The sequence below is a fragment of the Oleomonas cavernae genome (assembly GCF_003590945.1).
In the GTDB taxonomy this organism is placed as follows: Bacteria; Pseudomonadota; Alphaproteobacteria; order Zavarziniales; family Zavarziniaceae; genus Zavarzinia; species Zavarzinia cavernae.
In genome coordinates this window covers 55573-112847 of the sequence record NZ_QYUK01000016.1, presented here as the reverse complement: position 1 = coordinate 112847, position 57275 = coordinate 55573, and the positions used below count along the sequence as shown (strand labels likewise).

46 protein-coding genes and 3 pseudogenes (1 of these 49 running past the window's edge) are annotated in these 57275 nt (G+C 68.0%); 28 read left to right on the top strand and 21 right to left on the bottom strand.

Annotated features, from left to right (window positions below):
* Positions 1-49: 49 nt before the first annotated feature.
* Positions 50-457, bottom strand: coding sequence for a DUF779 domain-containing protein (locus D3874_RS25765; protein ID WP_119782595.1), 408 nt, complete (start codon positions 455-457; stop codon positions 50-52).
* Positions 458-557: 100 nt separating this feature from the next.
* Entirely contained in the window at positions 558-2078 is a 1521-nt protein-coding gene (adh, locus tag D3874_RS25760) for an aldehyde dehydrogenase (RefSeq protein ID WP_119782594.1), read from the bottom strand.
* A gap of 209 nt (positions 2079-2287) precedes the next feature.
* Between adh and D3874_RS25755 the strand changes: the two genes are divergently transcribed.
* Positions 2288-3778: a protein adenylyltransferase SelO gene (locus tag D3874_RS25755; RefSeq protein ID WP_119782593.1), complete on the top strand. Its 1491-nt coding sequence runs from the start codon at positions 2288-2290 to the stop codon at positions 3776-3778.
* Positions 3779-3812: 34 nt separating this feature from the next.
* On the opposite strand, the gene D3874_RS25750 is transcribed toward D3874_RS25755, so the two are convergent.
* From D3874_RS25750 to D3874_RS25740, 3 genes are all read right to left on the bottom strand, one after another.
* Positions 3813-4244, bottom strand: a complete 432-nt coding sequence (locus D3874_RS25750) for a VOC family protein (protein ID WP_119782592.1) — start codon at positions 4242-4244, stop codon at positions 3813-3815.
* Positions 4245-4318: 74 nt separating this feature from the next.
* Positions 4319-5575 (bottom strand): TetR/AcrR family transcriptional regulator, encoded by a 1257-nt coding sequence (locus D3874_RS25745; RefSeq protein ID WP_119782591.1) that lies wholly within the window; start codon positions 5573-5575, stop codon positions 4319-4321.
* Positions 5572-7278, bottom strand: coding sequence for a class I adenylate-forming enzyme family protein (locus D3874_RS25740; protein WP_199699356.1), 1707 nt, complete (start codon positions 7276-7278; stop codon positions 5572-5574). Before D3874_RS25740 ends, D3874_RS25745 begins: the two co-directional genes overlap by 4 nt.
* A gap of 169 nt (positions 7279-7447) precedes the next feature.
* Between D3874_RS25740 and D3874_RS25735 the strand changes: the two genes are divergently transcribed.
* From D3874_RS25735 to D3874_RS25720, 4 genes are all read left to right on the top strand, one after another.
* Positions 7448-9499, top strand: a complete 2052-nt coding sequence (locus D3874_RS25735; RefSeq protein WP_119782589.1) for a 3-hydroxyacyl-CoA dehydrogenase NAD-binding domain-containing protein — start codon at positions 7448-7450, stop codon at positions 9497-9499.
* 64 nt (positions 9500-9563) lie between these two features.
* The gene (locus D3874_RS25730; RefSeq protein ID WP_119782588.1) at positions 9564-10745 is read left to right on the top strand and encodes an acyl-CoA dehydrogenase family protein; all 1182 of its coding nucleotides are present in this window, start codon (positions 9564-9566) and stop codon (positions 10743-10745) included.
* 11 nt (positions 10746-10756) lie between these two features.
* Positions 10757-11893, top strand: a complete 1137-nt coding sequence (locus D3874_RS25725; RefSeq protein ID WP_119782587.1) for an acyl-CoA dehydrogenase family protein — start codon at positions 10757-10759, stop codon at positions 11891-11893.
* A gap of 1 nt (position 11894) precedes the next feature.
* Complete coding sequence (locus tag D3874_RS25720) at positions 11895-12776, top strand: acyl-CoA thioesterase (protein ID WP_119782586.1); 882 nt, start codon at positions 11895-11897, stop codon at positions 12774-12776.
* Positions 12777-12782: 6 nt separating this feature from the next.
* Here the strand turns inward: D3874_RS25720 and D3874_RS25715 are convergent.
* Both D3874_RS25715 and D3874_RS25710 read right to left on the bottom strand, forming a co-directional pair.
* Positions 12783-14068, bottom strand: a pseudogene (locus tag D3874_RS25715) (ATP-binding protein).
* A gap of 59 nt (positions 14069-14127) precedes the next feature.
* Positions 14128-14787, bottom strand: a complete 660-nt coding sequence (locus D3874_RS25710; protein ID WP_119782584.1) for a response regulator — start codon at positions 14785-14787, stop codon at positions 14128-14130.
* Between the two features lie 160 nt (positions 14788-14947).
* On the opposite strand from D3874_RS25710, the gene D3874_RS25705 reads away from it, so the two are divergent.
* The 3 genes from D3874_RS25705 (at position 14948) to D3874_RS25690 (ending at position 20894) form a co-directional block, all read left to right on the top strand.
* Positions 14948-15724 carry an integrin alpha gene (locus D3874_RS25705; protein WP_158596225.1) on the top strand — a complete coding sequence of 259 codons (777 nt, stop codon included), beginning with the start codon at positions 14948-14950 and terminating at the stop codon, positions 15722-15724.
* Positions 15712-17601 (top strand): FG-GAP repeat protein, encoded by a 1890-nt coding sequence (locus D3874_RS25700; RefSeq protein ID WP_119782582.1) that lies wholly within the window; start codon positions 15712-15714, stop codon positions 17599-17601. The genes D3874_RS25705 and D3874_RS25700 overlap by 13 nt, the downstream gene beginning before the upstream one ends.
* Before the next feature lie 86 nt (positions 17602-17687).
* Positions 17688-20894: a VCBS domain-containing protein gene (locus D3874_RS25690; protein WP_119782581.1), complete on the top strand. Its 3207-nt coding sequence runs from the start codon at positions 17688-17690 to the stop codon at positions 20892-20894.
* 34 nt (positions 20895-20928) lie between these two features.
* Here the strand turns inward: D3874_RS25690 and D3874_RS25685 are convergent, their stop codons facing one another.
* The 3 genes from D3874_RS25685 to D3874_RS25675 all read right to left on the bottom strand — a co-directional run bounded on the left by D3874_RS25685 (position 20929) and on the right by D3874_RS25675 (position 26363).
* Complete coding sequence (locus tag D3874_RS25685) at positions 20929-24111, bottom strand: efflux RND transporter permease subunit (RefSeq protein WP_119782580.1); 3183 nt, start codon at positions 24109-24111, stop codon at positions 20929-20931.
* 32 nt (positions 24112-24143) lie between these two features.
* Entirely contained in the window at positions 24144-25352 is a 1209-nt protein-coding gene (locus D3874_RS25680) for an efflux RND transporter periplasmic adaptor subunit (protein WP_119782579.1), read from the bottom strand.
* 186 nt (positions 25353-25538) lie between these two features.
* Positions 25539-26363 (bottom strand): alpha/beta hydrolase, encoded by an 825-nt coding sequence (locus tag D3874_RS25675; RefSeq protein WP_119782578.1) that lies wholly within the window; start codon positions 26361-26363, stop codon positions 25539-25541.
* Between the two features lie 151 nt (positions 26364-26514).
* Between D3874_RS25675 and D3874_RS25670 the strand changes: the two genes are divergently transcribed.
* Positions 26515-27432 carry a LysR family transcriptional regulator gene (locus D3874_RS25670; protein ID WP_119782577.1) on the top strand — a complete coding sequence of 306 codons (918 nt, stop codon included), beginning with the start codon at positions 26515-26517 and terminating at the stop codon, positions 27430-27432.
* A 135-nt stretch (positions 27433-27567) separates the two neighbouring features.
* On the opposite strand, the gene dinB is transcribed toward D3874_RS25670, so the two are convergent.
* Positions 27568-28650 carry a DNA polymerase IV gene (gene dinB / locus D3874_RS25665; RefSeq protein WP_119782576.1) on the bottom strand — a complete coding sequence of 361 codons (1083 nt, stop codon included), beginning with the start codon at positions 28648-28650 and terminating at the stop codon, positions 27568-27570.
* Positions 28651-28798: 148 nt separating this feature from the next.
* On the opposite strand from dinB, the gene D3874_RS25660 reads away from it, so the two are divergent.
* From D3874_RS25660 to D3874_RS30885, 5 genes and pseudogenes are all read left to right on the top strand, one after another.
* Positions 28799-29974, top strand: coding sequence for a CaiB/BaiF CoA transferase family protein (locus D3874_RS25660; protein WP_119782575.1), 1176 nt, complete (start codon positions 28799-28801; stop codon positions 29972-29974).
* Between the two features lie 19 nt (positions 29975-29993).
* Positions 29994-30614 (top strand): glutathione S-transferase family protein, encoded by a 621-nt coding sequence (locus tag D3874_RS25655; protein WP_119782574.1) that lies wholly within the window; start codon positions 29994-29996, stop codon positions 30612-30614.
* Between the two features lie 9 nt (positions 30615-30623).
* A complete protein-coding gene (locus tag D3874_RS25650) occupies positions 30624-32132 on the top strand; it encodes an acetyl-CoA acetyltransferase (RefSeq protein WP_119782573.1) in 1509 nt (502 codons plus the stop codon).
* Positions 32133-32319: 187 nt separating this feature from the next.
* Complete coding sequence (locus D3874_RS28220; RefSeq protein WP_158596224.1) at positions 32320-32640, top strand: helix-turn-helix domain-containing protein; 321 nt, start codon at positions 32320-32322, stop codon at positions 32638-32640.
* A 102-nt stretch (positions 32641-32742) separates the two neighbouring features.
* A pseudogene (locus D3874_RS30885) lies at positions 32743-32925 on the top strand (TetR/AcrR family transcriptional regulator); the annotation flags it as partial.
* A 500-nt stretch (positions 32926-33425) separates the two neighbouring features.
* Here the strand turns inward: D3874_RS30885 and D3874_RS25640 are convergent.
* A complete protein-coding gene (locus D3874_RS25640) occupies positions 33426-33674 on the bottom strand; it encodes a DUF1272 domain-containing protein (protein WP_119782571.1) in 249 nt (82 codons plus the stop codon).
* Between the two features lie 286 nt (positions 33675-33960).
* On the opposite strand from D3874_RS25640, the gene ssuD reads away from it, so the two are divergent.
* The 5 genes from ssuD to D3874_RS25615 all read left to right on the top strand — a co-directional run bounded on the left by ssuD (position 33961) and on the right by D3874_RS25615 (position 39320).
* Positions 33961-35169 carry an FMNH2-dependent alkanesulfonate monooxygenase gene (gene ssuD, locus D3874_RS25635; protein WP_119782570.1) on the top strand — a complete coding sequence of 403 codons (1209 nt, stop codon included), beginning with the start codon at positions 33961-33963 and terminating at the stop codon, positions 35167-35169.
* Between the two features lie 127 nt (positions 35170-35296).
* Complete coding sequence (locus D3874_RS25630; protein ID WP_119782569.1) at positions 35297-36280, top strand: aliphatic sulfonate ABC transporter substrate-binding protein; 984 nt, start codon at positions 35297-35299, stop codon at positions 36278-36280.
* A gap of 10 nt (positions 36281-36290) precedes the next feature.
* Positions 36291-37118 (top strand): ABC transporter permease, encoded by an 828-nt coding sequence (locus tag D3874_RS25625; RefSeq protein ID WP_119782568.1) that lies wholly within the window; start codon positions 36291-36293, stop codon positions 37116-37118.
* A 1-nt stretch (position 37119) separates the two neighbouring features.
* Complete coding sequence (locus D3874_RS25620) at positions 37120-37890, top strand: ABC transporter ATP-binding protein (RefSeq protein ID WP_119782567.1); 771 nt, start codon at positions 37120-37122, stop codon at positions 37888-37890.
* Positions 37887-39320 carry an FAD/NAD(P)-binding protein gene (locus D3874_RS25615; RefSeq protein ID WP_199699355.1) on the top strand — a complete coding sequence of 478 codons (1434 nt, stop codon included), beginning with the start codon at positions 37887-37889 and terminating at the stop codon, positions 39318-39320. The genes D3874_RS25620 and D3874_RS25615 overlap by 4 nt, the downstream gene beginning before the upstream one ends.
* A gap of 141 nt (positions 39321-39461) precedes the next feature.
* Here D3874_RS25615 and D3874_RS25610 read toward each other — a convergent pair whose 3' ends face one another.
* Positions 39462-40067, bottom strand: coding sequence for a TetR/AcrR family transcriptional regulator (locus D3874_RS25610; RefSeq protein ID WP_119782566.1), 606 nt, complete (start codon positions 40065-40067; stop codon positions 39462-39464).
* 324 nt (positions 40068-40391) lie between these two features.
* Between D3874_RS25610 and D3874_RS25605 the strand changes: the two genes are divergently transcribed.
* The 5 genes from D3874_RS25605 (at position 40392) to pqqB (ending at position 47169) form a co-directional block, all read left to right on the top strand.
* Complete coding sequence (locus tag D3874_RS25605; RefSeq protein ID WP_233560367.1) at positions 40392-41429, top strand: efflux RND transporter periplasmic adaptor subunit; 1038 nt, start codon at positions 40392-40394, stop codon at positions 41427-41429.
* 13 nt (positions 41430-41442) lie between these two features.
* Positions 41443-44580, top strand: coding sequence for an efflux RND transporter permease subunit (locus tag D3874_RS25600; RefSeq protein ID WP_119782565.1), 3138 nt, complete (start codon positions 41443-41445; stop codon positions 44578-44580).
* Entirely contained in the window at positions 44580-46028 is a 1449-nt protein-coding gene (gene adeC, locus D3874_RS25595) for an AdeC/AdeK/OprM family multidrug efflux complex outer membrane factor (protein WP_119782564.1), read from the top strand. The genes D3874_RS25600 and adeC overlap by 1 nt, the downstream gene beginning before the upstream one ends.
* 125 nt (positions 46029-46153) lie before the next feature.
* Positions 46154-46234, top strand: coding sequence for a pyrroloquinoline quinone precursor peptide PqqA (gene pqqA / locus D3874_RS32285; protein ID WP_119782563.1), 81 nt, complete (start codon positions 46154-46156; stop codon positions 46232-46234).
* A 41-nt stretch (positions 46235-46275) separates the two neighbouring features.
* Entirely contained in the window at positions 46276-47169 is an 894-nt protein-coding gene (gene pqqB / locus D3874_RS25585; RefSeq protein WP_119782562.1) for a pyrroloquinoline quinone biosynthesis protein PqqB, read from the top strand.
* Between the two features lie 23 nt (positions 47170-47192).
* Here the strand turns inward: pqqB and D3874_RS25580 are convergent, their stop codons facing one another.
* Positions 47193-48107, bottom strand: coding sequence for a DMT family transporter (locus D3874_RS25580; protein ID WP_158596223.1), 915 nt, complete (start codon positions 48105-48107; stop codon positions 47193-47195).
* 54 nt (positions 48108-48161) lie between these two features.
* The gene (locus D3874_RS28845; protein WP_158596222.1) at positions 48162-48329 is read right to left on the bottom strand and encodes a type 2 periplasmic-binding domain-containing protein; all 168 of its coding nucleotides are present in this window, start codon (positions 48327-48329) and stop codon (positions 48162-48164) included.
* Positions 48330-48385: 56 nt separating this feature from the next.
* On the opposite strand from D3874_RS28845, the gene D3874_RS25575 reads away from it, so the two are divergent.
* Together D3874_RS25575 and D3874_RS25570 are read left to right on the top strand one after the other, a co-directional pair.
* Positions 48386-48958, top strand: coding sequence for a chromate transporter (locus D3874_RS25575; RefSeq protein WP_119782560.1), 573 nt, complete (start codon positions 48386-48388; stop codon positions 48956-48958).
* Entirely contained in the window at positions 48955-49485 is a 531-nt protein-coding gene (locus D3874_RS25570; protein WP_119782559.1) for a chromate transporter, read from the top strand. Before D3874_RS25575 ends, D3874_RS25570 begins: the two co-directional genes overlap by 4 nt.
* A gap of 18 nt (positions 49486-49503) precedes the next feature.
* Here the strand turns inward: D3874_RS25570 and D3874_RS25565 are convergent, their stop codons facing one another.
* The 6 genes from D3874_RS25565 to D3874_RS25545 form a co-directional block, all read right to left on the bottom strand.
* Positions 49504-50886 carry a PhoX family protein gene (locus D3874_RS25565; protein ID WP_338016778.1) on the bottom strand — a complete coding sequence of 461 codons (1383 nt, stop codon included), beginning with the start codon at positions 50884-50886 and terminating at the stop codon, positions 49504-49506.
* Entirely contained in the window at positions 50838-51464 is a 627-nt protein-coding gene (locus tag D3874_RS31725) for an alkaline phosphatase PhoX (protein ID WP_338016771.1), read from the bottom strand. The genes D3874_RS25565 and D3874_RS31725 overlap by 49 nt, the downstream gene beginning before the upstream one ends.
* A gap of 84 nt (positions 51465-51548) precedes the next feature.
* Positions 51549-52640 carry a M14 family metallopeptidase gene (locus D3874_RS25560; protein WP_158596221.1) on the bottom strand — a complete coding sequence of 364 codons (1092 nt, stop codon included), beginning with the start codon at positions 52638-52640 and terminating at the stop codon, positions 51549-51551.
* Between the two features lie 11 nt (positions 52641-52651).
* Positions 52652-53629, bottom strand: a complete 978-nt coding sequence (gene dgcA, locus D3874_RS25555) for an N-acetyl-D-Glu racemase DgcA (protein WP_119782557.1) — start codon at positions 53627-53629, stop codon at positions 52652-52654.
* Positions 53629-54639, bottom strand: coding sequence for an N-acetyltransferase DgcN (gene dgcN / locus D3874_RS25550; protein WP_119782556.1), 1011 nt, complete (start codon positions 54637-54639; stop codon positions 53629-53631). The genes dgcA and dgcN overlap by 1 nt, the downstream gene beginning before the upstream one ends.
* A gap of 48 nt (positions 54640-54687) precedes the next feature.
* A complete protein-coding gene (locus D3874_RS25545; protein WP_119782555.1) occupies positions 54688-55080 on the bottom strand; it encodes a c-type cytochrome in 393 nt (130 codons plus the stop codon).
* A 38-nt stretch (positions 55081-55118) separates the two neighbouring features.
* On the opposite strand from D3874_RS25545, the pseudogene D3874_RS32280 reads away from it, so the two are divergent.
* A pseudogene (locus tag D3874_RS32280) lies at positions 55119-56308 on the top strand (DUF2336 domain-containing protein).
* Positions 56309-56330: 22 nt separating this feature from the next.
* Positions 56331-57275: the 5' portion of an MlaE family lipid ABC transporter permease subunit gene (locus D3874_RS25530; RefSeq protein ID WP_119782552.1), read on the top strand. Its footprint extends 204 nt past the window's final position; 945 of the gene's 1149 nt are visible here — the first part of the coding sequence; its start codon is at positions 56331-56333; its stop codon lies beyond the right edge, outside the window.

Genomic DNA, 57275 nt, shown 5'->3' with positions numbered 1-57275 from the left:
CTCACGACATCGAAGACTAGCCGCGAGGCGCCGCGCTTTGGATTGTTCTTTAGGACGATGCGGTGCCCGATGCCCATTGGTCGCCATGAAGGGGCGGCCCGGCGGCGTCCAGCGCCACGGCCTCGTCGTCGCTGAAGACCCGGCTGCGGGTCAGGAAACGCACGCCGTCGGGCGCCTCCAGCGAAAAGCCCGCGCCCCGCCCCGGCACCACGTCGATGATCAACTGGGTGTGGGACCAGTATTCGAATTGCGCGGCCCCGATGAAGAAGGGCGTCTCCACGATCGTGCCCAGATAGATATCCTGTGCGCCGACACGGAACTCGTTGCGCGGGTAACACATGGGTGCGCTGCCGTCGCAGCAGCCGCCCGATTGATGAAACATCAGCGGCCCGTGCAGGGCCGCCAGGCGTTCGATCACGGCCTGTGCCGCCGGGGTCACCTCGACTCTTGCCACCATCCTGTTTCTTCTCCCTGGCGATGATCGGAAACGACACGGCCGGCATGCAGGTGAACCCGCATGCCGGCCGTCCCTGGCCCAATCGATCAGGATCAATCGATCAGAAGAAGCCCATGGCCTTCGGGCTGTAGCTGACCAGCAGGTTCTTGGTCTGCTGATAGTGGTCCAGCATCATCTTGTGGGTTTCGCGGCCGATGCCCGACTGCTTGTAACCGCCGAAGGCCGCATGGGCCGGATAGAGGTGGTAGCAGTTGGTCCACACCCGGCCGGCTTGGATGGCGCGGCCGAAGCGATAGGCACGGTTGCTGTCGCGGGTCCACACGCCGGCGCCCAGGCCATAGAGCGTGTCGTTGGCCATCGCCAGGGCTTCGTCTTCGTCCTTGAAGGTGGTGACCGACACCACCGGCCCGAAGATTTCTTCCTGGAAGATGCGCATCTTGTTGTGGCCGCGGAACACGGTCGGCTGCATGTAGTAGCCGCCGGCCAGTTCGCCGCCGAAGTTGGCACGCGCGCCGCCGATCAGGACTTCGGCGCCTTCCGCCTTGCCGATGTCGATGTAGGACAGGATCTTCTCGAGCTGGTCGTTCGAGGCCTGGGCACCGATCATCGTCGAGCCGTCGAGCGGGTCGCCCTGCTTGATCGACGCGACACGGGCCAGCGCCCGCTCCATGAAGCGGTCGTAGATCGACTCGTGGATCAGGGCGCGGCTGGGGCAGGTGCAGACTTCGCCCTGGTTCAGGGCGAACATGACGAAGCCTTCGATCGCCTTGTCGAAATAGTCGTCGTCCTCGGCCGCCACGTCCTTGTGGAAGATGTTGGGCGACTTGCCGCCCAGCTCCAGGGTCACCGGGATCAGGTTCTCGGTCGCATACTGCATGATCAGGCGGCCGGTCGAGGTCTCGCCGGTGAAGGCGATCTTGGAAATGCGCTTGTTCTGCGCCAGGGGCTTGCCCGCCTCGACGCCGAAGCCGTTGACGATGTTGAGCACGCCCGGCGGCAGGATGTCGCCGATCAGCTCGACCCAGACCATGATCGAGAGCGGGGTCTGCTCGGCCGGCTTCAACACCACGCAGTTGCCGGCGGCCAGCGCCGGGGCCAGCTTCCAGCAGGCCATGAGCAGCGGGAAGTTCCACGGGATGATCTGCCCGACCACGCCCAGCGGCTCGTGGTAGTGGTAGGCGACCGTGTCATGGTCGATCTCGCCCAGCGAGCCTTCCTGGGCCCGCACGCAGGCGGCGAAGTAGCGGAAGTGGTCGATCGCCAGCGGCAGGTCGGCGGCCGTGGTCTCGCGGATCGGCTTGCCGTTGTCGATGGTCTCGACCATGGCGAGGAGGTCGAGCTTCTCTTCCATGCGGTCGGCGATCTTGTTCAGCAGGCGGGCGCGTTCCGCCGGCGAGGTGCGGCCCCAGGCATCCTTGGCCGCATGGGCGGCGTCGAGGGCGAGTTCGATATCCTCGGCGGTGGAGCGGGCGATCTGCGCGACGGGCAGGCCGGTCACCGGCGTCACATTGTCGAAATACTGGCCGCGCACCGGCGCCACCCACTTGCCACCGATAAAGTTATCGTAGCGGGTACGGAACGCGATGGATTTCGAGATCTCTTCGATTGTCTGGTGGATCATGGTTCGCTCCCTGGGCCTCGGCATCGTTGGTGGCCGCTGCCGAGAGGGTTAGCCCAAACCGGCCGGGGCCAATATTGCACTATGGTACTAGCCCGCCCGGCCTCGTCCCTTAGGCCTATGGCGGCGGGCCTGTCGGCGCACAAGTCCTTGGACAGGACGCAGGGCATCGGGCAATGCTGCGCCATTGCGCCTTGCCGGACCGAACGCCCATGACCGCGAGCCTTGCCGATTCCAGGACGCCCTTCGATTTCGACAACAGCTATGCCCGGCTGCCCGAGCGTTTCTTCGCCCGCCTGCCGCCGACGCCGGTCGCCGGTCCGGCCCTGATCAAGGTCAATACCGCCCTGGCCGCGGAACTGGGCCTGGACCTGGCGTCGCTGACCCAGAGCCAGCAGGCGGCGATCTTTGCCGGCAATGTCGTGCCGCCGGGGGCCGAGCCGATCGCCCAGGCCTATGCCGGCCACCAGTTCGCCAATTTCGTGCCGCAACTGGGCGACGGCCGGGCGATCCTGCTGGGCGAGGTCGTGGACCGCGCCGGGCAGCGGCGGGACATCCAGTTGAAGGGGGCCGGGCCGACGCCCTTCTCGCGCCGGGGCGACGGCCGGGCGGCGCTGGGGCCGGTGCTGCGCGAATATATCGTCAGCGAGGCCATGCACGCCCTGGGCATCCCCACCACCCGCGCGCTGGCCGCGGTCACCACGGGCGAGCCGGTCTATCGCGAGGGCGCCCTGCCCGGGGCCGTCTTCACCCGCGTCGCCGCCAGCCATATCAGGGTCGGCACCTTCCAGTATTTCGCGGTGAGAGACGACCTCGCGGGCGTGAAGGCCCTGGCCGACCATGTCATCGCGCGCCATTACCCGCAGCTTCAGGGCGCGGCGCAGCCCTATCTGGCGCTGCTCGACGCGGTCGTCGAGCGCCAGGCGATGCTGGTGGCAGGCTGGCTCCACGTCGGCTTCATCCACGGCGTGATGAACACCGACAACATGACCGTGTCGGGCGAGACCATCGACTTCGGCCCCTGCGCCTTCATGGATGCCTATGATCCGGCCACGGTGTTCAGCTCGATCGACCGGACCGGGCGCTATGCCTATGCCAACCAGCCCGGCATCGCCCAATGGAACCTGGCCCGGCTGGCCGAGACCTTGCTGGGTCTCATCGATGCCGATACGGACCAGGCGATCGCCCTGGCCACGGAGGTCATCCGCGCGTTCCCCGACCGCTTCCAGGCCCATTGGCTGGCCGGCATGCGCCGCAAGCTGGGCCTGTTCACCCAGGAAGCGGGGGATCTTGCCCTGGCGCAGGCCCTGCTGGCGGCGATGCACGGCAACGGCGCCGACTTCACCCTGACCTTCCGCGGCCTGTGCCGGGCGGCCCTGGGCGATGCCGCGGTGCGTGGCCGGTTTGCCGCGCCCGAAGCCTTCGACCAATGGGCGAGCATGTGGCAGGCCCGCCTGGCGCGCGAATCCCAGGCAGCGGCCGAACGGGCGGCCTGGATGCGCGGCGCCAACCCGGCGTTCATTGCCCGCAACCACCGGGTCGAGCAGGCGCTGGACGCGGCGACGACCCGCCGCGATTTCTCGCTGTTCGAGGATCTGATGCGGGTCCTCGCCCGGCCCTATGACGACCAGGACGATGCGGCGCCCTATGCCGAACCGCCCCAGCCGGACGAACGCGTGCTGGCGACCTTCTGCGGCACCTGAAGGGTTCGCCTATCCAATCAGCGTCCCCTCGGGCTCAGGCCTCGGCCATTTCGGGGCCGGCGGCCATGGCAGCCTCGACATCCATCCACATCACTTCCCAGATGTGGCCGTCGGGATCTTCGAAGCTGCGGCCGTACATGAAGCCGTAGTCCTGGCGGGGGCAGGGATCGGCGCTGCCGCCGGCGGCCCCGGCCTTGCCGACGATGCCGTCGACCTCGTCGCGGCTGTCGGCCGACAGGCAGATCAGCACCTCGCTGCTGGTCTTCGCGTCGGCGATCTTCTTAGGGCTGAACTGGCGGAATTTGTCGTGGGTCAGCAGCATGGCGTGGATGGTCTCGGAAAACACCATGCACGACGCCGTCCCGTCGCAGAATTGCTCGTTCTTCCAGGCGCCCACGGCCTCGTAGAAGGCGGTCGCGCGGGCAAGATCGCTGACGGGCAGGTTCACGAAAATCATCTTGGCCATCGGGGGCTCCTCTCGGTTGGCTCGACCAAAGGACGACTGGAAATGCCGGGTCCCGACAGGGCGCCCGAAATTTTTCAAGGAGTCGTTTCTGTCTCGTCCTGTGACGACGGCCGGTCGAACAGGCCGAAGAACAGGGTCGAGGCGTAGAGGCGGATGGCCTCCGGCGCTCCCAAGGGGGCCGCCCAGTGCCTGAGCTCGTAGGCGGCATTGAGCAGCGGCATCAGGGACTGGCTGGCGACCAGCGGGTCGATCGGGGCGATCGAGCCTTGGGTGATGCCGTCGATGATCAGGCCGGCGAAACGGGTCGCCAGCATGTTCGAGCGCTCGACCACCTGGGCGCGCAGATCCTCGGGCAGGGCTTGCAGCGCGGTGGTGCGCAGCAGGGGGGCGGCGGTCGCCGAAAATTGGATTTCGAGCAGGGTGGCGGTGGCCGAAGCGAGGCGGTCGAGATAGTTGTCGCCGGCCAGGGCGGCCTTGCGCTGGGCCAGGGCCAGGGTGTCCAGGCTGTGGCGGAAGCAGGCCAGCACCAAGTCGTCCTTGGCGTCCAGGTGGTGGTAGAAGCTGCCCTTGGTGACGTTGAGCTCGGAGGCGATGCGATCGACCGAGGCGCCGCGATAGCCGCGCTCGTTGATCAGCCGGGTCGCCGCGACCAGGAAATGCCGCCGCGCCGTGTCTTCCTCGGGCTCGTCCAGGGTTTGCAGCCGGGGCGCCCAACACGTGCCCGAAGGGGCGAGGCCAAGCGCGTAGAGTTCCAGCAGGCGCCGGCGGATCCGGTCGTAATCTTCGACCTCGTAGAGCGGCAGCCAGGCCTGGAGCCAGAACACGGTTTCCAGCAGGACATGGGCCCGCGCCGTGCGCAGGGCGCGGCGGCCCTCGCTGCCGTCGCTGTCCCAGAAGTGGCGGACCCGGCGATAGATCCGGAAATAGCGTGCCATCAACTGGCCGCGCATCGGCTCGTCCAGGGCCCGCAGGTCGGACAGGCGGGCGACCGGCTGTTCCTGGTTGTTGCGGATGCGGGTCAGCATGTCGAAATTCAGCTCGACATAGCGGGTGACCCGGGCGCGGGCGTCCCCTTCCGCCTCGGCGGTGGCGACCAGGACATCGAGCCGGTCGAGCGCGCGGTCGAAGCAGGCGCCGGCCAGCAGGTCCTTGCGCTTGAAATAATAGGTGACGCTGGTGGTGCTCAGGCCCACGCTTTCGGCCACGTCGGCCAGCGCCATGCCCTTGATGCCGCGCTGGTTGATCTGCACGGCGGCGGCGTCGACGATCAGGTCGCGCTTGCGCTGGAAGCGGCTGGTTTCGGCGGTGATGTCGCCCGTCTCGATGGTCACGCGGCGGTCTCGGTGAACAGGGCTTGCAGATCCTTTTTCATGATCTTGCCATTGGCGTTGCGCGGCAAGGTCCGGGTCTGGAAGACGATGCGCACCGGCACCTTGAACGGGGCGAGGCGGGTGCGCAGGAAGGCCAGCAATTCCTCGGGCGCGGCGCGGGCGCCGGGCGCCAGGTGGATGACGGCGGCCGGCACCTCGCCCAGCGTGCGGTGGGGCAGGCCGATCAGGGCGGCATCGGTGACACCGGGATAGTCGTAGAGGACGTTCTCGACCTCGATCGAATAGATGTTCTCGCCGCCGCGGATGATGATGTCCTTGGCGCGGTCGACGATATAGCAGAAGCCTTCCGCGTCGACCCGGGCCAGGTCGCCGGTCTTCACCCAGCCGTCGATGAAGCTGGCCGCGGTCGCTTGCGGGTTGTTCCAGTAACCTTTGACGACCTGGGGCCCCTTGGCCCACAACTCGCCGACCTCGCCTGTGGGGAGTTCGTGCGAACCGTCCAGGGACATGATCTTCAGGTCGGCGACGGCGACCGGCGGGCCGCAACTGTCGGGGCGGTTCAGGTAGTCCTCGGCGGCGTGGTGGGTGAAGGTGGCCGAGGTTTCGGTCATGCCCCAGCCATTGCCCGGGACCGCCTTCAACTCGCCTGCGATCTGGCGCACCAGTTCCGGTGCCGACGGGGCGCCGCCATAGGCGATCGATTCCAGGCTGGAGAGATCGAAGCGGTGACGTTCGGGATGTTCCAGGATCTGCCAGGCGATGGTGGGCACGCCGCCGGTGGTGGTGACCTTCTCGCGCTCGATCAGTTCCAGCGCCTTGAGGGCATCCCACTTGCGCATCATCACCAGGGTGGAGCCGCTGGCCAGCGCCGCCATCAGCCCGGCATTGCAGGCGGTGACGTGGAACAGCGGGATGACCAGCAGGTTCACCTTGGGCACCGGCGCCGGGATCGCCTCGCCCCGGCGCAAGATCGAGCGGGCGGCGGAATAGGCGCTGGACAAGGGGTTGGTCAGGGCGTTGCGGTGGGTGCCCAGGGCACCCTTGGGATTACCCGTGGTGCCTGAGGTGTAGAAGATCGACATGTCGTCGTCGGGCGACAGGTCGGCCGGCGGCAGGTCCAGGTCCGGCAGCAGGGCCCATTCGCCGCTCCGGCCGATGATGCCCTCCAGCGACTGGGGGCCCTTGGCGCCGCGGCAGACGATGACCTGTTCGAGGGCCGGGAGGGCGGGCAGGTGGGGCGCGATCCGCTCGTGGCGCTCGCCGTCGCAGACCAGCAGGCGGGCACCCGAATCGGCCAGGCCGTAGTCCAGTTCGACCCCTGTCCACCAGGCGTTCAGCGGCACGGCGATCGCGCCTACGCAGGCGGCGGCGCAATAGATCACCGCCCATTCGGGCAGGTTGCGCAGGGCAAGCGCCACCCGGTCGCCCTTTTTCACGCCCCGATCGACCAGGTAGGCGGCAAAGGCGGCGGTCGCGCGGTAGAAGGCATCGTAGGTGACGCGCTCGTCCTCGTAGACGGCGAACAGGCGCTGGCCATGGGTTCGGGCGATGGCGACAAGGTCGGGCATGGCGGGCGGGGCATTCTTCCAGACCCGGGTGACCTCGCCCCGTATGGTGCGCTCCTCCATCTCGAAGCGGGCGCCGGGCGCGGTCAGGATCGCCTGCGCCTGCCCCAGCGTCACTGCCGGCCACTGTCCCGTCATTCCACCCATTTCCTATCTTCGGTGTGCGGTTTACCCGACTTGGCCCAACTCTAGCGCCGGTCTCAAGGGCTTTGCAAAGGGGCAAAGCCGCGGCTTGCGATTTGATGGCGAAAGTGATTTAGAAGGTCGGGTATGCCGCAAAGCAAAAGCAAGGCGGGGGAGAGAAAGCATGATCACCACCGAGCGCCAGGGAAATGTCCTGGTCATCGTGTCGAACAATCCGCCGGTCAACGCGCTCGGCCAGAAGGTGCGCCAGGGCCTTCTGGCCGGGATCGAGGCCGCCGCGGCGGATGCGTCGATCGATGCGGTGGTGATCCGCTGTGACGGCACTACATTCTTTGCAGGCGCCGACATCACCGAATTCGGCAAGCCGCCGATGGGGCCGGACCTCAACAAGGTCATCAACCTGTTCGAGGACAGCCGAAAGCCGGTGATCGCCGCCATCCACGGCACCGCCCTGGGCGGCGGGTTGGAGGTGGCGCTGGCCTGCCACTACCGCGTGGCCGTGCCCTCGGCCAGGCTGGGCCTGCCGGAAGTGAAGCTGGGCCTGATCCCCGGCGCCGGCGGCACCCAGCGCCTGCCCCGCGTGGTGGGCGTCGCGGCGGCCCTGCCCATGGTGGTGGGCGGCGATCCGATCAATGCCAAAAAGGCCGCCGAGATTGGCCTGGTCGATCGCGTCGTAAGCGAGGGGAAGTTGCCCGAGGAAGCGGTGGCCTTTGCCCGCGAGGTGGTCGGCAAGCCATTGCCCGTATCGTCCAGGCGCACCGACAGGCTGGCCGATGCGGTCAAGGATCCGGCGGTGTTCGACAATTTCCGCCGCGAGCAGGGCCGCAAACTGCGCGGTTTCGAGGCGCCGGAGGCGGCGATCCAGGCGGTGAAGGCGGCGGTGGAACTGCCCTTCGACGCCGGCATGGCCAGGGAACGCGAGCTGTTCCTGAAGCTGATGGCGGGCGACCAGTCCAAAGCCCAGCGCCACCTGTTCTTTGCCGAGCGGGCGGCCAACAAGATCGAGAACCTGGGGCCAGGCACGCCGCTGATCCCCATCAACAAGGTGGGCATCCTGGGCGCCGGCACCATGGGCGGCGGCATCGCGATGAATTTCCTCTCTGCCGGGATCCCGGTGACCCTGCTGGAGCGCGAGCAGGCGCCGCTCGACCGCGGCATTGCCACCATCGCCAAGAATTATGAACGCCTGGCCCAGCGCGGCAGCCTGACACCTGAAAAGGTCGAGGCGGCCATGGCCCTGATCACCCCGACCCTGTCCTTCGAGAGCCTCGCCGACTGCGACCTGGTGATCGAGGCGGTGTTCGAGAACATGGACATCAAGAAGGAGGTGTTCACCAAGCTGGATGCAGTGGTGAAGCAGGGCGCGATCCTGGCCTCCAATACCTCCTATCTGAACGTGGACGAGATCGCAGCGATGACCAAGCGGCCCGAGTTCGTGCTGGGCCTGCATTTCTTCTCGCCCGCCAACATCATGCGCCTGCTGGAAGTCGTGCGCGGGGCCAAGACCTTGCAGTCGGTGCTGGCGACGGCCATGGCGCTGTCGCGCAAGATCAACAAGATCGCGGTGGTCTCGGGCGTCTGCTACGGCTTCATCGGCAACCGCATGCTCTCGCCGCGCCAGCGCGAGGCGCAGAAGCTGATCCTGGAAGGGGCCAAGCCCTGGGATGTCGACCGGGTGCTGACCGATTTCGGCTTCCCCATGGGGCCGTTCCAGATGGCCGACCTGGCCGGCCTCGACATCGGCTGGAGCAAGGAAGCCTCGAAGAGTTCCACCGTGCGCGAAGTGCTGTGCGAGCGTGACCGCCGCGGCCAGAAGACCGGCAAGGGTTTCTACGATTACGACGAGAACCGCCGCGGCACGCCCTCGGCCGAGGTCGAGGAGATCATCGCCGGCTTCATCGTCCAGTCGGGCAAGCCGCCGCGGGCAATCGATGACCAGGAGATCCTGGAACGCCTGCTGTATCCCATGGTGAACGAGGGCGCCAAGATCCTGGAAGAGGGCATGGCCCAGCGGGCCTCGGACATCGACGTGGTGTGGATCAACGGCTATGGCTGGCCGGTCTTCACCGGCGGGCCGATGTTCTGGGCCGACACCATCGGCTTGGCCAAGATCGTCGAGGGCCTGAAGCGGCACGCCGCCCTGCTGGGCCCCGAGTTCAGCCTGTCGAAACTGCTGGAAGACAAGGCCGCCCAGGGCGGCAGGTTCAACGGCTGAGCAATCCAATATCGTCATCCCGGCTCAAGGCCGGGATGACGCCTTAGGGGGCGGGGAGAAAACGATGAGCGACCTGGAAACTTTCCGTGTTGAGACGCGGGCTTGGCTGGAGGAAAACTGCCCGCCCGCCATGCGCCAGCCGGTGCGCAGCGAGGACGATGCCTGCTGGGGCGGGCGTAACGCCAAGTTTTCCAGCCCCGACCAGAAGCTGTGGCTGGACCGGATGGCGGCCAGGGGCTGGACCGTGCCCGACTGGCCCAAGGAATACGGCGGCGGGGGCCTGAGCCCGGCGGAGGCCAAGATCCTGCGCGGCGAGATGGCGAGGCTCGGCTGCCGCTCGCCGCTGCAGAGCTTCGGCATCTGGATGCTGGGGCCGGCCCTGCTGAAATACGGCAACGAGGCGCAGAAGCAGGAACATCTCCCGAAGATCGCGCGCGGCGAGATCCGCTGGTGTCAGGGCTATTCCGAACCCAACGCCGGTTCCGACCTCGCCAGCCTGGCGACCAGCGCCGAGGACATGGGCGACCATTTCCTGGTCAACGGCCAGAAGATCTGGACCAGCTATGCCGACAAGGCGGACTGGATCTTCTGCCTGGTGCGCACCGATAGGAGCAGCAAGCACAACGGCATCAGCTTCGTGCTGTTCGACATGGCCTCGCCCGGGGTCTCGACCAAGCCGATCCTGCTGATCTCGGGCTATTCGCCGTTCTGCGAGACCTTCTTCGACAATGTGAAGGTGTTGAAGGAGAACCTGGTCGGCGAGCTCAACAAGGGCTGGGACGTCGCCAAATACCTGCTGGGTCACGAGCGCGAGATGATCAGCGGCATGGGCCTGGGCGATACCGCCAAGTTCCTGCCCGAAACTGCGCTGAAGACCGTGGGGCGGGACGAGCAGGGCCGGCTGGACGAGCCGGTGCTGCGCGGGCGCATCGCCCTGTTCGAGGTGCGCGCGGCGGCCTTCAAGGCGATGGCCGAACGCTTCATGGACGAGCTGAAGGCCGGCAAGGCCCATCCGGCCCAGCCCTCGATGATGAAGTACTACGGGACCGAGCTGAACAAGGCGCGGCACGAGCTGATCATGGCGGCGGGCGGTTCCGACGCACTGGAATGGGAGAGCGAGGCCTCCAAGGGGGGCGCGGCCCCAAGGGCCTGGTTGCGCACCAAGGCCAATTCGATCGAGGGCGGCACCAGCGAGGTGCAGCTCAACATCGTTGCCAAGCGCATCCTCGACCTGCCCAGCGCGTAACGGAGATAGCCATGCCCCTGTTCCTGGATGACGAGCAGACCATGCTCCGCGACAGCGCCCGCGCCTTCGTGGGCGAAACCGCCCCCGTGTCCCACATGCGTTCCCTGCGGGATGCCAAGGATCCCAACGGCTATGCGCCCGCACTGTGGAAGCAGTTCGCCGAGATGGGCTTCACCGGCATCCTGATCGACGAGGCTCATGGCGGTTCGGGTCTGGGCGCGGTCGAGGCCGGCGTGGTGCTGGAGGAAATCGGCCGCAACCTCACCCCGTCGCCGTTCCTCGCCACCGCGGTGGGCGCGGTCGAGGCGTTGAACGCCGGCTCGGCCGCCCAGCGCGAGCGCTGGTTCCCGGCGATCCTGGCGGGCGACGCGGTCGCGGCCCTGGCGATCGACGAGCGGGCCAAGCACCGGCCGGCGTCGACGGCCTTGCGGGCGGAGCGTTCGGGCAACGGCTTCAAGCTGTCGGGGACCAAGCGCTTCGTCACCCACGGCCACGTCGCCGACCTGCTGGTCGTCGCGGCACGCACCGCCGGTGCCGCGGGCGAGATGGACGGCATCACCCTGTTCGCGGTCGAGAAGGGCGCTGCCGGCCTGCAGGCAAAGCCCGAGCGGCTGGCCGATGCCAGCCTGGCGGCGGCGATCGATTTCGACGGTGTCCGGGTCGAAGCGGATGCGGTGATCGGCGAGATCGATGCCGGATGGGCCCCGCTCACCCGCGTGCTGAACGGTGTGCGCGTCGGCGCCTCGGCCGAGTTGCTGGGGGTCGGCGCCGGGGCCATGGACATGACGGTGGGCTATCTCAAGGAGCGCAAGCAGTTCGGCCAGACCATCGGCGCCTTCCAGGCCTTGCAGCACCGGGCGGCCCACCTCTATTCGGAAATGGAGGTGGCGCGCGCCGCCGTGCTCAAGGCCCAGCAACTGCTGGATGCGGGCGATGCCCGGGCGGAGGAGGCGGTGATGGTGGCCAAGGCCATGGCCGGCCTTGCGACCACGCTCGCGGTGCAGGAAGGTGTGCAGATGCATGGCGGCATCGGCATGACCGACGAATACAGCATCGGCTTCTACATGAAGCGCGGCCGGGTGCTGGCGGAAATGTTCGGCGACGCCGATTATCACGCCGATCAACTGGCAAGGCGCGCAGGGTACTGAGATGGATGGCGAGTTCGGGCTGACAGCGGCGGAACTGGTCGAGCGGATGGTGCGTCTGCTCGATGTCGAGGAAATCGATACCGATCTCTATCGCGGCCCCCGCTCCATCCGCCCCAATATGCAAGGGCGGGTGTTCGGCGGCCAGGTCATCGCCCAGGCCCTGGTCTCGGCCAGCCGGTCGGTCGAGGAGGGGCGGGTCGCCCATTCCCTGCACGCCTATTTCATGCGCGCCGGCGATCCCGCGCACCCCATCATCTATCAGGTCATGCGCGATTACGACGGGCGCAGCTTTGCCACCCGCCGGGTGGTGGCGCTTCAGCACGGCAAGCCGATCCTGAACCTCGCGGCCTCGTTCCAGGTGCCGGAGGGCGGCATGGCGCACCAGGCGGCGATGCCCGAGGTGCCGTTGCCCGAAGCGCTGATGTCGGAAGCGGACTATTGGGCGCAGCACGGCGACAGCCTGCGCCCGGGTGTGAAGGACAACCTGATCCAGCCCCGCCCGGTCGAATTCCGCATCGTGCATCCCCCGGTGCGGGGCCCAAGGCCGGCGCAGCAACGCGGCTGGTTCCGCGCGGCGGCGCCGCTGGGCGACGATCCGGCCCTGCACCGGGCGGTGCTGGCCTTCGCCTCCGACATGATGCTGCTGCACACCTCGACCCTGCCGCACGGGGTGAGCTGGATGACGCACAGCGTGCAGACGGCGAGCCTGGATCACGCCCTGTGGCTGCACGAGGATTTCCGTGCGGACGACTGGCTGCTCTATGCGACGGAAAGTCCCTGGGCCGGCCATGCCCGCGGCTTCAACCGCGGCCAGATCTTCGCCCGCGACGGCCGCCTGGTGGCCAGCGTCACCCAGGAAGGCCTGATCAGGATGCGCGGGTAGCCGGCGCTAAGGCAGAAGGCTCGAAAGGCGGACTTCGCAGCGCAGGCCGTGCGGCGCTACCTCGTGCAGCACGATGCTGCCGCGGTGCAGGCGAACCACCTGCTCGACGATCGAGAGCCCCAGGCCGCTCCCGCTCTCTTCATGGGCGAGGCGGGTGAAACGCTCGAAGACACGCTTTCGTTCGGCCGCGGGTATCCGGGGCCTGTGTCGGCGACCTCCAGCACGACGGTCCCCGGCGGCTCGAGGCGCAAGGCGACGGATATGCCGCCGCCCGCGGGGGTATAGCGTATGGCATTGTCGATGAGGTTGCGGACCAGCATCGCCAGGGCACCGGCATGGCCCTTCACCCGGATGGCGGATGCGATGTCCGCGGTGAAATCCTGATCCTTGTCGATCGCGGCGGGCGCCAGGTCGCGGGCGATGTCCTCCGTCAGGGCCGAAAGGTCCACCGGCTCGAAGCGGTCGGCGGCGCCTTTGAGGCGCGTGACGAGCAGAAGTTGGTCGATCACCCCGGCGGCGCGATCCGCCGCGGCGTTCAACTCGGCCAGGATTTCCTGCCGGGCCGGATCGCCGGCCAGCGCTCGTTCGGCGATCTGGGCGCGGGTCTTCAGGGCCGCCAGCGGCGTGCGCAGCTCGTGGGCGGCATTGTCGGTAAATTCCCGTTCGCGGTCGAGCGTCGCGCGCAGGCGGGCGAGCAGGCGGTTGATCGCCGCGAACAGGGGAACGATCTCGGCCGGGATGCGATGGCCGCCCAGGGGATGAAGATCGTCGTCGTCGCGCGAATCGATCTCCCGGGAGATCTGCTTCATCGGATGCAGCGCGGCGGCGATCCGGGCATAGGCGATGATGCAGACGATGGCGACCAGCAGCAGAAGGGCAAGGCCCAGGCTGCGTGCCACCTGCCAGGTCAGCGCCGCGCGCAATTCTTGCGGTTCCGCCACTTCGACGGTGATCGGCAGCTCGGGATGGCGCAGCCCGAAGCGCCGCCACTCCTGTCCGTCGGCAACATGGTCGCTGAACCCGGGTGAGGGTGGTGCCCCGGCGGCCGGGACCGCCCCCGACTGGGTAACGACAAGCGTATCAGACCAGATGCGGAAGCCCGTGCGCGCGCCGAGCAGGCGGTTCAACCTTTCGGAGTCGGCCGGTTCGATGAAGCCGAGCACTTCGCTCTCGGCCGCCTCGTGCTTGGCAAGCAGCAGGATGAACGCCGCCTCCTGCTGCATCTGATCATCACGCAGGGCCGATATCGACTCATGGGCCAGCCAGATGGCGATGCCCGCGACCACGGTCACGGCCAGCAGCAGGGGGACGATCAGGGCGACCAGGGTCGCCCGGCGGAGCGAATAGGTCTTCACGGTCGTTTCGGCATCATGTAGCCGAGCCCCCGCACGGTCCTGATCCTGTCCCGCCCGATCTTGCGCCGCAGGTGGGAGACATGCACCTCGACCGTGTTGCTCTCGGCCACCTCGTCGGCGCTGTAGAGGCGCTCCTCGATCTGGTTCTTGCTGACCACCCGGCCTCGGTTGGCGAGCAGGATGTCGAGCACGGCAAGCTCCCGGGCCGACAGATGCAGCGGCTCGCCGGCCAGCGACGCCGTGCGGGCGGCCGGCTCATAAACCAGATCGCCCTGCTCGATCAGCGGGGAGGCCCGGCCCTGGGCACGGCGCAGGATCGCTTCGCAGCGGGCGATCAGTTCATTGAGGTCGAAGGGCTTGGTCAGGTAATCGTCGGCACCGGTGTTGAGGCCGGCCAGGCGATCCTGAATTGCGTCACGCGCCGTCAGGATCAGTACCGGCAGCTTGTTGCCCTGCCGCCGCTCGCGCTTGAGCAGGTCGAGGCCGGAGCCGTCGGGCAGGCCGAGGTCGAGCACGGCAAGGTCGAACCCGTCCGTGGCCAGGGCGGCCTCGGCATCGGCCACGGTCTTGACCCATTCGACCTGGAAGCGCGGGCGCAGGCCGTCGGCGATGGCCTTGCCCAGCATCCGGTCGTCTTCGATCAGCAGCAACGTCATCTTGTCGCAGCCCCGCGGGCCCCTCTCGTCTTCAGCCAGGCTTCAGTTTCGTCGGCTACAGGTCGGACAAGTGGCGGGTAGAGCATGCGGGCCATCCCTAAAGGGGCGGTTTCGCCCATCCCCTGTTCTGCACGCCGGAGACGTTCGACAGGAGTGCCCGATGCCGGCGCCACAGACCAAGGCTTTTCTCGACGCAGCCCTCCTCAGCGGCAATGCGGCGCAGTTCCTGCCCGTCGCGCCCGGCGACTTTTCCAACACCCTGGGCACCGGCCCCGTGGCGGGTTGGCTGACCGCCATCGGCGACCTGAACGGCGATGGCCGGGCCGATATCATGATCGGCGCCCCTGGCGATGACGACAAGGCGCCCGATGCGGGCCGTGTCTTCATTCATGTCGACCCGATCACCGCGGGGGCCACCCTGACCTTGGGAGACTCGCTGACCGACATCGTGATCGACGGGGTGAACGCCGGCGACCGGGCCGGTGCGGCAGTCGGCCGCGCAGGCGACCTGAATGGCGACGGCCTTGCCGAATTCCTGGTCGGCGCGCCGGGTATGGAAAAGGGTGCCGCCGTCGATGCCGGCGCCGCCTTCGTCCTATGGGGGCCGGCCGCGCCGGGCAACATCGACCTGAATGATCCCTTCACCGCCGGCGGTAAGGGCTACGTGATCAAGGGCGAGGCGGCGGGCGACGCCGCCGGCACCACCCTCCTGTCCGTAGGCGACCTGAACGGTGACGGCAAGGCCGACGTGCTGGTCGGCGCCCCCGGCAATGATGCGGGGGGCACGGATGCCGGTGCGGCCTATGTCGTCTGGGGCAAGAGCACGAACAGCGCGGTCAGCCTGAACAATGTCGCCGCGGGCACCGGCGGCTTCAAGATCATCGGCGCGGATGGCGGTGACGCGGTCGGCAGCGTCCTCGCACCGTGGGCGACCTGAACGGCGACGGCAAGGCCGAGATCCTGGTCGGCATGCCGGACTCCAAGGCCGGCGGCAACAATTCGGGCGCCGTCTATGTGGTCTTCGGCAAAGGCACCGGCACGGCGGTCGACCTGGCCGATGTCGCCGCCGGCGTCGGCGGCTTTCGCATCAAGGGCGTCACGGACGATGACGCGGGCGCCGCCGTTTCGGGCCTGGGCGACGTCAACGGCGACGGCCTGGGCGACATCCTGGTGGGGGCGCCCCGGTCGGACAGCGCCTATGTGGTGTTCGGCAAGGCTGACGGCACCGAGGTCGACCTGGGCGACGTGCGGCTGGGCGTTGGCGGCTACCGTATCCTGGCCGAGGATGTCGGTGATCTCGACATGCTGTCGGTTACCGGCGGCGGCGACTTCAATCGCGACGGCATCGGCGATCTGGTGATCGGCGCGGCCAACAACAGCGAGGGCGGCTCGGATGCCGGCGCGGTCTATGTCGTCTGGGGCGGGTCCAGCGGCACGATCGACCTGGCGCAGGTGGCCCAGGGGTTCGGCGGCGCCAAGGTGGTGGGGGCGGCGGGCAGCCTGACGGGCGCCAGCGTCTCGGTCGGGCCCGATCTGAACGGCGACGGCGCGGTGGACCTGATCATCGGGGCGCCCGGCTCGGGCGAGAGCGTCTACACGCTGTTCACCCCGGCAAGCTGGCAGCCCGACATGAATATCTACGGCACCGCGGGCGACGACGTCATCGGGCCGGGCTACGGCGGTGCCCACGTGGTGGGCGAGAGCGCGGATTCGATCCTGGCGCTCGGCGGCAACGACACGGTCAGCGGCGGTGGCGGCAACGACTCGATCGAAGGCGGCGCGGGCAATGACACGCTGAACGGCGAGGCGGGCGACGACAAGCTGGACGGCGGCACGGGCGCCGACGTCATGGCGGGCGGCGCCGGCAACGACAGCTACGTCGTCGACAACGCCCTGGACCAGGCCAGCGAGCTGGCCGGCGAGGGGACCGACAGTGTCACCGCTTCGGTCAACTACACCCTGGGCGCCAATGTCGAAAACCTGATCCTGACCGGCGCGGCGCGGGTGGGTACCGGCAACGCCCTGGCCAACACGATCACCGGCACCGCCGGCAACGACACGCTGGATGGCGCCGCCGGGGCCGACGCCATGATCGGCGGTGCGGGCAACGACGGCTACAAGGTCGACAATGCCGGCGATGTCGTCACCGAAGCCGCCGGCGGCGGCACCGATACCATTACGGCCTCGATCAACTACACGCTTGCCGCCAATGTCGAAAACCTGGTCCTGACCGGCGCGGCGCGGGTGGGTACCGGCAATGCCCTGGCCAACACGATCACCGGTACCGCCGGCAACGACACGCTGGACGGCGGGGCCGGCGCCGATACCCTGACCGGCGGCGCGGGCAACGACGCCTACAGCGTCGACAATGGCGGCGATATCGTCGTCGAACTGGCCGGGGGCGGCACCGACACCGTCACAGCAAGCGTCGCCTTCACGCTGGCCGCCAATGTCGAAAACCTGGTCCTGGCCGGGGGCGCGCGCTCGGGCATCGGCAATGCGCTCGACAACACGATCACCGGCACCGCCGGCGACGATACGCTGGACGGGGCTGCCGGGGCCGACATGCTGATCGGCGGGGCGGGCAACGACAGCTACAAGGTCGACAATGCCGCCGACGTGATCGTCGAGGCGGCGGGCCAAGGCACCGACACGGTGATCGCCGGCATCGACTACCTACTGGGCGACAACGGGGTGGAAAACCTGGTCCTGACCGGGGCGGCGCGCTCGGGCACCGGCAATGCCGGCAGCAACGCCATCACGGGGACGGCAGGCAACGACACGCTGGATGGCGGGGCCGGGCGGACACGCTGACGGGCGGTGCCGGCGACGACCGCTACATCCTGGACAATATCGGCGACACGGTCGCGGAACTGGCGGGCGGCGGCAGCGATACCGCGGTGGCGGGCGTCAGCGTCAGCCTGGCCGCCAATGTGGAGAATCTGGAACTGTCGGGCGAGGGCACGACAGGCACCGGCAACGGGCTGGACAACCGGCTCGCCGGTGCGGCGGGCCACCAGACCCTGGCCGGTGGCGATGGTGCCGACACGCTGGATGGCGGCGTGGGGGCCGACACCATGATCGGCGGCGCGGGCGACGATACCTACTACGTGGACGATGCCGGCGACCTCGTGATCGAGGATGCTGCGGGCGGCGTCGACACGGTGGTCTCCGCCTTCGACGTGACCTCCATTGCCGCCAATATCGAAAACCTCCGCCTGACCGGCACCGCTCACAGCGCGGTCGGCAATGCCGGCGACAACCGGCTGTCGGGCGGCGACGGCGACGACACGCTCGACGGCGGCGACGGCGACGACCTCGAGCTGGGCGGCGACGGCGACGACACGCTGGTCTCCCGGGCGGGGGTCGATACCCTGTCGGGCGGCAGCGGCGACGACCGCTATGTGCTCTCGGGCGGTTCCGCCCATGTCGAAGACTTCCTGGGGCACGACACGATCGATTGCAGCGAGGCCGAAGGCGACAGCTATATCGACCTGTCGGGCGAGACCGCCAGCAGCGTCGAAGGCCAGTCCTGCGACCTGGGGCAGGGCGGCACCACGGCCGGCCCGCTCGACGTCCAGTTCCTGCAGGATCTGAGCGGTTCCTTCGGCGACGACATCGCCACCGTGCGCGGCCTGGTGCCTTCCATCGTGACCGCCCTGCGCGGCGTGCAGACGGACAGCCTGTTCGGCGCCTCGACCTTCATCGACAAGCCGGTTTCGCCTTTCGGCGCGGCGGGGGAATGGGTCTATGCCCAGGCGCTGGGCCTGACGGCCGATACCGCGGCCCTGACGGCGACCTACAACGGCATGGTGATCCGCAACGGCGCCGACGAGCCCGAATCCCAGATCGAAGCCCTGATGCAGCTCGCGCTGCACGCGGGCGACGTCGGCTACCGGGCGGACTCGGCGCGTTTCGCGGTGCTCTTCACCGATGCCCCCTTCCACCAGGCGGGCGACGGTGCCGCCGGCGGCATCACCACGCCCAACAACGGCGACGGGCTGACCCCCGGCAACGGCGCGCTGGAGGACTATCCGACCATTGCCCAGCTTTCGGTGGCCCTCACCGCGGCGAACCTCATCCCCATCTTCGCGATCGCCAACGGTTACGAGTCGGTCTACCAGGGCCTCGTCACGACCCTGGGGCGGGGCGCGGTGGTGACCCTGACTGCCGACAGCAGCAATGTCGTCGCGGCGATCACCACGGGCCTGACCGCGGCGACCACCACCCGCATCGAGGATGCGGTGGGCGGTGCCGGCGGCGACACGATCAAGGGCGGCGTCGAGGACAACCACCTGTGGGGCGGTGCCGGGGGCGATACGCTCGACGGCGCCTCGGGCGACGACACGCTGGAAGGCGGGGTGGGTGACGATGCCATCCACGGCGGTGCCGGCGACGATATCGCGGTCTTCGGCGGTGCGTGGGCCGATTACGACATCAGCGAGACGGCGGGCGTGCTCGCCGTGGCGGACCGGCGCGCCGGCGGCGATGGAACGGACAGCGTCGACGGCGTCGAGCACGTCGCCTTCGCCACGGGAACCTTCACGGCGGCCGACATCGTCAACAGCGGCCCGGCGGCGGCGGACGACATCGGCGCCTCCCTGCGCGAAGCGGGATCGGGCGAGACCAGTGCGCCGCCGGCTACCGGCAACGTGCTGGCGAACGACAGCGACGTGAACCTGGCCACGGCAGGCCTGGGCGAGGTACTGACGGTCGCGGCCGCACGGGCCGGGGCCAGCGCCGCGTCCGGCGTCTTCCAGGCAGTGGGCGGGGCGACCGGTATCGACGGCCTCTACGGCCGGCTGACCATCAACGCGGACGGCAGCTACAGCTATGCGCTCGACGACAGCCGCCCGGCGACCCAGGCGCTCGCCACCGGCGACCTTGTGCGGGACATCTTCACCTATCGGGTGGCGGATCTGCACGGGGCGACCGACACGGCCGAACTTTCCTTCGCCGTCAGCGGCACCACCGATGCGGCGACCGCGGCGGTGACGGCGGCAAGCGACAAGCTGCTGGTGACGGTCGGCCTCGACTCCGCCCTGGCGGCGTCGGTGCTGCTCGCCAACGACAAGGTGGTGCCGGGCGAGACCCTCACCGTTACCGGCATCTCGAACGCTGTGGGGGTCACGGTGACGCTGGTCGACGGCCGCCTGGTCATCAATGCTGCCGGCGCTGTGGCCGGCTTCGACTATGCGGTGGCCAGTGCTTCGGGCGGCACCGCCGCCGGCCATGTCACCCTGGCCGGCATCACGACCACCGACGCGGCCGAGCGTCTCTCGACCGGCGGCAGCTATGCGGCGGCGGACCTTCAGGGCCGCGGCGGCAACGACACGCTGACCGGCGGCAACGGCAATGACCGGATCCTGGGCGACCTGGGCAGCGATCGCCTGACCGGCGGCGCCGGCGACGACCTGCTGGTGGGCCTGGCCGGGCACGACACGCTGATCGGCGGCACCGGCGCCGATCGCATGGAAGGCGGCCTCGACGCCGACTCCTATGTCGTGGACGATGTTGGCGACCTGGTGGCGGAACTGCTGGGCGAGGGCAGCGACAGCGTCTCGACCAGCCTCGCCGCCTATACCCTCACCGCCAATGTCGAGAAGCTGAAGGCGACCGGGGCCGGCGCCTTCACCGGCACCGGCAACGAACTCGCCAATATCATTACGGGCGGTTCCGGCGACGACCTGCTCCTTGGCCTCGGGGGCAAGGACCGCCTGGTCGGCGGCCTGGGCAACGACACGCTGGCGGGCGGGGCGGCAGCCGACAGCCTGACCGGCAGTGGCGGCGGCGACCTGTTCCGCTTTGATGCGCTGAGTGATCTGAGCACCCGCCAGACCACCTCCGACACAGTGGCCGATTTCTCGTCGGCGGAAGGCGACCGGCTCGATCTCGGCCGCATCGATGCCGACAGCATCTCGGCGGGCGACCAGGCCTTTGCCTTCATCGGCACGGCGGCGTTCGGTCATCATGCGGGCGAGCTGCGCTATGTTGCCGGTACCGGCTCGTCCGCGGTCTATGGCGATGTCGACGGCAACGGCGTGGCCGATTTCATGCTCACCCTTGCCGGCGTTGCCGCGCTGGCGAGCACGGACTTCCTGCTGTAGGGGAAAGGGCCCCGCCGATGGCGGGGCCCTTTCGTCACTCAGCCGGTGCCGCTGCCAGGTGCGGGACCTCGCCGTGCTGTTTCAGGGCTTTGTTGCCCGTCACCCGGCGCAGCAGGACGTAGAACACGGGGGTGAGGAAGATCCCGAACAGGGTCACGCCCAGCATGCCTGAGAACACCGCGACACCCATGGCGTGGCGCATCTCGGCACCCGCCCCGGTCGACAGCACCAGGGGCACCACGCCCATGATGAAGGCGAGCGAGGTCATCAGGATCGGGCGCAGGCGCAGGCGGCTGGCCTCGATCGCGGCCTGGATGGGCGTTCGTCCGGCGAATTCCAGCTCGCGGGCGAATTCCACGATCAGGATCGCGTTCTTCGCCGACAGGCCGACCAGCACGATCAGGCCGATCTGGGTGAAGATGTTGTTGTCACCGTCCGACAGCCACACCCCGGTCAGTGCCGCGAGCAGGCCCATGGGCACGATCATGATGATCGACAGGGGCAGGGTCAGGCTTTCGTACTGGGCTGCCAGCACCAGGAAGACCAGCAGGATGGCGACCGGGAACACCAGGATCGCCGAATTGCCCGCCAGGATCTGCTGATAGGTGAGCTCGGTCCATTCGAAGCCGAAGCCCTTGGGCAGGGTCTCGGCCGCGATGCGGTCGACGGCTGCCTGCGCTTCGCCCGTCGAGTAACCGGGCGCGGCCCCGCCGTTCACGTCGGCCGAGAGGAAGCCGTTGTAGCGGATGGCGCGTTCCGGCCCGGCGCTGGGCTCGACGTTCAGCAGGGCCGACAGCGGCACCATCTCGCCGGTGTTGGAGCGGACCTGCAGGCGGCCGATATCGTCGGCCCGGGCGCGGAAGGCGGCGTCCGCCTGCACCCGCACCGAATAGGTCCGGCCGAACTTGTTGAAGTCGTTCACATAGAGCGAGCCCAGATAGATCTGCAGGGTATCGAACACGTCGGTCACCGCCACACCCAGTTGCCGCGCCTTGGTGCGGTCGATATCGGCATAGAGCTGGGGCACGTTCACCTGGAAGCTGGAGAACAGGCCGGCCAGTTCAGGGGCCGTCGCCGCCTTGGCCATGAAGGCCTGGGTCGCCTCGTTGAGCGCGTCATAGCCCAGGCCCGCCTGGTCCTCGATCTGCAGCTTGAAGCCGCCGATGGTCCCCAGCCCCTGCACCGGCGGGGGCGGGAACATGGCGATGAAGGCATCCTGGACGTGGGCATATTTCTGGTTCAGGGCGGCTGCGATGGCGGCCCCGCTCAGCTCGGGCGATTCCCGGTCGGCGAAGGGCTTGAGGCCGACGAAGACAATGCCGGCGTTGGACGAGTTGGTGAAGCCGTTGATGGAGAGGCCGGGGAAGGCGATGGCGTTCTCGACACCGGGCTGTTCCAGGGCGATCTCGCTCATGCGCCGGATGACCTCTTCAGTCCGGTCCAGGCTGGCGGCATCGGGCAATTGGGCAAAGCCCACCAGATACTGCTTGTCCTGGCCCGGCACGAAACCGCCGGGAATAGCGCGGAACAGGAACACGGTGGCGCCGATCAGCACCAGGTACAGGCCCATCATCACCGCCTTGCGCGAGACGATGCGGGTGACGCCGGTGCCGTAGGCCTGCGACGCGCGGCCGAAGAAGCGGTTGAAGCCGCGGAAGAACCAGCCCAGCGCCTTATCCAGGAAACGGGTCAGGCCGTCCTTGGGCGCGTCATGACCCTTCAGCAGCAGGGAGGCCAGGGCCGGCGACAGGGTCAGCGAGTTGACCGCCGAAATCACGGTCGAAATCGCGATGGTCAGGGCGAACTGCTTGTAGAACTGGCCGGTGAGGCCGCTGATGAAGGCCAGCGGCACGAATACGGCGATCAGCACCAGGGCGATGGCGATGATCGGGCCCGAGACCTCGCGCATCGCCTTGTAGGTCGCCTCGCGCGGGTTGAGGCCGTGCTCGATATTGCGCTCGACGTTCTCGACCACGACGATGGCGTCGTCGACCACGATGCCGATCGCCAGTACCAGGCCGAACAGGCTGAGCGCGTTGATCGAGAAGCCGAACAGGTGCATCACCGCGAAGGTGCCGATGATCGAGATCGGCACGGCGACCAGCGGGATGATCGAGGCGCGCCAGGTCTGCAGGAACACCACGACGACGATGACCACCAGCAGCACCGCCTCCAGCAGGGTGTGCACGACCGCGTCGATCGAGGCGCGGACGAACTGGGTGGTGTCGTAGACGATCGAATAGTCGACGCCTTCGGGCATGTTCTGCTTGATCTGCGCCATCACCTCGCGAACCTTGTCGGAGATGGCGATGGCGTTGGAGCCCGGCGCCTGGAACACCGGCACGGCGACCGCGTCCTTGTTGTTGAGGAGCGAGCGCAGGGCGTAATCCGAGGCGCCCATCTCGATCCGCGCCACGTCGCGCAGGCGGGTGACCTCGCCATTCGCCCCGGTCTTCACCACGATGTCGCCGAATTCCTCCTCGCTGGTCAGGCGGCCCTGGGCGTTGACCGACAATTGCAGGTCGATGCCCGGCACGCTGGGCGAAGCACCCACCACGCCGGCGGCGGCCTGGACGTTCTGGGCGCGGATCTCGTTGACGACATCGCTGGGCGACAGGCCCCGCTCGGCCATCTTCTGCGGGTCGAGCCAGATGCGCATGGAATAGTCGCCCGAGCCGAACAGTTGCACCTGGCCGACGCCGTCGATGCGCGCCAGCCGGTCCTTGACGTTGAGGACGGCATAGTTGCGCAGATAGGTCATGTCATAGCGCCCGTTGGGCGAGGTCAGGTGCACCACCAGCATCAGGTCGGGCGAGCTCTTGATCGTGGTGACGCCCAGGCGGCGAACTTCCTCGGGCAGGCGCGGCTCGGCCTGGGAGACGCGGTTCTGCACCAGTTGCTGGGCCTTGTCCGGGTCGGTGCCCAGCTTGAAGGTAACCGTCAGGGTCATCAGGCCGTCGGTGGTGCCCTGGCTGCTCATGTAGATCATGCCTTCGACACCGTTGATCGCCTCCTCGATGGGCGTGGCGACGGTTTCGGCGATGACCTTGGGGTTGGCGCCGGGATACTGCGCGCGTACCACCACCTGGGGCGGTACCACTTCCGGGTATTCGGAAATCGGCAGGACCCGCAGGGAAAGGAGGCCGGCCAGGAAGATGAGGACCGAGAGCACGCCGGCGAAGACGGGGCGATCGATGAAGAATTTGGAGAGGTTCATGTCACGCTCCCGTCAAGGCTGACAGTATTCGATCAGCGCTGGGCGTATTCGCCCGCGCGCGTCTGGGGGTTCATGGCGGCAAGCTGGGGGTCGACCAGGTCGCCGGGGCGGACGCGCTGCAGGCCGTTGACGACCACGCGTTCACCCGGCGTCAGGCCGCTGGTGACGATGCGCAGGCCGTCGGCCACGGCACCCAGGGTCACGTCGCGGTATTCGACCTTGTCGTCGGCGCCGACCACGAAGACGAACTTCTTGTCCTGGTTGGTGCCGACGGCGCGTTCGCTGACCACCAGGGCCGGCTGCGGCACGGCGCGGCCCAGGCGCAGGCGGGCGAACTGGCCGGGCATCAGGCGGCCGTCGACATTGTCGAAGATGGCCCGCACCCGGATCGTGCCGCTGCTGGCGTCGACCGTGTTGTCGACCAGTTGCAGGTGGCCCTTGTAGGGCGTGCCGTCGCTGGTCGCCGTGCCCATCTCGACCGGGATCTGGTCCAGATGATTGCGCGGGTCGTCGCCGGCGGGCAGGGTGCCCAGCGCCCGGGCGACAACCTGCTCGTCGACATTGAAGCTGGCATAGATCGGGTTGACCGAAACCAGCGTGGTCAACAGGGGCGTGGCGGCACCGGCGGCGATCAGGTTGCCGACGGTGATCTCCAGCCGGCCGACGCGCCCGGCCACCGGGGCACGAACCTGTGTGTAGCCCAGGCTGAGCTGGGCATCGCGCAGCACCGCCTTGGCGGCGTTCAGGTTGGCCTCGGCCTCCGAGCGGGCATTGACGCGGGTGTCGAGGTCGCGCTGGGTGATCGACTGCGACAGGGTCAGGCCCTTGGCACGGTCGAGGTCACGGGCGGCCAGCGACAGGCGGGCCTGGGCGGCGGCGACCTGGGCCTGGGCCCGTTCCACCTCGGCGGCATAGGGCGCCGGGTCGATGGTGTAGAGCAGGTCGCCGGCCGCCACCAGGGCGCCTTCCTTGAAGTGCACGGACTGGACCACGCCGGCGACGCGCGAGCGGATCTCGACCCGGTCGATGGCTTCCAGGCGGCCCGAGAATTCATCCCAGGTGATGACCTGGCGCTGTTCCACCACGGCGACCGAGACCGGCAGGGCCTGGGGCGCAGGGGCCGCGGCCTGGGGCGCCTGCCCGCTTTCCTGGCTGGCCTGGACGGCCAGGGCGGCGCCGGCAACGGTAACGGTCAGGGCGAGGCCGGCGAGCCACCAGCGGCGCTTGGACGGATTGGACATGGGGGACTCCTTTACTGAACGCGACGGTACGGGGAGTTCGAAACGGGGTCGGCGGTGTGGGCCATGGTAAAAATCCTTGAATTTTGCGATCGAGCCCCCCGCGCCTGCCGCAAGGCGGAGACGGTTTCGCCATCCGGCGCGGTGGCGCGCCGGCGGAGACGGGTCCTGGGCTGTTGTTGTGGGCAGTCAGGCGGGCACTGGCATCGCCGCTGCCGTGGTCAGGGTGAAGAAGCGGGCAAAGGCGTCGCGGACGTCCTTGGCCCAACCGGGTTCGGGGTAGGCCGTGTGGCCCAGGGCATCGGGCCAATGGCTGGGGCCGGGGAGGACCTGCTGGGTCACGGCGATGCCGGCACCCGCCAAACATCGGGCATAGGCCAGGCTTTCGTCGCGCATCGGGTCGTCTTCCGCCGTCAGCACCAGGGCCGGGGCCAGGCCCGCCAGGCGCGAGGCATTGACCGGGGCGGCATAGGGGTGGCTGGCCTTGTCGGCCGTGCCAAGGTAGCTGCGCCAGCCGTCGGCCCATTTGCAGCCGACCGGGCCGGCCTCGGCCTCGCGGATCGAGCACGAGGCCATGATCGGGTCCAGCATCGGCGACAGCAGGATCTGGCCCGAGAGTTTGGGCACCTGCTGGTCGCGGGACATCAGGGCGAGGGCGGCGGCCAGGTTGCCGCCCGCCTCCTCGCCGGCGACGAACAGCCGGCCGTGCTTGCCCGCCCACTGGGTGCGGTTCTTGTACAGGCGCTTGAGCACGTTGAAGAGCGATTGCAGCGCCCGCGGGAACGGATTGCCGCTGGCGATCGGATAATCGGCCGAGATCACCACCGCGCCGGCATCGGCCAGCATGGTAGAGACCGCGCGCCCGGTGTTCAGCGACCCGCCGATGAAGGCGCCACCATGCAGGTGCAGGACCAGGGCCCCGGCGGCGGGCACCTGAGCATTGCGATAGATGCGCACGGCCATCGACGCGGCTTCGCCGCAGTCGATGCTGTCATCCTTGCAATTCGGCTCCATGGCGGTGGCCTTGAATGGGCGGGCCCTCGCGGGGAAGGCCCTGTTGCGTTGCGATGGAAGGTAAGTCTTCTCTGGTTGCCAATAAATACCCAGTTTGCTATTTCATTTTTTCCATACGTGAATAATACCGCACCTGCGGTAGGAGTGTGCGATGGACCAGCTCGCCGCCATGCGGTCGTTCGTTCGGGTGGTGGAGGCTGGCACCTTCACCCGCGCCGCCGACCTGCTCGAAATGCCCAAGCCCACGGTGACCAAGCTGATCCAGGGGCTGGAGGCGCATCTCAATACCAAACTGTTGAACCGGACGACGCGCAGCGTGACCGTCACCGCCGACGGCGCCGCCTATTACGAGCGGGTGGTGCGCCTGCTGAACGACCTCGACGAGATCGACGGCGGCATGACCGTGTCCCAGAGCAAGCCCAAGGGCAAGCTGCGGGTCGATGTCCCGGGCAGCATCGCCCATCTGGTGATCATCCCGGCCCTGCCCGCCTTCCATGCGGCCTATCCCGAGATCCAGCTCGACCTCGGCGTTTCCGACCGGCGGGCCGACCTCTTGACCGAGAATGTCGACTGCGTGGTGCGTGTGGGCGAGTTGAGCGACACCTCGCTGATCGCCCGGCGGGTGGGGGAGATGACCACCGTGACCTGCGCGGCGCCCGCCTACATCGCAAGCCACGGCGCGCCCACGCACCCCAGGGACCTGGAGCGCGAGCACCAGGTGGTGGGCTTCTTTACCGCCCGTGCCGGCCGTTCCGTACCCTTCAACTTCGTGCGCGGTGCCGAACGCCTGGAGATCAACGGCCGCTGTGCCGTCGCCGTCAACGAAGGCAAGGCCTACCTGCTGGCCGGGCTGGTCGGCTTGGGCGTGCTCCAGGTGCCGGTGTTCATGGCGCGCTGCTATCTGAAATCCGGCGAACTGGTGCCGGTGATGCCCGATTGGCAATCGGAAGCCAAGCCGCTGCATGTGGTCTATCCACCCAACCGGCACCTGAGCAACAAGGTCCGCGTCTTCGTCGACTGGGTCGCTGGCCTGTTCGCCCGGGAAGATTTCGGTTCGCAGCGGTTGTGAGCCCCGACCGTCATCCCGGCGAAGGCCGGGATCCATGCCGATGCAGCACGAGATCCCGGGTTGGCCTGGTTCTGCAATACCACGCGTTCCACGCCGATGGATCCCGGCCTTCGCCGGGATGACGGCGGTGGGGTGTTACCCCAAATCCAGCGGCAACTGCTCGGTCTCTTCGCGTTCCTCGGTGGAGAGGTTCGAGAGGGAGACGCCCAGCAGGCGGATCGGCTTGGGCAGGGGATAGATGCTGCGCACCAGGTCGACGCTGACCGCCTCCAGGGTCGCGCGGTCGATGACGGGCACGGCGACCGTGTGGCTGCGGGTGCTTTGCTGGAAGTCGGCATATTTGATCTTCACCGTCACCGTCCGCCCGGTGACACCGGTCTTCTCGCAATATTCCCAGACCTCGGCGGCCTGGCCCAGCACGCCGGCCTCGACCGCCGCCGGTTCGCGCAGGTCCTGAAAGTAAGTGGTCTCGGAGCCGATCGACTTGCGCGGCCGGTCGGGCACCACCTGGCGGGCATCCTGGCCGCGCGAGATGGCGTAGTAGTGGGGGCCGGCCTTGCCGAAATGGCGTTGCAGGAATTCCAGGCTCTGCGCCTTCAAATCCGCCCCGGTGAAGAGGCCCAGCTTGTTCATCTTGGCCGCGGTCACCCGGCCCACGCCGTGGAATTTGGCCACCGGCAGGGCTTCCGCAAAGGCCGCGCCCATGCCGGGCGTAATCACATATTGCCCATTGGGCTTGTTGTGGTCGGAGGCCTGCTTGGCCAGGAACTTGTTGTAGGAGATGCCGGCCGAGGCGGTCAGGCCGGTCTCGCTCAAGATCTGGGCGCGAATCTCCTGGGCGATCAAGGTGGCGGAGGCCATGTTCTTCAGGTTGGTGGTGACGTCGAGGTAGGCCTCGTCCAGCGACAGGGGTTCGATCAGCGGCGTGTACTGGGCGAAGATTTCCCGGATCTGGCGCGAGACGCCCTTGTAGACGTCGAAGCGCGGGCGGACGAAGATCAGTTCCGGGCACTGGCGCTTGGCGGTGACCGAGGGCATGGCCGAGCGGACGCCGAACTTGCGCGCCTCGTAGCTGGCGGCGGCGACCACGCCGCGCAGGGACGAGCCGCCCACCGCCAGCGGCTTGCCGCGCAGCTCGGGGTTGTCGCGCTGTTCCACCGAGGCATAGAACGCGTCCATGTCGATGTGGATTATCTTGCGGCCGTCTGCCTGAACCATCGGATTTGCGCCGTCGCCTTGCGAACAAACTAGCAACATCGTCTGAGTCGGGCAATAAAGACGATTTTCGTCTTAATCGCGCGGATTTCGTATTGGACCCGCCCCGGCCCCTTGCGGTCTAGTGCCCTCGAGAAACCGGGAGGAATCAATGGCCCCGCGCCCACGCATGCTGGAAGGCATCCGCATCATCGATCTGACCTCGGTGGTATTCGGTCCCTATTGCACCCAGACCCTGGCCGACATGGGCGCCGACGTGATCAAGGTGGAGCCGCCCGCGGGTGACCAGTTCCGCCAGGCCGGGCGCCCGGCCAAGACGCCGCTGATGGGCCCCTGCCACATGACCTTGAACCGCGGCAAGCGGTCGGTCGCCCTTGATCTCAAGAACCCTGAAGATCACAAGACCATGGCCGACCTGCTGGCCAGTGCCGATGTCTATGTCCATAACGTGCGCGGTCAGGCGATGGAGCGGCTGGGCTTCGGCTACGAGGCGGTGAAGGCGCTCAACCCCGATATCATCTACGTCCATTGCGTCGGCTTCGGTTCGGACGGGCCCTACGCCGATCTCCAGGCCTATGACGATGTCATCCAGGCGACGACCGGCACTGCCACCCTGTTGCCGCGGGTCGATGGCAATCCCCGGCCGCGCTATATCCCCTCGCTGATCGCCGACAAGGTGGCGGGGCTGCACGGCGCTTATGCGGTGCTGGCGGCCTATATTCACCGCCTGCGCACGGGCGAGGGGCAGTTCGTCGAAGTGCCGATGTTCGAGGCCTTCACCCAGTTCATGCTGGAGGAACATCTGTTCGGCGCGGTGTTCGACCCGCCGACCAGCCCGGTCGGCTATGCCCGCCAGATCGACCCGGATCGCCAGCCGTTCCCGACCAAGGATGGTTACATCAGCATCGTGCCCTATACCGACCAGAGCTGGGCCAAGGTCTTTGCCGTGCTGGGCAAGCCGGAAGTGCTGGATGACGAGCACCTGGCCAATCCGATCCTGCGCATGAAGAATTCGGCGCTGCTCTACCAGGCCGTCGCCGAACTGACCCCGGCCAGGACCAGCGCCGAATGGATGGTGGCGCTCAATGCCGAGCAGATCCCGGCCATGCCGGTGCGGGACTTGAGCGATATCATGGCCGACCTGCACCTGAAGGCGGCAGGCTTCTTCCGCCGGCGCGAGCACCCGAGCGAGGGTGCCTATTTCGAAATGCGGCCGCCGGTGCGCTTCGCCGCGGCGCCTGACATCGCCATCGAGCCGGCCCCGCGCGTGGGCGAGCATACCGCCGCCATCCGGGCCGAGCTGGGCCTGGCCAAAAAAAGCGCCTGAGGGGCGGGAGGAGTTACTGGTGGTCACCCTGTATCATTGTGCCCGGGCACGCTCGTTCCGCGCCTTGTGGACGCTGGAAGAGCTCGGCCTGCCCTACGAGCTGAAGATCATGCCGTTTCCGCCCCGCGCCCGGCAGGAAGGCTATCTCGACCTCAATCCCCTGGGCACGGTGCCCAGCTTCATCGACGATCAGGGCAAGCTGATGACCGAATCCGCGGCCATCTGCCACTATCTCGTCACCCGCCATGGCCCGACGCCACTGGCTGTAACGCCTGACGAGGCCGACTATGGCCCCTATCTGAATTTCCTGCACATGGGCGAGGCGACCCTGACCTTCCCGCAGACCATCGTGCTGCGCTATACCATGCTCGAGCCCGAGGAGCGCCGCCTGCCGCAGGCGGCCGAGGACTATGCCAAGTGGTTCCTGTCGCGCCTGCGCGCCGCCGCCACCCTGATCGGCCCCGAATTCGTCTGTGCCGGGCGCTTCACCGCGGCCGACATTTCCTTCGGCTATGCGCTGAAACTGGCCGGCCTCTTGGGGCTGGCCGGCGAATTCCCGGAAAACATCAAGGACTACTGGGCGCGGATCAGCGACCGCGACGCCTATCGCCGCGCCGAGGCGGCCGAGAAAAACGTATAGAGGCCGATCATGTCCCATGCGCTTACCCCTGATCGCATTCCCGTCATCGTCGGCATCGGCGAGGTTACCGACCGGCCCAAGGACTGGACGCAAGGTCTGGAGCCGCTGGCCCTGATGGCCGCCGCCCTGGCCCAGGCCGAGGAGGATGCAGGCGCCGGCCTGATCGCCCGGCTCGACTCGATCGACATCGTCAACCAGGTCACCTGGCCCTATGCCGCGCCGGCGGCGCAGTTGTGCGAACGCCTCGGTATTGCCCCGGCCCGCGCGGTCTATGGCCCGGTCGGCGGCGAGAGCCCGATCCGCTATCTGCACGAGGCCGCCGGGCGGATCGCCCGGGGCGAAAGCACGGTCGCCGCGATCTGCGGGGCGGAATCGCAAAGCACCCTGGGCAAGGCACGCAAGGCCGGCATCGACCTGCCCTGGACGCCCAAGGCCGAGAAGCCGGCGCGCAGCGTCCGGGCGTCAGAGTTCGCCAACGAGATGGCGATCCGCCACGGCGTGTTCCGGCCGATCACGGTCTATCCCTTCTACGATGCGGCGACCGCGCATCACTGGGGCCAGACCCCGGACGAGGCGCTGGCGGAGTCGGGCGGCTTGTGGTCGCGCTATTCAAGCGTGGCGGCCACCAACCCCTATGCCTGGCTGGGCCGCGACTTCACGCCCGAGGCGATCACCACGCCCACCGCCGACAACCGCCTGATCGCCTGGCCCTATACCAAGCTGATGGTCGCCAATCCCACGGTGAACCAGGGCGCCGCCCTGATCATGACCAGCTTGGGCGCGGCCCGCGCGGCAGGTATCGCCGAGGACCGGCTGATCCATGTCTGGGGCGGGGCCGCGGCGAACGAGCCGCGCGACTACCTCGCGCGCGATCATTTTCACGGCTCCCACGCCCAGGACGTGGTGCTGGAGACGGCGCTGGGGCTGGCCAACGGCAGCGGCTTCGATGCATTGGAACTCTACAGTTGCTTCCCCTGTGTGCCGAAGATGGCGCGCCGGACCTTGAGGCTGGGCGCCGACGTAATGCCCACCGTTACCGGCGGCCTGACCTTCTTCGGCGCCCCCCTGAACGACTACATGACCCACGCCGCCTGCGCCATGGTCCGCCGCCTGCGCGAGGGCGAGGGCGTGGGCCTGCTCTATGGCCAGGGCGAATTCGTCACCAAGCACCATGCCCTGGTCCTTGGACGCCAACCCGCCGAAGCCGATCACCTGACCGGCCCCTACAGCGTGCAGGCGGCGGCGGATGCCAGGCGTGGCCCGGTGCCGGCGATCGTCGAGGCGGCGGCCGGCAAGGCAAGGATCGAAACCCACACGGTGATCTACGACCGGGACGGGGCACCCACCCACGGCGTTGTCATCCTGCGCACCGCCGACGGCAGCCGCACGCTCGCCCGTGTGCCGGCAGCGGATACGGTCGGCATCGCCCTACTCACCGCGCCCGAGCGCTATGCGATCGGCCTGACCGGCGAGGTGCGCCAAGCGGAAGACGGCCTGCTGGAGTGGAGACCGAATTGATATCCATGTGCCGCCACCATAGCCTGCGTCAAGTGTTGATATTTCAAATATATAAGAACATTGAAATTTTACTTGACAATTTTTTAAGTCGGGGCAAAGTAGGCGCTCTTACCTTGGAGCAGTTGCAATGCCAATCAAGATGCGAGTTTTCCCGACCCAAACATTTGCGAACCGTTTGGAGTCGGCCATGCTGGAGAAGAGGATAGGCGCATCTGAGCTTGCGCGAGCGGTAGGGGTTACGCCAACTGCGGTTTGGAATTGGCAACAGAATGATATTATTCCGAGGCCGCACACGCTTTCGGCGATTGCAGGCGTATTGAGCGTTACAGAGAGATACTTGCGCAGCGGGGAGGTTGAAGATGTTGAGGAAGCGGTCCCTGATATCCCAGCGTCCGCCGGATCGGAGACAGTTGCCGAGATGATGGATAATCTCAGAGTTAGGATCGCCCGTGCTACAGGATTTGAAGTTGATCGTATCAAATTGAATTTAGAATTTGTGTCCGATTGAAGTTTGGTTTTTTTGCTCCCGCCATGCTTGCCAATACCCCGGTGATTTGTCATCTAGGACGCTTGTCCCCATGACATCACCGGTAAAGGCATTCACCTCCCCATGGCCGCGCGCGACCAGCAGCCGCCTCGCGGCGACGATACCCGCGAGAAGATCAAGCTGGCAGCCCAGCGCCTGTTCGCCCAGCGCGGCCTGGACGATGTCACCGTGCGCGACATCATCGATGCCGCCGGGCAGAAGAACGGCGGTTCGCTGCACTACTACTTCGGCACCAAGGAAGCCCTGATCAAGGAACTGGTCGCCGACGGCGCCGGCCTGGTGAATGCCGAACGGACCCGCCGCCTGGAAGAGATCGAGGCCAGGGGCGGGCCGGCTTCCCTGCGCGAAATCCTGCGCCTGTTGGCCGATCCGCTGGCGGGCGGCATCGGCGACGGCTTCGAGCCGGATTACATCGCCTTCATCAACCGCCTGGCGGTCGAACACTACGACCTGCTGATGGAGGCGATGGAGGCGGGCCGGCGCGACAGCAGCTATCGCCGGGCGCTCGAATATATCCGCCGGTTCCTGCCCGACCTGCCGCGCCGGTTGTTCGACCAGCGCATCAAGCTGATGACGCTTTATGTCGTGGCGGCCCTCTCGTCGCGCCGGGGGCCCATGGCGACTGGGCCGAGTTGTGGAATGATCCGGCCGCCGCGGAAAACCTGCTCGACACGGTCGAGGGCCTGCTGGGCCAGCCGGCCTCGGCCGAAACCCAGCGCCTGGTGCGCAGCCGCAAGGCCGGCTGATCAACCGGCGGTGGCGCAGGGCTGGGCGCGCAGATGGCGCTCGGTCGAGGCCGGGTGGCGGGCCAGCATCGCGGCCGGCCGGATCGGGCGCGCCACCAGGTTGCCGGCGCAATTGGGGCAAGTGCCGTGGAAGACACCCTCGGCGCAATCCGCGCAGAAGGTGCATTCATAGGTGCAGATCCGGGCCGCCGCGCTGTCCGGCGGCAGGTCACGATCGCAGCATTCGCAATTGGGCTTGAGTTTCAGCATCTGGTGTCCTTTGCACGGGCATCCTGCGTCCTTCGAGACGGGTGCTGGCGCCCCCTCCTCAGGATGAGGAAAATCTTTATGGCCCAAAGACTTGCCTCGACTGTTCAAAATTGCCGCATTTTTTGGACGGCCAGAAGGTCAATGTTTCGACCTTTCCTGCCATCGAAGGCATAAATAACTTATAAATAATGTGTTTTATGGTTCTTGACGTTTTGCATCTTGTAGAACAACTCTTACACCAGACAGATAATGTTTATACGCCCGGCGCCGCCGGGAGGGGTGTGTTATGAGTGCTGCAAACGAGGTAACGCCGCTGGCCCCGGTCGAGGCGGCGACCAAGGCCAATGTCTTCTGGTTCCTGCCCACCCATGGCGACGGCCGGTACCTGGGCACGTCGCAGGGTGGGCGTGCCGTCGATCTCGAATACCTGAAGGCGATCGCCCAGGCGGCCGATCGGCTCGGCTATTACGGCGTGCTGATCCCCACCGGCAAGTCGTGCGAGGATTCCTGGCTGGTTGCCTCGGCCATGGTGTCGGTGACGCAGAAGCTGCGCTACCTGGTCGCCGTGCGCCCGGGCCTGCAGCCGCCGACCCTGGCCGCGCGCATGACCGCGACCCTGGACCGCCTCTCCGGCGGCCGTGCCCTGATCAATGTGGTGACCGGGGGCGACCCGGTGGAGAATGCCGGCGACGGGATTTTCCTGTCCCATGCCGAACGCTACGAGGTGACGCGCGAGTTCCTGGATGTCTACAAGCGCCTGCTGGCGGGCGAGACGGTGGACTTCAAGGGCAAGCATGTCCATGTCGAAGGCGCGCAACTGCTGTTCCCGCCGCACCAGGCCGGCGGCCCGCCGCTGTACTTCGGCGGTTCCTCGCCGCAAGCCAACCAGGTCGCGGCCGAGACGGTCGACAAATACCTGACCTGGGGCGAACCCCCGGCCCAGGTGGCCGAGAAGATCCGCAAGCAGAAGGCCCTGGCCGACGCCCTGGGCCGCAAGGTGACCTTCGGCATCCGCCTGCATGTGATCGTGCGCGAGACCAATGCGGAAGCCTGGGCCGCGGCCGACAGGCTGATCGAGCATGTCGACGACAACACCATCGCGGCGGCGCAGAAGATTTTCGCGCGCATGGATTCCGAAGGCCAGCGGCGCATGTCGGCATTGCACGGCGGGCGCCGCGACAAGCTCGAGGTCAGCCCCAACCTGTGGGCCGGCGTCGGCCTGGTGCGTGGCGGCGCCGGCACGGCCCTGGTGGGCGATCCCCAGACGGTCGCCCAGCGCATGCGCGAATACATGGATATCGGCATCGACAGCTTCATCCTGTCGGGCTACCCGCACCTGGAGGAAGTCTATCGCTTTGCCGAACTGGTGTTCCCGCTGCTGCCGCTGGCCCATGACGCGCCGGCGGCGCGCCCGGCCAGCGTGAACACCGGCCCCTTCGGCGAGACCATCGCCAACGATATCCGCCCCACCGTGCGCCAGGCGTCTTCGTCATGAGCGCCCGCCGGGTCGCCAGCCGATGTAACTGACGGCGCGGCTGAGCCGCGCCGTCCGAGCACAGCACCAGAAGACCTCCCACGCGGCCATCCGGCCGCGAACCCTTGATTATTGCTTGAGGCCAGCCATGACCACCTTCACGCCCACCCGTCGCCACGTCCTCGCCGGCCTTGCCGCCGGTGCCGCGGCCCTGCCCTTCATCCGCACCGGCCGCGCTGCCGCGCTGGACGAGATCCGTATCGATTTCGCCACCTACAACCCGGTCAGCCTGCTCTTGAAGGAGAAAGGCTGGCTCGAGGCGGAGTTCAAGGCCGAAGGCACCGGCATTCGCTGGGTGCAGTCGCTGGGCTCGAACAAGGCGCTGGAATTCCTCAATGCCGGCAGCCTGCATTTCGGCTCCTCCGCCGGGGCGGCCGCCTTGATCGCCCGGGTCAACGGCAACCCGGTCAAGTCGATCTATGTCTACTCCAAGCCGGAATGGACCGCCCTGGTCACCCGCAAGGATACGGGCATCGCCTCGCCCGCCGATCTCAGGGGCAAGCGCATCGCCGTAACCCGCGGCACCGATCCGCATATCTTCCTGATCCGGGCCCTGACCGAGGCCGGCCTGAAGGAGACGGACGTGCAACTCGTCCTGCTCCAGCATGGCGACGGCAAGGCGGCGCTGATCCGCGGCGACGTCGATGCCTGGGCCGGCCTCGACCCGCTGATGGCGGCGGCCGAGGTGGACGACGGCGCCAGCCTGTTCTTCCGCCGGCCCGACTGGAACACCTATGGTGTCCTCAACGCGCCCGAGAGCTTCGCGGCCGAACAGCCCGGCATCGTCTCGCGCGTCCTCGCGATCTACGAGAAGGCCCGCCTGCACGCGCTCGCCAATCCGGCGGAAGTGGCGGCGGCGCTGGTCGCGGTGGCGAAACTGCCCGAGCCGGTGATCGCCCGCCAGCTCACGCGCACGGACCTCGCCAACAGCCGTATCGGCGCCACCCAGAAGGAGACCATCCTGGCCGCCGGCCTGGCCCTCCAGGCGGCCGGTGTGATCAAGCCCGAAGTCGACGTGAAGGCCGTGGCCGACGCGCAGATCGACGAGCGCTTCAACCTCGCCGCCAAGTAAGGGCACGGCGGTGGCGAGCATCGATCTGGGGCGGCTGGAGCAGGCGGCGGGCGAGGGGGCGGCGCACGGCCGCCGTGCCCTCGGCTTCGGCCTCGGACTGGCGCTGCCGCTCCTGCTCGCCGGCGGATGGGAGGTGCTGGTCCAGGCGGGACTTGCCAATGGCCGCCTCGTGCCGCCGCCCAGCCGCATCGCCGCCACCCTGTGGGCCATGGCGGTGACGGGCGAGCTGTGGGCCCATGTCGGTGCCACCGTCTCGCGGGTCGCCAGCGGCTTCCTCCTGGGCGGGGTGGCCGGCATCGTGATCGGTGGCGCTGCCGGTTACTCCAGGCTGTTCCGGCAACTGGTCGACCCGTCGCTGCAAGGCCTGCGGGCGATCCCGTCGCTGGCCTGGGTGCCGCTGTTCATCCTGTGGCTGGGCATTTTCGAGGAATCGAAGATCGCCCTGATCGCCATCGGCGTGCTCTTCCCGGTCTATCTGGGCGTGTCCGGCGCGATCCTCTCGGTCGATCGCAAGATCGTCGAGGTCGGCCGGGTGTTCCGCGTCACCGGCCTCGAGATGGTGTGGCGGGTCCTGCTGCCGGCGATCCTGCCTTCGGTGATCCTGGCCCTGCGCACCGGCCTGGGGCTGGGCTGGATGTTCGTGGTGGCGGCCGAGATCATGGGCGCCTCCGAAGGCCTGGGCTACCTGCTGGTCGACGGCCAGCAACTGGGCAAGCCGGACCAGATCGTCGCCGCGATCATCGTCTTCGCCCTGCTGGGCAAGCTCGCCGATGCGATCCTGGTGGCGTTGACCGCCCGCTCCCTGGGCTGGCAGGACGCCCATGGGGGAGGGCGCTGACATGTTGACGATTACCGCCCTGGACAAAACCTATGCCAATGGCACGCAGGCCCTGCACGGCATCGGCTTGGGCGTCGCCGATGGCGAGATCGTCGCGGTTGTCGGCGGTTCGGGCTGCGGCAAGAGCACCCTGCTGCGTCTCATCGCCGGCCTGGACGCGCCCACGCACGGCTCGGTGCAGGTCGACGGTGTCGCCGTCGCCGGCCCCCACCCGGCCATCGGCGTGGTGTTCCAGGAACCGCGGCTGTTTCCCTGGTTGTCGGTGGGCGACAATGTCGGCTTTGGCATTCGACACCTGGCGCGCCCCGAGCGCACCAAATTGATCGAGGCGGAACTGGCGCGGGTCGGCCTTGCCGGCCTGGCCAGGCGCCTGCCACGGGAATTGTCGGGCGGCATGGCCCAGCGCGTGGCCCTGGCGCGGGCGCTGGTGGCCAGCCCGCGCGTGCTCCTCCTCGACGAGCCGTTCTCGGCGCTTGATGCCTTGACCCGGGCCACGCTTCAGGATCACCTTGCCCGCCTGTGGTCCGACGGCCGGCCGACCCTGGTGCTGGTCACCCATGATATCGAGGAGGCGCTGGTGCTGGCCGACCGGGTGATCGTCTTGCGGCCTCGTCCCGGCCGCATCGATGCGGTGATCGCGGTCGATCTGGCCCGCCCGCGCGACCGCGATGCCCCGGCCTTCGAGCGGGCGAAACGGCAGTTGCGCCATGCCCTGGATGCCTCGCTGGACGAAGGGGCGCCGGGTATTTCCCTGGCCGAGGCGGCGGAATGACCGTGATGCGGGTGGCCGTCATCGGCGGCGGGTTCAGCGGCACGGCCTTTGCCCTGCAACTGGCGCGCAGGGCCGACGGCCCGGTGGCGATCGACATCATCGAACCGCGGCCGCAGTTGGGCGGCGGCGTCGCCTATTCATCGAGCGATCCGGCCCACCGGATCAACGTGCCCGCGGCGCGCATGACCATCTTCGCCGATGACGAGGGCCATTTCGACCGTTGGATCCGCCGCGAAGGCGCGGTCGATGACGACCCTGCCGCGACCCTGCCCGATGACCGGATCTTCCCCCGCCGCGCCGTCTTCGGCCGTTACGTCCGCGGTGTACTGCAGGAGGCCCTGGCGCTTTCGCCGGCACGGCTTGCCCACATTGCCGAGCGGGCGCAGGCCATCCACCGCGAGGGGGCGGGTTACCGCGTTACCTTGAGCGGCGGCGGCGCGATCGAAGCCGACCTGGTGGTCCTGGCCACCAGCCATCCGCCGCCGGCCGCCCCGGCTGCGCTGGCGCCGCTGGCCGGCCTTGCCAAATTCATCGCCGACCCCTGGGCGCCCGAGGCCCTGGCCGCCGTGGGCCCCGACGACCGGGTGCTGATCGTCGGCACCGGCCTGACCATGGCCGATATCGTCGCCTCGCTGGAGCGGCGTGGCCATCGCGGATCCGTCGTCGCGGTGTCGCGCCGGGGCCTGTTGTCGCGGGGCCATCCGCCGGCCCCGGTCGAGGCCAAGGGCGACTTCGCCACCAGGCCGGCGGTCACCGCGCTGGAGCTGTTGCGCCGCATCCGCCGCGCGGTCGATGCCGCCGGGGCCGCGGGCTTGAGCTGGCACGGCGTGCTCGATGCCGTGCGCCGCGATGCCTATCCGATCTGGCGCGCCTTGCCCGTCGCCGAGCGGTCACGGCTGGTGCGCCACCTGCGCGCCTTCTGGGATGTCCATCGTTACCGCGTCGCACCGCAGGTCGAGGCGGCGATCGCCCGTGCCGCGGCGCAGGGGCGGTTCCAGGTGATCAAGGCCGATCTTGGTGCCGTCGTGGCGGGTGACGACGGCATCGTGGTCGACCTGCGTCCGCGCAAGGGGCAACGCCCGGCGCCGACGCGGCTTGTTTTCGATGCGGTGGTGGTCGCAACCGGGCCGGCGCACGGCAGCGTCATTGCCGGCAATCCCGCACTGGCCTCGCTGGCGGTGGCAGGCCTGGTGACGGCCGATGCCCATGGCCTGGGGTTGGCGGTCGACCTGCGCAGTCACGTCCTGGATGCCGACGGCAAGGCCCAGGAAACGCTGCTGGTGGCGGGGCCGCTGGCGCGCGGTACCTTCGGCGAACTCATGGGCCTGCCGCAGGTCGCCCTGCACGCCGAACAGGTGGCGGAAATCGTTGCCGAGTGGCTGCGCCGGCAAGCCCCCGCCGCGCAAGCCAGGCAACGCGCGCTGGTCTGATCCAAGCGGTGCCGGTTTCGGGCCTGTCACGTAATCAATATCGTCATCCCGGCGCAGGCCGGGATCCATTCTGGGGCAGCACGAGATGTCGCAATGGATTCCGGCCTTCGCCGGAATGACGGGGGGAGAACTCAGGCAATATCAGGCCAGGATGCGGTCGACGGCCAATCGGAAGGCGGCGAGGGCGGGCTCGCGCTCGATCTGCGGGTTGCGGATCACGCGCATGAACAGGCCCTCGTACAGGGTGAAGAGGATCTCGACCCGGGCGCGGGTCTCCTGCGGGCTCCACTGGCGGTCGGCCAGATCGGTAACAAAGAGCTCGAAGACACCGTCGCTGCTGATGCGATCGGCGCAGCGGACCATTTCGGCGATCTTGGGGTTGCGCGACGCTTCGGCGTGAATTTCCAGCGCCAGGGCGGCGTTTTCCGGGTTGCGGACATCTTCCCAGGCCTCTTCCGCGTGGGCGACCAGCGCCTCGGCCACGGTGAGGTTGTCCTCGCGCAGGCGCTTCATGATTTCCCGGAAGTGCTCGACGTCTTCTTCGATGAAGGCGGCGATGATCGCCTCCTTGTTGGCGAAGTAGTGATAGATGTGGCCGACGCTCATCTTCGCCTCGCGCGCCAGCTCCTGCATGCTGGTGGCGTGGAAGCCGTGACGCCGGTAGCAACGGGCTGCGGCGTCCAGAATCTGCCGTTTTCTGGCCTCGGCCCGGCAGGCATCGGCCTGGCCGGCATCTACACTCACCATTCCTGCTCTCCTCTATTGCATAGCAGCATTGCCGCCATGCCCCCCCAACTCGACCTTGACTAATAGGTAGAATGAACGTTCATTCTACGCAATAGCGCGACTGTCCCGATATCGGCAGGCAGCCATGCGCAGGGTAGCCGACCCCACTCGGCGCGTTCTGTCTTCGAGGTATCCCATGCTGGTCCGAAAGCACGCCCCCCTTCTTTCGGTGATGCTGCTCGCTTCTGTTCTTGGCCTTGCCGGCTGCGACCAGGATCAGGCAATCGGCGCGACCGCCCCCAAGGGCCGGCCCAGGTCGGCGTCGTCACCGTCCAGGCCCAGCCGGTGGTGATCACGCGCGAACTGTCCGGCCGCACCGCTGCCTTCCAGGTCGCAGAAATTCGACCTCAAGTTGACGGGATTATCAAGCAGCGCCTGTTCGAGGAGGGCGCGGAAGTCGCCGCCGGGGCGCCGCTCTACCAGATCGATCCGGCAACCTACCAGGCAGCACTCGACAGCGCCCAGGCCTCGCTCGACCGGGCCCAGGCCACCGCCGACATCGCCCGCCTGAAGGCCCAGCGCTACAAGGAACTGGTCAAGGTCAATGCCGTCAGCCGGCAGGACTATGACGATGCCGCGGCGACCCTGAAGCAGGCCGAAGCCGACGTGGCCTCGGCCAAGGCGGCTGTCGCCTCGGCGCGGATCAACCTCGCCTATGCCCGGGTCGACGCGCCGATTGCCGGCCGCATCGGCCGCTCGACGGTGACCCAGGGCGCGCTCGTCACCGCCAACCAGGCGACGGCGCTGGCAACGATCCAGCAGCTCGACCCGATCTATGTCGACGTCACCCAGTCCAGTGCCGACCTGCTGCGCCTGAAGAACGAGATGGCCAACGGCAAGCTGACCGGGGTCGACCCGGAAAAGGCCAAGGTGACCCTGATCCTCGAAGACGGCTCGACCTACGCCCAGGGCGGCACGCTCAAATTCTCGGAAGTGACGGTGAACGAGCGTACCGGGGCGGTGACCCTGCGCGCGCAGTTCCCCAATCCCGACCAGAAGCTGCTGCCCGGCATGTTCGTGCGGGCGGTGATCCAGGCGGGCGTCGACGAGGCCGGCATCCTGGTGCCCCAGCAGGGCGTCACCCGCGATCCCACGGGCAATGCCACGGCCATGGTCGTCGCCAGCGACGACACGGTCGCCGTGCGCAAGCTCGAAGCCTCGCGCGCCATCGGCGACAAGTGGCTGGTCACCGCCGGTCTCGAACCCGGCGACCGGGTGATCGTGGACGGCCTCCAGCATGCCCAGCCGGGCGCCAAGGTGACGCCGGTCCCGGTCAAGTTATCGACCGCCGCGGCGGACACGGCCCAGCCGACCGCTCGATAAGGTTCACAAAATTATGGCTAATTTCTTCATCGACCGCCCGATCTTTGCCTGGGTGGTGGCGATCGTCATCATGATGGCCGGCGCGCTGGCCGTCTTCACCCTGCCGATCTCGCAATACCCCGCGATCGCGCCCACCGCGATCTCGATCAATGCCGTCTATCCCGGCGCCTCGGCCAAGGCGCTGGAGGATTCGGTCACCCAGGTGATCGAGCAGAAGATGAAGGGCATCGACCATCTGCGTTACATGTCGTCGAGCAGTTCCTCGTCGGGCACGGCGTCGATCACCCTGACCTTCGAGGCCGGCACCGATCCCGACATCGCCCAGGTCCAGGTCCAGAACAAGCTGGCCCTGGCCACCCCCCTGCTGCCCCAGCAGGTGCAGCAGCAGGGCGTCACCGTGGCGAAATCCACGGTCAACTTCCTGATGGTCATCGGCCTCTATTCCGAAGACGGCAGCCTGACCCAGACCGACCTGGCCGACTATATCGCCTCCAGCCTGCAAGACCCCCTGAGCCGCGTCGACGGGGTGGGCGACATCCAGTTGTTCGGCAGCCAGTATTCCATGCGCATCTGGCTGGACCCGGCCAAGCTCAACAACTTCAAGCTGACCGGCGCCGATGTCATCGCCGCGATCCAGGCCCAGAACATCCAGGTTTCGGCCGGCCAGTTGGGCGGCACGCCCGCGGCCCCCGGCCAGCAGTTGAACGCGACCATCGTCGCCCAGACCCTGCTGCAGACGCCCGAGCAGTTCGGCACGATCCTGCTGCGCACCGACCAGGACGGCTCGGCCATCCACCTGCGCGATGTGGCGCGGGTCGAAATCGGCGCCGAGGGTTACGACACGGTCGCCCGCTACAACGGCAAGCCGGCCGCGGGCCTGGCGATCAAGCTGGCCTCGGGCGCCAATGCGCTGGCCACCGCGGAAGCGGTGAAGGCCAAGGTTGCGGAGCTGCAGCCCTTCTTCCCCCAGGGCATGAAGGCGGTCTACCCCTATGACACGACGCCCTTCGTCCAGGTCTCGATCGAGGAAGTGGTCAAGACCCTGGTCGAGGCGATCATCCTCGTCTTCGTCGTCATGTTCGTGTTCCTGCAGAACTTCCGCGCCACCCTGATCCCCACCATCGCGGTGCCGGTCGTCCTGCTGGGGACCTTCGCGGTCCTGCTCGCCTTTGGTTACTCGATCAACACGCTCACCATGTTCGGCATGGTGCTGGCGATCGGCCTGCTGGTCGACGACGCCATCGTCGTGGTCGAAAACGTCGAGCGCGTGATGGCCGAGGAGGGGCTTTCCCCGCGGGAGGCCACGCGCAAATCCATGGGCCAGATCACCGGCGCCCTGGTCGGCATCGCCCTGGTGCTGTCGGCGGTGTTCGTGCCCATGGCCTTCTTCTCAGGCTCGGCCGGCGTGATCTATCGCCAGTTCTCGATCACCATCGTCTCGGCCATGGCGCTGTCGGTGCTGGTCGCCCTGGTCCTCACCCCCGCCTTGTGCGCCACCATGCTGAAGCCCGGGCACCATGGGCCGCGGCGCGGCTTCTTCGGCGCCTTCAACCGCGGCTTCGAATGGAGCAGCCGCAAGTACCAGGGCGTGGTCAGCGGCGTCATCCGGCGCGTGCCCCGGCTGCTGGTGGTCTATCTGGCGCTGATCGTGGGCCTGGGCTTCCTGTTCGTGCGCATGCCCACCTCGTTCCTGCCCGAGGAAGACCAGGCGATCATGTTCACCCAGATCACCCTGCCCGTCGGCGCCACCCAGGAGCGCACGATGGAGGTGGTGAAGCAGGTCGAAAACCACTTCCTCGACGGCGAGAAGCAGGCGGTCAAGTCGATCTTCACCGTCGCCGGCTTCAGCTTCGCCGGCAACGGCCAGAACACCGGCATCGGCTTCGTCAGCTTCAAGGACTGGAGCGAGCGCACCACGCAGGAACTTAGCGTGCAGGCGGTGGCCGGCCGGGCCATGGGCGCCTTCTCGCAGATCCGCGATGCCATGGTCTTTGCCTTCGCCCCGCCGGCGGTGATCGAGCTTGGCAATGCCGGCGGCTTCGATCTGCAGCTCCAGGACCTGGGCGGGCTGGGCCATGACAAGTTCCTGGCGGCGCGCAACCAGTTGCTGGGCATGGCGTCGCAGGACCCCAGCCTGGTCGGGGTGCGTCCCAACGGCCAGGAGGACGAGCCGCAGTACCGCATCGAGATCGACCAGGTGAAGGCGGGGGCCCTGGGCCTGTCGATCGCCGACATCAACTCGGTCCTGTCGAGCGCCTGGGGCGGCACCTATGTGAACGACTTCCTGGACCGGGGCCGCATCAAGAAGGTCTACCTCCAGGCCGATGCGCCCTACCGCATGCTGCCCGACGATCTGGACCGCTGGTTCGTGCGCAATGCCGATGGCGAGATGGTGCCGTTCTCGGCCTTCGCCAAGGCCGAGTGGACTTATGGTTCCCCGAAACTGGAGCGCTACAACGGCATGCCGTCGTTCGAGATCCAGGGCTCGGCCGCGCCGGGGCTCAGCTCGGGCGATGCCATGGCGGCGATGGAGGAGATGATCAAGAAGCTGCCGGCCGGGGTCGGCTATGAATGGACCGGCCTGTCGGACGAGGAGCGCGCCTCGGGCGATCAGGCACCCGCCCTCTATGCGATCTCGATCCTGGTCGTGTTCCTGTGCCTTGCCGCGCTTTATGAAAGCTGGTCGATCCCGTTCTCGGTCATCCTGGTGGTGCCGCTGGGTGTGATCGGGGCGGTGGCGGCGGCCAGCGGTCGCGGCCTGTCGAACGACATCTTCTTCCAGGTCGGCCTGCTGACCACGGTGGGCCTGTCGGCGAAGAACGCGATCCTGATCGTCGAATTCGCCAAGGAACTCCAGGAACAGGGCAGGAGCCTGATCGACGCGACCCTGGAGGCCGTGCGCCTGCGCCTGCGGCCGATCCTGATGACCTCGCTGGCCTTCATGCTGGGCGTGCTGCCGCTGGCCCTCAGCAACGGCGCCGGGTCGGGCGGCCAGAACGCCATCGGTACCGGCGTGCTGGGCGGCATGATCTCGGCCACCATCTTGGGCCTGGTCTTCGTGCCGGTGTTCTTCGTCATGATCCGCGGCTGGTTTGCGGACAGGAAGAAAGCGCCCGAGGCCTTGCCTGCTGTGACGACGGAGGCCCGGTGATGGCGCGTCTGGTTCCCCTGCTGATCCTCACCACCGGCATCCTGGCGGGCTGCGGCACGCTGGCCCCCGATTACAAGCGTCCGGCGGCGCCCGTGTCCGATACCTGGCCGACGGGCCCTGCCTACAAGCCTGCGACCGCGGCCTCGGGCACGGTCGCGGACATCGCCTGGCAGCGGTTCTTCGCCGACGCCAGCCTGCAGAAGCTGATCAGCCTGTCGCTGGCCAACAACCGCGATCTCAAGGTGGCGGCGCTCGACGTGATGAAGGCGCAGGCCCAGTACCGGGTGACGCGGGCCGATCTGTTCCCGACCCTGAACGGCACGGCGGACGTTACCCGTCAGCGCGTGCCGGGCGACCTGACCGGGACCGGCAATGCCGCGACCACGTCGCAATACAATGTCCAGCTCGGCGTCAGTTCCTTCGAGCTCGATTTCTTCGGCCGGGTGCAAAGCCTGGAAGACCAGGCGCTGGAACAGTACCTGGCGACCGAGGAAGCCCGGCGCAGCGCCCAGATCAGCCTGGTCGCCGAAGTGGCCAATGCCTACCTCACCCTGGCCGCGGACAGCGAGCTGCTGGCGCTGGCCCAGGACACGGTGAGGAGCCAGAGCGACAGCTTCAACCTGACCCAGCAGAGTTTCCGGCTGGGCGCGGCGTCCGACCTCGACGTCAACCAGGCGCGGATCAGCGTCGAGACGGCGCGGGCCGATGTGGCGCGCTACACCGCCCTGGTGGCCCAGGACCGCAATGCCCTGGCCCTGGTGGTCGGCGGGCCGATCCCGGCGGATCTGCTCAGCCCCCGCAAGCTGGAGACCATTGCCCTGCTGGCCGACCTGCCGGCCGGCATGTCGTCGTCGGTGCTGGTCGACCGGCCCGACATCCTGCAGGCCGAACACACGCTCAAGGCGGCGAACGCCAATATCGGCGCGGCGCGCGCGGCCTTCTTCCCCTCGATCACCCTGACCGCCAATGCCGGCACCGCCAGCGCGGCCCTGTCGAACCTGTTCGCCGGCGGTTCGGGGGCCTGGCTGTTCCTGCCGCAGATCAACCTGCCGATCTTCGACGGCGGCCGTAACCAGGCCAATCTCGACGTCGCCAAGGTCGACACCGACATCAATGTCGCGACCTACGAGAAGGCGATCCAGACCGCCTTCCGCGAGGTGGCCGATGCCCTGGCGGTGCGCGGCACGATCGACGACCAGATCGCGGCCCAGCAGGCCCTGACCAGTGCCGCCGGCAACAGCTACCGCCTGTCCGACGCCCGCTTCCGCCAGGGGGCGGACAGCTACCTGAACGTGCTCGACTCCCAGCGCTCGTTCTATTCGGCCCAGCAGGGCCTGATCACCGCCAACCTGTCGCGCATGACCAACCTGGTCACGCTCTACAAGGTGCTGGGCGGCGGCCTGGTCGACGCCACCGCGGCGGCAACCGCGGCCCCGGGGCCGAGCTGAAGCACGATCCCCAACCGCAACATAAAATCGCCCTTTGCAAAATGCCGGGTTCTTGACGACAATCCCGGCCGGGCGGATCGGCCGCTTGGTCGGCGACGGAACCCGGCAGCAGTGGGGAAACAGCAATGAAGAAGTGGTCGAAGCCGCAGGTTCACGAGATCCGCGTGGGCATGGAAATCAACTGCTACGCCTGCGCCGAACGTTGATCTGCCGGGCCGATTGATCTTTCGGCCCTGTTCGCACGCACATGCATATTCTTCTGCTCGGGACGGCCGCCGGCGGCGGCTTTCCGCAATGGAACTGTCGCGCGCCCACCTCGATGAAGGCCTGGGCCGGCGCGCCGGAAGCGCCGGCGCGCACCCAGGCTTCGATCGGCCTGAGCCTCGACGGCAAGCGCTGGACCCTGGTCAACGCCTCGCCCGACCTGCGCGCCCAGATCCTGGCCAATCCGCGGCTGTGGCCGGCCGATGGCCTGCGCCATTCGCCGATCACCGATGTGGTGCTGACCGGGGGCGAGGTCGATGCCGTCACCGGCCTGCTGAGCCTGCGCGAAGGCCATCGTTTCACCCTGCACGGCACGCCGCAAACCCTGGCGACATTGGATGCCAACCCGATTTTCGGCGCCCTGCCGCCGGAACGGGTGCCGCGGCGGGCCATGGCGCTCGACCAGGCCTTTGATATCGAAGGCTTGCGGATCGAGGCCTTCGCCGTGGCCGGCAAGGTGCCACTGTACCTTGAAGGCAGCGGCGACCTGGCGGGCGGGCGGGGCACCACCATCGGCCTGGACGTGACCGACGGCCGCCGCCGCATGGTCTTCGTGCCGGGCTGCGCCGCCATCGACGAGGTGCTGCGCCACCGGGTGGAGGGCGCCGACCTGCTGCTGTTCGACGGCACCTTGTGGCGCGACGACGAACTGATCGCCCTGGGCATCTCGACCAAGACCGGCCAGCGCATGGGCCATGTCAGCATGGCAGGCCCCAACGGCACCATGGCCCGTTTCGCCGATCTGGCGATCGGCCGGCGTATTTTCATCCACATCAACACGACCAACCCGACTCTGATCGTCGGCACGCCCGAGCGCCGCATGGCCAACGAGGCCGGCTGGCACATCCCGGTCGACGGCGAGGAACTGGTCCTGTAACCTGATGGTTCCAGGGGGCGGTTCTAAGGCCCGGGGCTGACCATCTGCCGGCGCTCGAACAGGATGTGGCCCAGCACCGCCGCCAGCACCACGATACCGCCCAGCACGGTGTTGCTGCCTGGCGTCTCGCTGAAGGCAAGCCAGACCCAGACCGGGGCCAAGGGCGCGTCGAGGGCACCGATCAGGGCGGTATTGGCGGCCGGAATCAGCCGCGCGCCAATGGTGAACAGGATCAGGCCCAGGCCCATGTTGGTGATGCCGAACAGGGCGAGGTTGAACAGGTCGACGGCGGTCACCCCTAGCGGGGTGGCGAAGGGCAGGCTGATCACCGCGGTCACCAGGGCCGAGAGGCAGGCGGCCGGGACCATGTCGACGGCCCCGCTCGAGCGCTGCATCACGATCATCACCGCCATCAGCATGGTGAGCAGCAAGGCCAGCAGGTCGCCCGGCAGGCTGCCTTCGTCGAGGCCGCCGCCGACCGCGAAGCCAACCCCCAGCACCGCGGCGATGCTGGCGATCATGGTGGCGCGCGAGACGCGCTCGCGCAGGACCGCCCAGGCCAGGCCCGCGGCCATGAACGGCACCGTCGCATAGATGATCGAGACGTGGGCGACGGTGGTCAGCTTCAGCGCGGCCAGGAAGCTGATCATGCCGGCCGACGAAAGCAGGCAGAAGGCAATGCCGCGGCCGCGGATGCCGGCGAAGGCGCGCCAGGTGTTGCCCCGTTCCTGCCAGAGGACGAAGGCAAGGCCGCCGGCGGCGCCGAAAACCCCGCGCCAGAACAGCAGGGTCCAGGCATCGAGCGGGATCAGCCGCGCAAAATAGCCTGCCGTGCTCCAGGCCAGGGTCGACAGGATGACCAGCACCAGGCCCAGGCGATACTGGGTCGCGGCGGCACCGTCGCGGGCGGCAAGCGTTGGGCTGGGGGTCACGGTCATCATCATATCCTTGGGGCCGGCGAAGCCTAGCCGGGCCCTGCTGCCAGCCTGCCGTCAGGAGGTGGTGGCGCGCGCCATCCGACGGACCTGATCTATCAAGCGGCGGGTCGTGGGCGAAAGGCCTCTTTCGCGATAGGCGATATGCAACGGCGCCGACAGCGTGCCCGCGCCGGTCAGGCGCAGATAGGCGATGCCCCGCGTATCCAGGCTTGGCAAATCCATATATTGGACACCCGTGCTAGGCAGGCATACTTAGGAAGTCTGATGCGGAGCAGACGATGAGCGTGGATATCAGCGGCGAGGCGGTGGTGGCAGCAGTCCCGGGGCCGACGGTGGGCGCGTTGTTCAGGGGCTTCCTGGGCCTGGGCCTGATGGGTTTCGGCGGGGTCCTGCCCATGACCCGGCACATGATCGTCGAGGACAAGCGCTGGCTCTCGGCGGCCGAATTCACCGACCTGCTGGGCCTGTGCCAGTTCCTGCCGGGCGGCAATGTCATCAACCTGTCGGTCGCCGTGGGGCTGAAATTCCGCGGGATCCCCGGGGCGGTCGCCGCACTGATCGGGCTGATCGCCGCGCCCTCTGCGATCCTCATCGGGCTGGGCACGCTCTATGCCCGCTTCGCCGACAACCCGCCGGTGATGCACATGCTGGCCGGCCTGGCCGCCGCCGCGGCGGGCCTGCTGATCTCGACGGCCTTGAAGATGGCGGCACCGCTGCGCGCCAGGCCGGTGGCGATCGTCTTTGCCGCCGCCTGCTTCCTCGCCATTGCCGTGCTGCGGCTGCCGTTGCTCCCGACCATGCTGGTGCTGGCGCCGCTCAGTATTCTGGCGACCTGGAAGGCAGGTGAATGATGGCCACGCTGGTTTCGCTGGCGATCATCTTCGCCCAGCTTTCGCTGCTTGCCTTTGGCGGCGGCAACACCATCCTGCCCGAGATGCAGCGCCAGGTGGTCGAGGTGCAGCACTGGCTGTCGGCCCGTGAGTTCACCGACCTGTTCGCCCTGGCCCAGGCCGCCCCCGGTCCCAACATGATGGTGGTCACCATCATTGGCTGGCACGTCGCCGGCTGGCCGGGCGTGCTGGTCGCCTCGCTGGCGAAATTCGGGCCGTCGTCGATCGTGACCGGCCTGGTGCTGGGCCTGTGGCAGCGCTTCAAGGACCGGCCCTGGCGCCGGGTCGTCCAGGCCGGGCTGGTGCCGATCACGGTGGGCCTGGTCGCGGCCAGCGCCCTGCTGATCACAAAGGCTTCGGTCCATGAATGGAGCCTGGGCCTCATCACCGCGACCGTCGCCCTGGTCACCTGGCGCACCAGGGTTCACCCGCTGTGGGTTCTGGCCGGCGGCGCCCTGGTGGGCTTGAGCGGGGTCGGCCAGGCTTGAGGCCGACCCCGCCACAACCTACGAACCGATGACGCCGCCGTCCTTCTTGACGATCACCACCACCGCCGGCCGTGGCGGCATGTCGTCCTTGAAGTCGGGCCAGCGGGTCGAGGGCTTGTCGTAGAGCGAGTCCTCGCCCGGGTGCTGGATCGACAGGAACAGCGCCTTGTCGTCGGGGGTGAAGGCGCCGCCGCACATTTCGGCATCCTTGGGGACGGCGAAGAAGTGCCTGGTCTGGCCGCGCGCGTCGCCCTCGGTGTCGCAGCACCACAGGCCGTCGGCGACGTCGAAATCGGGGAAGCCGTCGGTCAGGATCCACAACCGGCCCTGGCTGTCGAAGGTGACGTTGTCGGGGTTGGCGAACCAGCCGGCCTCGGTCACGCCCGCACCGTACTTGGCGCCGGCGTTCTTCTTGGTCGGATCGCCGCCGCGCAGGAACATGTCCCATTCGAAGACCTCGGCGCCATGGTCGACCTTGCCGTCCACCGTCGGCGGCACCATCTCGATGATGTGACCATAGACGTTGTAGAAGCGCTGGTTGGCCGGGTCGACCTGGTCGGGCGTGCGCCGGTCGTTCTTGGTCAGGGCGACATAGACCTTGCCGGTGACCGGGCTCGCCTCGACATCTTCCGGCCGGTCCATCGGGGTCGGCTTCAGCAGGTCGGCGGCGCGCCGCGTCTCCAGCAGCACGTCCGCCTGCGAGGCAAAGCCGTTCTCGGCGGTCAGCGGGCCCTGCCCGAAGACCATGGGCAGCCAGGTCAGCGAGCCGTCCTTGTCGAAGCGCGCGACATAGAGCGTGCCCTCGTCCAGCAGGTCGGCGTTGGCCTTGCGGTCGGTCGCGTTGTACTTGCCCTTGGTGACGAACTTGTAGACATATTCGAAACGCTCGTCGTCACCCGAATAGACCGCGACGCGGCCGTCGGCGGTCAGGGCCGTGGTCGCATTCTCGTGCTTGAAATGGCCCATGGCGGTGCGCTTCTTCGGCGCCGCCTTAGGGTCGTAGGGATCGACCTCCAGCACCCAGCCGAAGCGGTTGGGCTCGCCCGGTTCCTTCTCGATGTCGAAGCGGTCGAAATACTTGCCCCAGGCCGGGTATTCCGGTTTGCCGGAAATGCCGTAGCGCTTGTAGATCGGAGCGTCGTTCTTGCCGGCGAAATACTGGTGGAAGTTCTCTTCGCCCGACAGGTAGGTGCCCCAGGGCGTCCAGCCGCCGGCGCAATTGTTGATCGTGCCGATGACCTTGGTGCCGGTCGGATCGGCCTTGGTCTTCACCTTGTCATGGCCGGCGACCGGCCCCGACATCAGGCATTCGGTCTGCCACAGGCTGATGCGGCGATTGTAGGTCGAGTCCTTCACCACCTGCCATGTGCCGCCGTCGCGCTTGACCTCGACGACAGAGATGCCGTGGGCCGCCAGTTCGACCTCGACCTGTTCCTTGGTGGCATCCTTGACGGCCGCCTTCGCATCGGCGAAGCCGGGAACATGATGTGCGGGTCGGTGTATTCGTGGTTGATGGCGAGCAGGCCGTGATCGGCGCTCTTCGAGCCCTGGGGCAGGGGGAAGAAGGCGATCATGTCGTTGTTGTAGCCGAACTGCTTGGCCTGGGCCGCCGCGGTCTGCTTCAGGGGATCAAAGGCCGGGGCGCCGGCCTCCACCGCGTCGCCCCAGCGGATCAGCACCTGGGTTTCGTAGCCGGTCGGCGCATGGGCGTTCTCGTCGAGGAGATGCGGCACCTCCTCGAAGGTCAGGGTGGATTTGGGCGCCGGCTTCTCGGCCTCGGCCGCCAGGGCCTTGCCGCCCTTCAGGAAGCCGGCGAAGACCCCCAGTGCCCCGGCGGCGACACCCGCCTTCAACATGCCCCGGCGGGACAGCCGCTCCTCCAGGACCTGCGCGAAGGGCGCGGCGTCAGACGGGTTCGAGGGCAGGTCGTCGCCGTCGGCGATGATCATGTCGGCGGGCACGCGCTCTTTGGAAAGCATGGCGGTCTCCGTGAGGCTGGGATGATCGGAAAAACAGACCACCTCTTAACCCCGGGCCATGACACTCCGATGACAATGGCGGCCTCAGCCGGGCCCGGCCAATCCCGCAAGCGCGCGCCTCACGGTGTCGATGCCCTGGGCATAGACCGCGTCCTGCCAGGGCCGTTCGTCGGGCGCGAAAGCGTCCTTCAGGCGGGCCTTGATGTCGGTGGCCTGGGGCGTGCCCAACGCGCCGTAGCCGTGCAGCCAGTTGTCGTCGCGCAGCGCCCGGACCACGGCCTGGGTGTCGCGGGTGCCGACTTCCAGCGCGATGAAGGTCAGCGGGGTGGCCCCCAGCAGCGCCGCGAAACCGTCGTCGAGCGTGCCCGAGAGATGGGCCGACAGGGAATCGCCCGAGGCGGTTGACTTTATAGTGTCGCCGAACAGGCCGCGCGCCCGGTCGTAATCGGCGCTGCCGATCGGCGCGATGGTGATCAACTCGCCGGCGCCATAGGCGCCCAGGCCGGTGTGGAAATCGACCACGGCGACATGCTCGGCACCGCTCAGGTGACGGGTGACGATTTCGCTGATCCGCCGGCGCGACCAGGTCGGCCCGAAGCCGCCGAAGTACAGGCCGTTCTCGTGATGATACTGGCCGCGTGACACGGCCGATTGCAGGGCGGGCACGCCGTGTTCGAGGGCGAAGGCCCGCAGTTCCGCGTCCGCCGCCGCCAGGGTGGCGGTGTCGAGATCGGCCGGCAGCAGGGCGGTGGCGATCTGTTCGTAGGCGGCATCGCGCGGACGGGGCTGGCTGAAATCGATCCAGTTGCGGTTGAGGTCGACATTGTCCTCGTTCACCCGCCGGGTCCAGGCAAAGCCCCAGGGATTGATCCCGTGCAGCAGTTGCACGCTCACCCCGCCGGGCAGCCGGTCGAGGTGGCCGTCGGCGATCAGCCCGGTCAGGACCGCCGCGCCGAAATAACCCTCCACCCCATGGGTCGCGGCTAGCAGGCACAGGCGATGGGGCGCATCGGCCGGTCCCAGGTGTACGGTGTCCAGGGCGACGGTGCCCCCGTCCGGCCCCTTCAGGGGATGGCGCAAGCTTTCGGCGGTGATGCCCTTGGCCGCGCAGGCGGCGAGGAAAAGCTGGCGGGCCCCGGCATAGTCGGGCGCGAAGTGCGGGTGACGCTGATCCATGATGCTGCGTGTCATCCCCACAGGGCCGGTGTCGGCGGATACATCACCGCCCCCTCGTAGCGCAAGCCCGGCGTGCGATCCCGCGCCAGCAGCAGCGGCCCGTCGAGGTCTACATAGTCGGCGCCGCCCGCCAGCAGGGCGGCCGGCGCCATGCTCAAGCTGGTGCCGACCATGCAGCCGATCATCAGGCCCAGGCCCAGTTCGCGGGCCCGGGTCACCACGGCGATGGCCTCGGTCAGGCCGCCGGTCTTGTCCAGTTTCACGTTCACATGCGAGTAACGCCGGGCCAGCCGTTCCAGATCCGCCGCGACGTGAAACGATTCATCGGCGCACAGCGCCACGGGGGATTGCAGCCCCTCCAAGCCCACGTCGAGATCGGCCGGCACCGGCTGTTCGATCAGGGTGACGCCATGGCGCGCCATCTCACCCGCCAGGCGCACCACGTCGCCGGGCGCCCAGGCCTCGTTGGCATCGACGATCAGGCGCGCGTCGGGGGCCGCGGCATGAACGGCGGCGACCCGCTCGAGATCGGCACCGTCGCCGCCCAGTTTCAGTTTCAGCAAAGGTTTGCCGGCCTTGGCGGCGGCGCTGCCCATCAGGTCCGGCGCATCGAGGCTGAGCGTATAGGCCGTGGTCACGGCGCGCGGCGCGGGCAATCCGGCCAGTTCGGCGACCGTGGTCCCGGCGCGCTTGGCCTCAAGGTCCCAAAGCGCGCAATCGACGGCGTTGCGCGCGGCCCCCGGGGGCAGGGCGGCCTGTAATTCAAGGCGTGACAGGCCCCATTCCAGCGGCGGGCCCAGGCGCTCGATCGCCGCGACGACGCCGTCGACGGTCTCGCCATAGCGCTTGTAGGGCACGCATTCGCCGCGCCCGGTGAAGCCGTCGGCGGTGACGCTGGCCACCACCACTTGCGCCTCCGTCTTGGCGCCGCGGGAGATGCGGAAGGCGCCGGCGATCGGCCAGCGTTCCACGGCAACGGCAAGGCGCATCAGGGCACCAGCTTCAAGAGGTTGTCGACCAGCGGGCCGACCCCGTAGGCAATGGGGTCGACGGCGGGCATGCCCATCCGCTCGCCCAGGCGGGCCAGGTAATCGCGTGCCGCCGCCCGCATCAGCTTGGAGGTGTTGACCGAAAGGCCGACGCATACCACGGCCGGGTTGGTCAGGCGGCCGCAGGCGAGGTTCAGCTCGATGCAGGCCTGCAGGTCGGGCAACGGGGCAGGGACGCCGCGCATGGCGGCGCGCGTCGGCTCGTGGCACAGCACGATGGCGTCGGGCTGGCTGCCGTGGAGCAGGCCCAGCGACACCCCGGCGAAGGAGGGGTGGAACAGGCTGCCCTGGCCCTCGACCACATCCCAATGATCAGGTTCGGCCGCGGGCGACAGCCATTCCGCCGCCCCGGCAATGAAATCGGCGACCACCGCGTCGACCGCCACCCCGCGGCCCGAGATGAAGATGCCGGTCTGGCCGGTGGCGCGGAAATCGGCGTCATGGCCGCGCAGGCGCAGCTCGCGCTCGATTGCCAGGGCGGTGTATTTCTTGCCCACGGAACAATCCGTGCCCACGGTCAGCACCCGCTTGCCCGCGCGCCTGGTGCCCTTGCCGGTGGCGAAGCTCTGCATCGGGTGGCGCACGTCGGTCAGGGTGCGGCCGCTTCGGGCGGCGGCGTCGGCAATGGCCGGGATTGCGCCCAATCGCGTGTGCAGGCCGCTGGCGACATCCATGCCGGCGTCGAGGGCGGCGACGATGGTGGCGACCCAATGGTCGGGCATGACGCCGCCGGCGTTGGCGACGCCCACGATCATGGTGCGGGCGCCCTGGGCGGCTGCCGCGGCAATGTCGAGATCGGGCAGGCCCAGGTCGGCCTTGCAGCCCGGCAGGCGCAACTGGCCCAGGCACCAGTCCCGTCGCCAATCGACAATGCCAGCCGCCGTCTTGGCCGCCAGATCGTCCTGAACATCGCCGATAAACAACAGGTAGGGGCGGGCGAGGTCGGCCATGGATGAGCTGCTCCGGGGGGAAGGCGGCGGCAGTCTACCTTGCGTTGGCTATTTCGTCGCGTTTTCGAGATAGGCGATCAGGTCGGCTCGTTCGTCGTCTTTTTTGACGCCGGGAAACGACATTTTGGTGCCCGGGACGGTGGCGCGGGGATCCTTGAGGTAGGGGTCCAGCGTTTCGGCCGTCCAGACGGTGCCGGCCGCCGCCATGGCCTTGGAATAGGTATAGCCTTGCGCGGTGCCCGCCGTGCGGCCGATCAAGCCGTGCAGGTTGGGGCCGACCCGGTGGGGGCCGCCGGCGTCGATCGTGTGGCAGGCGGTGCAGCGCTTGAAGATGACGGCGCCCTTGTCGGCATCGCCGGCCCGGGCATTGCCGGCCGCCAGCGCCAGGGTCGCGAGGGCCAGAAACGCAGCGATCTGGGGGCGGCCGGGGCGGTAACGCATTTGCAAGCCTGATCACCTTATTGTCGATGCCGTAGGATATGGGGCACAATGCCGTTCTATCTCTGCGGCGTACCGCCCCAGCCCTGGGGGCGCCGGAATCGAGGTTTCTCTTGGCCGATAGCACCGTCACCCGATCGGACCTAGAAGCGCTGCTGGCCGACCCGTCGCCCGCGCATCAAGCCAGGACCGCGGCCAAAGTCGCGATGGCATGGCGGTCCGGCACGCTCGACGGCGCTGCGCGTTCGGCCGCGGAGGAACTGTTCCGTGCCATTGCTGCCAAGGCTGTCGTGGCCGTCCGGGCTGCCCTGGCCGAGGCGCTGAAGGACGAGCCGTCGCTGCCCCATGAGGTGGCCCTGCGCCTGGCCCATGATGTCGACGCGGTGGCCTTGCCCATGCTCGAGGCGTCGGTCGTTCTCACCGACGCCGATCTGCTCGACCTCGTCGCGGAAGTGACGCCGGCCGGGATCTCGGCGCTGGCCGGCCGGGCCAGCGTGCCGGCCCCTCTCGCCGAGGCGATCGCCGGGCGCGGCGACGAGGCGGCGGTGGCGCGGCTCGTCGCCAACCCGGGGCGGAAATGACGGACACGGCCTATGACGTGGTGCTGGCCCGCCATGGCCGTTCGGACAAGGTGGCGGCACCGCTCGCCGGGCGTGCGGCACTGCCCGCGCGCGTGGCCGAGAAACTGGTCGACGTGGTGGCCGAGCAGTTGCGCCGCCACCTCCTCTCGCGCGAGATCCTGCCGGCCGACGTCACCGCCGATCTGATCCTGCAAAGTCGCGAACGGGCGACGCTGGGCATCGCCCACGGCGTCGGGGCGCAACTCGACAGGCTGGTCGAGGATATCGCCCGCAGCGGCCGCCTGACCCCCACCCTGGTGCTGCGGGCCTTGCTCACCGGCGACTACCTGTTCTTCGAGAGCGCGCTGGCGAGGCGTGCCGGGGTCACGGTCGATCGCGCCCATCGGCTGATCGGCGATCCCGGCGGCGAGGGCCTTGCCCGCCTGTTCGCTGCGGCGGGCATGCCCGAGGCGCACCTTCCCCTGGTCCGCGTGGCGCTGTTCGCGGCGGCGGAAACCGAATTGCGCGACGAACCCGATGCAACCCGACGCTATCGCGAACTGGTTGTGGAGCGTATCCTGACGGGCTTCGGTGACCGCGTCGATACCGAGAGTGTCGACTACATGATCACGAAGATTGGTGGCGCGTCGCCGGTTCAGGCTCGGCCGTGATCTTATCTGCCGGGTGAGGTAAATGGCTTCGTCTTCCGTTTCTGCGCCTGGCCTGCTCAGTCTCGGCGAGCGGGACGGCGCTCTTCGGGCCCAGGTTTCCGGACGCTGGGTGGTGGCTTCGGCCGTTGATCTCGAACAGGCCCTCGGCACGCTGCCCAATGCCCAGGGGCGGTTGCTCGAGATCGACCTGACCGGGATCGAGGCGATCGATACGGTCGGCGCCTGGCTGCTGCATCGCACGGCCGCGCGCTGGCAGGCGGCCGGCGGCGAGGCGCGCATCATCGGCGCCACCCAGGATCACGAGGTGCTGCTGGGCCAGGTCGCCAAGGCCGATCGGCCGCAGCCCGAGGCGCCCCGCCGGTTGTCGCTGATCCCCGGCCTCATCGCCAATTTCGGCCGCTCGGTGTCGCAGGGCAGTGCCGATTTCGTCGGCCTGGTCTCGTTCCTGGGCGAGACCATCGCCGCCCTGTTTCGCCTCGCCTTCCTCCATCCCGGACGCTTCCGGCTGACCTCGACCGTGGCCCAGATGCAGGCCGTCGGCGTCGAGGCGATGCCGATCGTGGGGCTGATCTCGTTCCTGATCGGCGTCGTCATCGCCTATCAGGGCGTGGATCAACTGCGCATGTTCGGGGCCGAGATCTTCGTCGTGAACCTGGTGGCGATCTCGATCCTGCGCGAACTGGGCATCCTGCTCACCTCGATCGTCATCGCCGGCCGCTCCGGCTCGTCCTTCACCGCCCAGATCGGCTCGATGAAGCTGAACGAGGAGGTCGATGCCATGCGCACGCTGGGCCTCGACCCGATCGAGGTTCTGGTGGTGCCGCGGGTGCTGGCCCTCGTCGTCATGCTGCCCTGCCTCACCTTCTTCTCCGACATGATGGGCCTGCTGGGCGGCATGGTCATGTCGTGGGTAACGCTTGATATCTCGCCCGAGGTCTTCGTCTCGCGCCTGTCGGCCGCGGTGACC

Coding starts and splice junctions, on each gene's coding strand:
- D3874_RS25755 (WP_119782593.1), top strand. CDS start 2,288: ATGACCGCGAGCCTTGCCGATTCCAGGACGCCCTTCGATTTCGACAAC.
- D3874_RS25765 (WP_119782595.1), bottom strand. CDS start 457: ATGGTGGCAAGAGTCGAGGTGACCCCGGCGGCACAGGCCGTGATCGAA.
- D3874_RS25670 (WP_119782577.1), top strand. CDS start 26,515: ATGGACCAGCTCGCCGCCATGCGGTCGTTCGTTCGGGTGGTGGAGGCT.
- D3874_RS31725 (WP_338016771.1), bottom strand. CDS start 51,464: ATGCTTTCCAAAGAGCGCGTGCCCGCCGACATGATCATCGCCGACGGC.
- D3874_RS25660 (WP_119782575.1), top strand. CDS start 28,799: ATGGCCCCGCGCCCACGCATGCTGGAAGGCATCCGCATCATCGATCTG.
- D3874_RS25640 (WP_119782571.1), bottom strand. CDS start 33,674: ATGCTGAAACTCAAGCCCAATTGCGAATGCTGCGATCGTGACCTGCCG.
- D3874_RS25680 (WP_119782579.1), bottom strand. CDS start 25,352: ATGTCCAATCCGTCCAAGCGCCGCTGGTGGCTCGCCGGCCTCGCCCTG.
- D3874_RS25615 (WP_199699355.1), top strand. CDS start 37,887: ATGACCGTGATGCGGGTGGCCGTCATCGGCGGCGGGTTCAGCGGCACG.
- D3874_RS25570 (WP_119782559.1), top strand. CDS start 48,955: ATGATGGCCACGCTGGTTTCGCTGGCGATCATCTTCGCCCAGCTTTCG.
- D3874_RS25580 (WP_158596223.1), bottom strand. CDS start 48,107: ATGACCGTGACCCCCAGCCCAACGCTTGCCGCCCGCGACGGTGCCGCC.
- D3874_RS25725 (WP_119782587.1), top strand. CDS start 10,757: ATGCCCCTGTTCCTGGATGACGAGCAGACCATGCTCCGCGACAGCGCC.
- D3874_RS25675 (WP_119782578.1), bottom strand. CDS start 26,363: ATGGAGCCGAATTGCAAGGATGACAGCATCGACTGCGGCGAAGCCGCG.
- D3874_RS25600 (WP_119782565.1), top strand. CDS start 41,443: ATGGCTAATTTCTTCATCGACCGCCCGATCTTTGCCTGGGTGGTGGCG.
- D3874_RS28845 (WP_158596222.1), bottom strand. CDS start 48,329: ATGGATTTGCCAAGCCTGGATACGCGGGGCATCGCCTATCTGCGCCTG.
- pqqB (WP_119782562.1), top strand. CDS start 46,276: ATGCATATTCTTCTGCTCGGGACGGCCGCCGGCGGCGGCTTTCCGCAA.
- D3874_RS25630 (WP_119782569.1), top strand. CDS start 35,297: ATGACCACCTTCACGCCCACCCGTCGCCACGTCCTCGCCGGCCTTGCC.
- adh (WP_119782594.1), bottom strand. CDS start 2,078: ATGATCCACCAGACAATCGAAGAGATCTCGAAATCCATCGCGTTCCGT.
- D3874_RS25740 (WP_199699356.1), bottom strand. CDS start 7,278: ATGACGGGACAGTGGCCGGCAGTGACGCTGGGGCAGGCGCAGGCGATC.
- D3874_RS28220 (WP_158596224.1), top strand. CDS start 32,320: ATGCTGGAGAAGAGGATAGGCGCATCTGAGCTTGCGCGAGCGGTAGGG.
- D3874_RS25685 (WP_119782580.1), bottom strand. CDS start 24,111: ATGAACCTCTCCAAATTCTTCATCGATCGCCCCGTCTTCGCCGGCGTG.
- D3874_RS25610 (WP_119782566.1), bottom strand. CDS start 40,067: ATGGTGAGTGTAGATGCCGGCCAGGCCGATGCCTGCCGGGCCGAGGCC.
- D3874_RS25560 (WP_158596221.1), bottom strand. CDS start 52,640: ATGGATCAGCGTCACCCGCACTTCGCGCCCGACTATGCCGGGGCCCGC.
- D3874_RS25545 (WP_119782555.1), bottom strand. CDS start 55,080: ATGCGTTACCGCCCCGGCCGCCCCCAGATCGCTGCGTTTCTGGCCCTC.
- D3874_RS25650 (WP_119782573.1), top strand. CDS start 30,624: ATGTCCCATGCGCTTACCCCTGATCGCATTCCCGTCATCGTCGGCATC.
- pqqA (WP_119782563.1), top strand. CDS start 46,154: ATGAAGAAGTGGTCGAAGCCGCAGGTTCACGAGATCCGCGTGGGCATG.
- D3874_RS25620 (WP_119782567.1), top strand. CDS start 37,120: ATGTTGACGATTACCGCCCTGGACAAAACCTATGCCAATGGCACGCAG.
- dgcA (WP_119782557.1), bottom strand. CDS start 53,629: ATGCGCCTTGCCGTTGCCGTGGAACGCTGGCCGATCGCCGGCGCCTTC.
- D3874_RS25735 (WP_119782589.1), top strand. CDS start 7,448: ATGATCACCACCGAGCGCCAGGGAAATGTCCTGGTCATCGTGTCGAAC.
- D3874_RS25575 (WP_119782560.1), top strand. CDS start 48,386: ATGAGCGTGGATATCAGCGGCGAGGCGGTGGTGGCAGCAGTCCCGGGG.
- D3874_RS25710 (WP_119782584.1), bottom strand. CDS start 14,787: ATGACGTTGCTGCTGATCGAAGACGACCGGATGCTGGGCAAGGCCATC.
- dinB (WP_119782576.1), bottom strand. CDS start 28,650: ATGGTTCAGGCAGACGGCCGCAAGATAATCCACATCGACATGGACGCG.
- D3874_RS25720 (WP_119782586.1), top strand. CDS start 11,895: ATGGATGGCGAGTTCGGGCTGACAGCGGCGGAACTGGTCGAGCGGATG.
- D3874_RS25750 (WP_119782592.1), bottom strand. CDS start 4,244: ATGGCCAAGATGATTTTCGTGAACCTGCCCGTCAGCGATCTTGCCCGC.
- adeC (WP_119782564.1), top strand. CDS start 44,580: ATGGCGCGTCTGGTTCCCCTGCTGATCCTCACCACCGGCATCCTGGCG.
- ssuD (WP_119782570.1), top strand. CDS start 33,961: ATGAGTGCTGCAAACGAGGTAACGCCGCTGGCCCCGGTCGAGGCGGCG.
- D3874_RS25730 (WP_119782588.1), top strand. CDS start 9,564: ATGAGCGACCTGGAAACTTTCCGTGTTGAGACGCGGGCTTGGCTGGAG.
- dgcN (WP_119782556.1), bottom strand. CDS start 54,639: ATGGCCGACCTCGCCCGCCCCTACCTGTTGTTTATCGGCGATGTTCAG.
- D3874_RS25705 (WP_158596225.1), top strand. CDS start 14,948: ATGCCGGCGCCACAGACCAAGGCTTTTCTCGACGCAGCCCTCCTCAGC.